Origin of the sequence: Paenibacillus sp. FSL F4-0087 (assembly GCF_038020215.1) — a bacterium.
GTDB lineage: Bacteria > Bacillota > Bacilli > Paenibacillales > Paenibacillaceae > Paenibacillus > Paenibacillus taichungensis.
Genome location: NZ_JBBODJ010000001.1, coordinates 2,306,862 through 2,364,532, shown reverse-complemented (window position 1 = coordinate 2,364,532; position 57,671 = coordinate 2,306,862). Strand labels below are relative to the sequence as shown.

Below are 57,671 nucleotides of genomic sequence, written 5' to 3'. Positions count from 1 at the left end.
AAGAACGAGAATCAGTGATCCGTATGATGACCAGATCCGGATACGCAGCGAGCGATCCCGGTCATATCCCGAGAGGATGGTAACCGCCAGCAACATCACAATGAGTATCTGTACCATCCAGATCTGGCCAAATGACGTCAATTTAAGTGCACTGCCCATCAGTGCCCAGCTGAACTCCCCGATGGAAACGCCTGATTCATACAATGTGTTCAGAGGCAGGCTGATCAGAGCGGCAACAGAAGCGGCGCCATAACTGATCCATAACAACCTATAGCTTCTTGGCACTTCCAGTGGTTCTCTCGCCATGGAAGCAGGCGCAATTCGAAACAGCAGGAAAGCAAGTGTGCCCAGAATCACAGACAACCCCAGATATTGAATCCAGTCGGTCAGCGACAAAATCCATTTTAACGGTCCGCCAACCTGGCCTGAACCTGAGGTTAAATCCGCGAGACCGGCAGGAGCGCCAGATGGTTCCCCAATATGAAACACATAGGCTCCCTGAATGGGGTGGCCATCCGCAGATACAGCCTTCCAATTCACGGCGTAGGTTCCGTTTCCAAGTCCGGTCCGCAGTCCGGTCTCCAGAATATGAGGACGATCCTCATCGACATGCACATTGCCGTCATCTGCTTGTGTTCCGTCAGGTCCGGTGATTTTAATATCAAAGAAGGCCGTCTGCAAAGACTCGTTGAACTCGAGAGTCAGGCGTTCAGGTGCAGTCGCAACCAGTTCATTTTCACCTGGTGAGGCCTGCACTATATAAGCATGGGCCGATGCCCATTGTGGCATAACAAGGCAAAATAATAACATCAGGGCGCCCATCAATGCCCAGTGCCGTTTGCCCAATTTCGTGGTGGACCTACTCAAAATCAAAAAATCATCACCTTAGGTCTAGAATTGTAAGTCATTCTTTGTTATCCGAGCACAATCTATACCATTATAACTTTGTCCAAAATAACACCGTATGACTACATTGGGCTATAAAAAAACGAAATGATCCATAGAATTGTGACAAAAACATGAATGTGCCGCTATTTACGCAGCTTACGCCCTGCTAGTCCGCTTTCCAATGCATAGCGGGTTAATTGCACACGATTTTCGAGATGCAGTTTCTGTAAAATATTCTTCAGATGATTTTTCACCGTTTGATCCGAAATGCCAAGTTGGTCGGCAATCTCACGATTGGTATAACCCGCAGATACCCATTGCAGGATCTCTAGCTCCCGCGTAGTCAGGGGATTATCGGGTACATCTTCCGTGCGAGGTGCAGGGAACTCCTGAAGGATTCGATAGGCAAGTTCCTTGCTCAAGGGTGAATCATCACTGACGATGGCGCGAAGGTATTCAAGCCAGGTGGAAGGAGCCAGATTTTTGAGCAAATATCCTTGAGCTCCCTGCTTCAGTGCTTCGAACAGGTACGTGACATCATCCGATACAGTGACCATGACGATAATGACATAAGGAAAGCGCAGTTTGATCTGGCGGGTGGCTTCCAGCCCATCCATATCCGGCATCTGCACGTCCATCAAAATAAGATCGGGCATCCATTGCCCGGTAAGCTCCAGTGCTTCCAGCCCAGTCGAAGCGGTACCAATAACCTCAAACAGGCTGTCCTCGGATAAAATACTGCAGATCGCCTCACGCGCATGCGCGTGATCATCGACAACCAATACCCGTACAAGTTCCATATTAAGCATGCCCCTTCCCAATGGTTATTCGTGTGTAACCTGGCCTTGAATCAAGGGCGAAAGACCAGCCCATCTGAACTGCACGTTCCTTCGTAATTCTCAAGCCGTACCGATCCTTCAGATGCAGTGGATCCCCGCTCACACCAACACCGTTATCCTGAACGAAGATCGACCAGACAAAAGGAGTCCCTTCTGCTATCACTCGAATATCTGTAGCCCGGGCATGTTTACGTACGTTAAGTAGTGCTTCCCGAATGCAGGCGAGCAGCTCTACCTGCTCCTTTGGAGAGAAGAAGGTGCTCTCCAGATTCCATTCCAGACGCGCCGAAGGAACCGTCTCCTCTATAAGTAATTCCACCTGTGACAGCAGGGAGGTTCCTTCCGGTACTGCCACTTGTCCAGGCACGTAGCGGAGCTGGGCGATGGCCTGCCGTACGTAAGCGTTGACCTCATGTACGGTTTTGCGTATTTCCCGAATTTCATTCTCGTGGCCGCTTCCAGCCATACTGCGCTCGGCCTTGTCTGTTTTTACCGACAGGAGAAAAAGAGACTGCGAGATGCCATCGTGAAGCTCACGGGCCAGTTGGTCCCGAGCTTCGAGTGCCACTTTGGAAGCGCGCTCCTGCTCTAGAGCAGCCCTGGCACTTTCCAGCATTTTAAATAAGCGACTTAGCAAGGTGACACTTATGAGGTAAAGGATAAGGGGGGTAAGCCAGTTACCCGCATCCATGGAAAGGTAGGGCATCAGGAATTGATGACGGATGTATTCCCAGAGTCCCACCGTGAATGTGGGGACCAACAGAATCATCCATTTAATCTGTTTGTATGACATGAATACAGAACTCCTTTGAGATAAGGTCCAATTATATGTATCTGTTTCAAGGGTTGGCACCATTATAACGCATGCTTGCTTCAGACCCTAGTCTGTCTTTCTTCGGAGGAAGTTCGGGTGGATAAGGGAGCATTTAGAAGGATATCTAAGAACAACATGGGGTGAAATTATGTCACGCAGGGTGAGCCTTGATGAATACAGATGAGTGGGGCTGTATCCATTTTCCCTATTGAAGAAGGTCCTCTATACTTATATAGAACACAAATTCATTACAAAAGATGTTAAGGAGTGAACGCAACAACATGAATCAAGAGGTATTGGAACGTCGCAGCGAGTTGCTCAAGAAGAACATTCATCAAATGCTTCTTCAAGACAATCAGCACGGAATCAGTCGTCAGGATAACATGTTTTTGCAGCAGATGATTAAAGAGCTGCATCAGACTTCACACGAAATGAATACCACTCGATAACGCAGAATCTGCACAAGAATGAAATAGTCTGGTGCATGATTCATTCCATGATGAACATGAAAATGGCGCTATCCCCGATTAGGCCGGGGGTAGCGCTTTTGGCTTTGTAAGGGGTAATTCTACGGGTGTTACACAAGTTGTTGCTGCACCGTTCGTTTCTGAATATATCGGATGAACAATTCGGCTAGCTCGGGATCAAACTGAGAACCGGAGCACAGCTGTAGTTCCTTGATTGCTTCGTCCACATTTTTCGTTTCCTGATACGGTCGCTCTGTCGTCATTGCGTCAAACGAATCAATCACCGTGAGCATCCGGCACAACCTTGGAATCTCACTGCCTTTCAGACCATAAGGGTAGCCTGTCCCGTCATACCGTTCATGATGCAATTCGATATAGGGAATGAGATCGGCAAAACGCTCGTTGGTCATGGCCATCTTTTTGCCCCAAATGACATGTCCCTTGATCGTTTCCCACTCTTCAGCGGTAAGTTTCTCTTTCTTATTCAGGATGGACCACGGAATCTCCAGCTTCCCGATATCATGAATTAGTGCGCCCAGTACAAAACTCCGCTTCTCCACATTATCGAGTTCCAGCAACTCACTTAAATCGAGAGCATACTTATATACGCGTTTGGAATGTTTGAATGTATCCATATCCTTATATCTGAACAAGTTGAGCTGCTGCTCAATGTCGCGCACATCCTGCACCAGATCAATCTCTTGCTCCATACCGTCGTTACTGCCGTGGCGATGCACATTGTTTTTGCCCTGTTTTTTGGCATAATACAGTGCTTTATCCGCCTGATCCACAAGTTGTGACTTGTTGTACATATCGATCTCATAACGAGCAACACCTGCGGAGAACGAGAGACAACCGTGCGGAAAAACTTCCACTCCTTCAAAAGGTGTATCGTTCAGCTGCTTGCGCAGCTTGTTCATGAACGCATAAGCCTCGTCCAGGTCCATGCCTGGCATGAGTAAGGTGAACTCTTCTCCGCCGTAACGAAAGGCGGTAACGGGAGTGCCTTCCGTCTTCCGACTGAGGAAATCTCCGAGAAGAGCCAGCAGGCTGTCACCCTGGAGATGACCGAAGCGGTCGTTATACTTTTTGAAATCATCAATATCGATGAGACCCAGTGAAAGCGGGGTTCCCTGAGAACGGGCGTTACCAAGCTCGGTTTCCAGCATACTTTCAAAATGGCTGTGGTTAAATAAACCTGTGCGTTGATCCGTATTGGCCTTTTCCTCAATACTTTGATACATCACAAACAGCTGCTTGAACGCATGAGATAGCAAAATGCTAAGACTGAGGTAGAGCAGCAGGCCGAGAACGCCGTTATGCACAACGAGAATGGTCAGCACGAGCGCCAAAATCAATGTACATAAATAGACCAGCAGCGATTCGGTAACAAACACACGCTTCATCTGCTGTAATGCATCCTTTGTTGAGAAATGAAAAAACAGGCCAAGCGTAATTGTATTGATGATGAAGTAGGCTGCAAGTGCCGCAAAATAGGGCAGCAAGTTATATCCATCCAGTGCTCCCGGAATTCCTCCAGTCCAAGTAAATACATAAGCCGCTCCAGCAATCATAAGGCTATAAATGCTGAAATTGACGATATGTTTCCACCAGGTGAGTTTGCGATCCTTGATTAACAGAATGAGGGAAACCGGCAGCAGTACAGACAGACTGAATGCACCACCAAACATGAAGATACAGGCGAGGTACACGGAAGAGTCCATGGATTGCTGATTGCCTTTGGGCGGAATTTGAAACGTGAAATAATCCAAAATCAGCGCCGCACCGAGCATCGTGTATACCATTACCCATTCGTCAGAGGATAGATGGAGATAAGACCACTTGTTCATATACAGAAAAATACCGATGCCGGTGCAGCTAAGCAAGACGACATACATGCTGCTCCGATCTGCTTTATGGATAAGGTTACGAATAAAGTTCATAAAAATTCTCCTGCTTGGTTTAGTCTGCTCTTGATGTGAATATATCGGCTTGTACTATATTGATGTATAACATAACAAGTTACCTCCCAAAAATCCAGAAAGAAAAAACAGGCCGCTGGCAGCCTGTTTGTCTTGGTTGGCGAAGTATATGTACTAGCCACCCAGCTTGTATCCCGAAGTCAAAGCAACAACGACAGAAGCTACGATGATTGCGTTGATGACGAGACGGGAATATTTAATGCCTTCGAATTTTTTCATGGAAAAGACCTCCCTTCCTTGGAGTCTGTCCGAATCTCTTCAGGCCTGATGGAATTCACTGGCTGCAAAGCTTCTCCGGTTCGATTCACCATCATGTACTGAATAAACAGGAATATGCCAATGTTCATGACCACATCACCAATGCTGATCACTTGAGTCCGTGGATAAGGGCTGGACAGTGGGATGATATCACCTAGGAATGAAAGATGTGTGGAAGCATCCATCATATAGTGCTTCGATACCGCTCCACCTTCGCGCAGCATATCCACATAATAGGGACCAAGAACAGCAGAGGCTTCCACAGAAACTGGCATACGCCCACCGTTCACCGCCATGACGATGAAATTGAGAAATACACCGATCCAGATCAACGTAAAACCTTTGTAATGTCGATTAAGCCACAAAAATGCTAAACCTGTGACATAAACGGCAGCAAACAGGTACCCGTTGATAGATGCAACCCAATCAAGCCTTTCCTGCAAGAAAAAGATGAAGAACTGGGCCAGTAGCAATAGCGGGAAAATCCATCCGCCTCGCAGCTTGAGTGCTGCAAACTGGTGGAGACCATACCGAAATCCTCCCCGGAACAGTCCAACGATCAAGCCAAGCAGAATGCCGTCGTATACCATGATTAACTCCTGTCTTACAGATATGTGTAAACGTGATTGCGTGTTTGTGTACCTATGTTATTCGACCTTTTACTGGTAAATCCTGCAATGGAATATAATTTTTTGAGAAGAAATTTGTAAAAAGATAAATAAAAAACCGTCTCTACGAACCAATGGGTCGAATCCATTGTAAAGTTCGGTAAAGACGGCTTTATATTATGTCAAATTGCGAGCTTTAATGCACCTAGCATATGTTCAGTTTATTCCGATTCCCCGTTGAGATAATTGAAGAACGGGTGGTCAACCCAGAAGGTATAACTGGAGATGTCCGCATCAGGGGCCAGCTTACGGAAACCTTCCTGAATTGCCTTGGAATTCTCCTTAAGGGAGAAGGATTGTGCGTAATAGTTGCCAAGTGAAATTTTATTGTTGGCAATGACTGGATATTCCGCGAGAGCAGTCGGCGAATAATAGAGCGGCTGCCACCAAGAAGCATGGATCAAGGCAGAGGTGTCATCGCTATTCTTTTTGGCATACTTCAATATAATGTCGTTGAAACGGGCTTTGTCCGCTGTGTTATTGAACTCGAACTGAATGTCATATTCTTTGGCGTAGGCGATGTAGTTGCCATTCTCGATCTGGGTTACTTTGTAATCCGGTGTTTCTTTGGGCTCTCCCCATTCCTTCAAATAGATGAAGGCAGATGTTTTCGGTTGGAACTGTACGTCAGCATCGATGCCTTCACTACGCAACAGTCCAATCAACTGCACCGCATGTTTAATATCATCATGACCGTAAGTTAAAGTCAGTTCATCGATGAAGTTGGAATCAAAGCGACTATCCTTAAGATTGTAACCTGTGACGAGATCATTCCGCAGAGCTTGATCCACAATGGTTCGAAGCTCCGGTGCTTCTATTAAATCAGCAGTGCGATAGGCAGCGTACAATTTGGAGTAAATGTCAGCGTCGCCGGAACGGCCAATTTCATTTTTATATTTACCCTGACTGGTTAATACCCGTCCAAGCAAAATGTTGGCAAAATCGGAACTCGCTTGGCCACCCTTACGGAGAGCGGGGTAAAGACTTTCAGGAATCAGACCTGTATCAATGGCAGCGGCCAGTTCCTGCGCGGCTTGTCCCTGAACGCGGCTTGAGCTAATGCCCAGTTTCGCAAGTGCCTTTGCTGTTTTGTCTTCAGGATATGTATAGGCCAGCTCTTTGAATCCGGCTGCTTTGACTGCGATGAAGACAGCAGCATAAGTGCTCAGTTGGTCATTGGCACGCACTTCCGTACCGGATAGGATGCCGTTGTTATATAAGGAAACGGCAGCTTTATAAGTAGAATCATTCGAGTTCAGATCAGTAAAGGCTGGGGCCTTAACTTCACTGTTACTTGCTTCATCTGTAGCAGGAGCAGCTTGATCGGCTTCAAGAATGGTAGCAATCGCCTTGATGAAGTCACCCTTCGTTAATTGTTTCGGTAATTGGATATTGTATTTGGCTTGCAGGAATTGCGCGTAATCGGCTGCACTCTCGGTATAGACTGAAGGAGCTTGTGCTACCGGTCCTTTAACAGCCTGTGAGGTCGTTTGTCCTGCGGGAGTGGCGGATGCTGCGGATACCGAAGCGGGCAAGCTGAGGCTGCCGAGTGTAACCGGAGCGGCGAGCAGAGCGGCCAGTGTGATCTGGGTGATTTTTTTCAAATGAATAGCCTCCTCAAAATAGGGTTGGAAAATAAATAAGATTGCGTTATAATTCTGACAAATCCTATATGAATATAATAATTGGATTGACTTTAGCATGGAGCAGCTCTGGATGTCAACGGAAAAAACCTTGGTATAGAGAGGCTTCGGAGGCTCTGCCGAAGGCAAATTAACTATTATATTCCATTTAGTGTATCCGCTCAAAGATTTATTGACAAGGATCGACAGTATCCGCTAGGATTATAAAAAAAGAATAGTGAAAAGGGGAATTTTCAAAATGAAAAGAGGTTTATCGTTCGTCTTATCGATCATCATGTTGGCTATATTGCTGGCGGCTTGTGGAAATTCTGCTTCCAAAGACGAACAATCGGCCCAAGGTGGCGACAGTGAAAAATCACTGCGCATGGCGCTTGTACTTCCTGAAAAAATCGGGGTAAACCCGTTCTTCGTACAGATGGATGAAGGTTTCAAAAAAGCAGGCGAGGAATTCAAGGTAGATACCAAAACAATTGAATCGACTGACCCGGCCGCATTTGAGCAAAACCTGCGTGCTGCAGTTGCTGAGAACTATGATTTGATCATTACAGCGACATTCCAGGCAGAAGATGCATTGAAAAAAGTGGCTGCTGAAAATCCGGACAAGTCCTTTGCTATTGTGGACACAACGGTTGATCTGCCTAACGTTCGTAGCGTTGGTTTCCATGAATATGAAGGAGCGTACCTGCTTGGTGCAGCTGCCGGACTGTCTACGAAAACAGACAAAGTCGGTATGATTGCTGCAATGGACGTTCCATTGATCAAGAAATATACAGAAGGTTTCAAAGCTGGTCTGGAATCAGTTAACCCGAAAGCGGAATTCCTTGTGAACTACGTTGGTGGATTCAACGACCCGGCCAAAGCAAAAGAACTTGCGTTGGTACAATTCGGCAAAGGTGCTGACTTCATCGCTGGAGCATCTGCTGTAGGTGATCTGGGCGTGTTCGAAGCCGCGAAGGAAAAAGGCTTCTATACTTCCGGTCAGGATACAGACCGTACCGTTGAAGATCCGGAACATATTGTATTGTCTCAATTGAAGTCGACCGATACGGTTGCTTATCAGACAGTGAAGGATTTTGTAGAAGGAAACTTCAAAGCAGGCGCTGTGAACTATGGCTTGAAAGAAGATGGCGTAGGCCTGACGTATGTAACACGTGACAGCGAATCTCCATTGAGTGCTTTTGTTGGACAAGAGGTTATCGACAAGGTTAAAGCGATCAAGGATGATATCGTATCTGGCAAAATCGTTGTGAAAGATCCATTGCAACAATAGTATTCTTTGTCCCATAGGACTGAGTGATTGAGTTGATCAGCCGGCTGCCCGATCAGGCAGCCGGTTTTGCTGCTATTTAAGACCGAGAGGAGAGAACGCGAGATATGCTGTTGGAGATGGAGCAGATTACGAAGAAATACGGCGGCTTCACCGCTAACCGGGACATCCGTTTTAATTTGCGAGAAGGAGAGATTCATGCCCTCGTGGGTGAGAACGGCGCTGGTAAGACAACCCTGATGCGTATGTTGTATGGTATGGAGCAACCGACATCAGGCACAATCAAAGTTCGTGGACGCGAGGTAAGCTTCGCAACTCCGTCTCAGGCCATGGCAAGTGGTATCGGCATGGTGCATCAGCATTTCATGCTGTTTCCTTCCTTTACGGTTGCCGAGAACATCGTGATTGGCCGTGAGCCGTCTGCGGCAGGGGTATTTGACCGCAAACAAGCGGCGGCCCAGGTGAATGAATTGGGCAGAACGTATGGTATGCCAGTTGATCCGTGGAAAAAAGTATTCGAATGCCCTCTGGGCATGCAGCAGCGTGTTGAAATTCTCAAGGTGCTGCATCAGGGCGCAGATATCATTATATTGGATGAACCATCAGCAGTACTGACACCGCTGGAAGTGAAAGAACTGCTCGCGAATATGAAATCCCTTGCCAAGTTGGGCAAAACCTTTGTATTGATCACGCACAAGCTGCAGGAAGTCATGGATGTAGCAGACCGGATTACGGTTCTTCGTGATGGTCAGGTGACAGGTACATTGGAAGCAAAAGACACGAATGTAGAGGAACTGTCCCGCCTGATGGTAGGTCGTGAGCTGGTTCGCATGAACAAGCAGCCATCCGTTCCGGGAGAAGCTGTGCTTCAGGTGGAAGCGGTAAATCTGTCAGGAGCAGAGGATCGTTCTGCGCTCAAGGATATCCATTTGCAAGTTCGGAAAGGCGAGGTCGTTGGAATCGCGGGTATTTCCGGAAACGGTCAATCTGAACTGATCCAGATCATTGCGGGACTGCGAAAGGCAGATAGCGGCCGCGTCCTGCTGTCAGGGCAGGATACAACCAATTGGCCAGTGCGGCGCATTCGGGAGCATGGACTTGCCCATATCCCAGAAGACCGCTATATGTGGGGAGCGGCGAAGGATGCGAGCGTTCGTGAAAATGGACTGATGGGCCACCATCACCGGCTTCAATCAAAAGGTATCATTAAAGCGAAGGCAGCACGGAACATGGTGGAGAACTGGATCAAGCAGTTTAGCATCAAAACGGGTTCTGCAGAAACGAAGGCGCAGTTCCTTTCCGGCGGTAACTTGCAGAAGCTGATTGCTGCGCGTGAATTTGCCCAGGATACGCCGTTTCTGATTGCGGCTGAACCTACACGGGGTGTAGACATCGGAGCGATGGAGACCATCCACGCTGAATTGCTGCGCAAACGGAATGAAGGTGCGGGTATTCTGCTCGTTTCCTCGGAATTGTCTGAGATTTTGCAATTATCGGATCGGATCATTGTTATGTATGAAGGCGGAATCGCTGGGGAACTGAAGGCAGATGAAGCAACAGAAGAACAGATCAGCTTGTTGATGGCAGGAGGGAAAGAGCGGATATGAATCGGGTAAAAGAAACACTTCGCGGACTCGTACAGCCGCTGCTCGCCGTATTCATCGGTTTGCTGGCAGGTGCTGTAGCCATTCTGGTCGTTGGCGGGTCCGTGGTGGATACGTATGCGGAGATGTGGAAAGGAGCCTTCGGTAACTTCTACTTCTTCACCAACACATTGGCACGTTCGACGCCCATTATTCTTGCGGGGCTGGGCGTAGCCCTGGCGTTCCGCGCCGGATTTTTCAACATGGGTGCAGAAGGACAGATGGTTCTTGGCGGACTTAGTGCAGCACTGACGGCGCTCTACTTGCCGGGTCCAGGCTGGTTTGTCTGTATTGCAGCTATTGTGGCGGGAATCATCGCCGGTGGAGTCTGGTCACTGTTTGCAGGCTGGTTGGATGCGCGCTTTGGCATGAATCTGTTGATCACAACGCTGCTGCTCAACTATATTGCAATATATTTTGGAGGATACATGGTATCCTACCCGTTTAAAGACCGCACGGGATCGGCGGCAATGGCTCAGACGCCTATGATTGATCAGAGTGTCTGGCTGCCGAAGCTGTTCCAGGGCATGGGACTGCATGCCGGCTTCATCATTGCTATTGTGGCAGCGATTCTCATCTACTGGTTCACACACAAGACAGTAACCGGTTATGAGATTCGCATGTTGGGAAGCAATCCTTCGTTTGCAACGTATGGCGGTGTGCGCCGTATTCGCATGATGATGCTGTCCATGATCATCAGTGGTGGACTTGCAGGTCTTGCGGGTGCAGGGGAAGTGCTGGGTACACAGTACCGTTTCCTTGATGGGTCGTTGTCATCGGCAAGTTATGCATGGAGCGGCATTATGGCGACTTTGCTTGCCCGGTCGCATCCGCTAGGAACAGCTGTGGCGGCAATCCTGCTTGCAGCGTTGCAGACAGGTGCTATGGGGATGGAACGTAATACGGATGTACCGCTGGAAGTCGGCAGTGTCATCCAAGCGGTATTGACGTTATTTGTATCGGCTCAGATCGGATATTCATTCCTGAAGCGGAGAAAGGAGAAAAAGTCCAATGCAACAACTGTTTGATGCAGCCATGTTTGGCTCTACCTTGCGGATTATGACGCCGATTCTGCTTGCAGCGCTCGGTGGGGCTTTATGCTCTCGTGTCGGTCTGTTCAACGTGGGTCTGGAAGGACTCGTACTGATCGGTGCTTTCTCCGCTATTGTCGGTAACTATCTGTTCGGCAATGTACTATTGGCCGTACTATTCTCGATTGTGATCGTCATGTTGTTCTCTGCGCTATTTGCCTTTATCAGTATTAATCTGAAGGCCAACGCCATTGTGGTCGGGATCTCGCTTAATTTTCTGGCGACAGGACTGACGACTTTTGCGCTTCGTGCGATTTTTGATGTAAAAGGTGCTTACTATGACAAGGATATGGTGGGACTCCCCAAATGGGACATTCCTCTTATTAAGGACATTCCGTGGGTAGGTGATGTCATCTCAGGGCACAGCCCGCTCGTGTATCTCGGGATTATTATCGTAATTGCCTTGCAATTTTATCTGTTCAAAAGTGTCTCCGGTTTCCGCCTTCGTTCGGTTGGCGAGAATCCGGTAGCGGCACAGAGTATCGGCATCAAGGTGCGCGGTATTCAATATGGTGCAGTTCTGATGTGCGGCGTATTGTGCGCCCTGGCGGGTGCACAGTTATCGCTCGGTCAGGTTACGATGTTTACCGAAGGCATGACCGCAGGTCGCGGCTTCATCGCATTAGTAGCAACGATGCTGGGTCAAGCGAATCCGCTTGGCGTTATGGGGTCCAGTGTGCTGTTCGGGTTCATGGAAGCTCTTAGTATCCGATTGCAGGGCTTTGCGCTACCAACTCACTTTACCATGATGCTGCCGTATATTGTGACACTGGTGGCGATGTTCTTCTTCAAGGACCGTACCTATGCACAAGACGCACTGAAAGCGGGCGGAAGCTCGCGTTAATTCCTGAATGTTATGCTGGAAGCATATAAAGAAGGAGGAATCACGCTTGCATAATAAGGCTGAACGTCTGAAAAAAACGAAAATCCCGGCATCCAAAGCGGGTGCTGAGCACGGAGACCGGCTGCCGCCGGGGCAGGTACTGACCGAGAAATTCCCGATTCTGCATGAAGGTGAAGTGCCGGAATACGACCTTTCCACTTGGGATTTGAAGGTATTCGGTGAAGTTGAAGAGGAGAAGGTATTCTCCTTCGCCGAGCTTCAGGCGATGCCTCAAGTGAACACGGTGAGCGATATTCATTGTGTTACCCGCTGGTCCAAGTTCGACACGCCGTGGGAAGGCATCCGGTTCTCGGATTTTATCAAGCTTCTTGGCGTTAAACCGGAAGCGAAATACGTCATGATCCACGCAGATCATGATTACGAGACAAATGTTCCGCTCGAAGAATTGATGCATGACGATGTATTGCTTGCTTTTAAATTTAACGGTGAGCCGCTCACACCGAAGCACGGTTATCCGCTGCGCTTGGTTGTTCCACAACTCTACTTCTGGAAGAGTGCGAAGTGGATACGCGGTCTGGAATTCATGAAAGAAGATCGCAATGGCTTCTGGGAAGTCAATGGTTTCCATCATTTTGCCGATCCGTTCAAGGAGCAGCGCTTCTCTGGTGAAGATATTCCGATTCCAGAAGACGAATGGACGAAGAAGGAGTTTGATTAAGATGTTGATGCCTATTTTGCAAATTCATTCCGAAGATATGCCTGCGTATGCCATTGTTTGTGGTGATCCGGCACGTGCGGAGAAAATTTCCCGCAAGCTGGAGCAGGCGAGAGAACTGGCGTTCAGCCGGGAGTATCGCACGTTTGTAGGATTGTATGAAGGTGTACAAATGGCCGTGGTCAGCCATGGCGTAGGATCACCGGGAGCAGCCGTCTGCTTCGAAGAGCTGATTCGGGCAGGGGTAACGACCTTGATTCGTGTAGGTACAGCTGGCTCGTATACAGCGGATTACCCAGCGGGCAGTGTAATCGTCAGCACGGCCGCTGTTCGTACGGACGGGCTGACACGTCAGCTGGTACCGGATGGTTTCCCTGCGGTTGCGGACCTTGGTGTTACGCAAGCGTTAATTGAAGCGACTCGTGAGCATACAAGTGGAGCGAAAGCTACAAGTGCGGGTAAAGTTGGCGTAGGCATTACCGTAACCCTAGATGCTTTCTTCACTGGGGTTGAAGAGATTCCTCACCGCAAGTACAAGCAGGCGGGTGCTCTTGCCGCTGAGATGGAAATTGCCGCGCTTTACATCGTCAGCACACTGCGCGGCGCTCGTGCTGGAGCTATTGTCGCTATCGATGGATTCGCAGATAGCGACCTGGCGGCCGAATATGATCCGCACACAAATGCGGTAGCTGATGCAGTTGAGCGTGAGATCGAAGCGGCACTGCGTGCACTGGCTGCACTCGCTCGTCAGGATCAGGCGTAAAGCTGAGATCATCAGGGCATTTTGTAGCACTACTGGCGGTAAAATTGCAAAATAAGCAAATGATGTCCATCTGAGGTGGACAATATAAAAGGGCGTCCCATAAGGTCATGTTCATGACTTTGGGACGCCCTTTTGAGTTTGAGATAGAAGTGACTGGCACTAGATTGGAAGGTGCAATCAATTGGTTAGCGTTGTCCGAACAACTGCTGCGCCGTCTCAATAAATAACCGGGATGCGGGAGAAGCATCGACAAGTGAAGGAACGGCAATCTCAATATTGCGGTAGGCTTTCGGCTCTGTGGGAAGTGCTTTGACACCCGGAGGCAGCCAGGATAGAGAGATTGCAGGTAGCATGGCTGTTCCGAGTCCCTGCTCTATCATGCTAAGGCAAGTGTTTACGTTATACACGACAAATCCAAAATGTAATTCTGCATCTGCTCGATTGAACAGATCAACAATCGGTACCTCATAGCCGCCTTTGCAAATAATCATGGGGTGTTTGTCCAGCATTTGTACGGGCAGAATTTCCTGATTCGCAAAAGGTTCATCGTCCCGAAACACCGCGAGCATCTCCTCGCTATAGAGTGGAAGCGTCTCATAAGCCACATCTACTGGCTCTTTGTCTGTGGCAATAATGAGAGCTACATCAATAGCGCGTGAGCTTAGCCACTCCTGAATTTCAAGGATGTTTCCCTCGTGCAGTTCAAACTGAATCTGAGGATAGCGGTCCCGAATGGAGCGGATGATTTTCGGCAGCAGATGGGCAGATGACATGGGAAAAGAGCCAATACGAATCGTACCAATCTCCAACCCTTTTTCGGCCGCAACGACCTGCTGTACCTTATCAAATTGCTGTAAAATGCGGCGGAAAATGACCAGAATTCGCTGTCCCACATCCGTAAGCACGATGCCGTTCCTACGATCCCGTATGATTAGAGTGACATCCAGTTCATTCTCCAGCGAAGAGATGGCCCGACTGACTGCGGGCTGTGTCATATTCAGTTCCTGGCCTGCGCGGGTGAAACTTCCCGTCTCTGCAATTTTCACAAATAACTGCAACTGTGAGTTGTTCATAACAAATATGGTATGCTCCTTATGATTAACATGCATTTCAATTATTCAATCATTATTGTATCATGAAGAAACGGAACGATCAAAGAATGAATGTAAAATGGTTCTGGATCGAATTCCAAATGGTTTGCAGGCACAGAAAGAGCGCAGGATAATGTGTACGGTTGATTAAACTGCGGCTGTAGATGTGTGCCGGATAGGAGAATAAACATATGGCTTTATCACGTGCAAAAGCAGGCTGGGTCCTGGCTTTTCTGGTACTCATGTGGGGAGTAAACTGGCCCCTGACCAAATACGCATTAAATTTTACACCGCCACTCATATTCGCAGGCATGCGCCTGTTAATTGGGGGTCTGGTGCTAGGGTTGTATGCTTTTCCCCGCTACAAAACGCTACGACTAAAGCAAACCTGGCATATTTATGCCATATCTGCGGTGCTTAATATCATCTTCTTCTACGGCTTTCAGACCGTCGGGCTGACGGAAGTGCCGGCAGGCTTATTTTCATCCATCGTGTTCCTACAGCCTGTGCTGCTTGGAATCGGGGCATGGTTGTGGCTGGGTGAGTCCATGTATGGACTGAAAATTGCCGGATTGGTGCTCGGTTTTGCAGGGGTGGCTACGATCAGTATTGGCGGCATGACAGGCAAAGTATCCCCTGAAGGGGTTATGCTTGGGCTGTTCAGTGCAATTAGCTGGGCGATCGGGACCGTATATATGAAGCGAAATTCAATGAAGGTCGATGGAATCTGGATGACAGCCATTCCTATTTTGATCGGCGGAGTTGTTCTGACGTTGACAGGTACGGTCACAGAGAGCTGGGCTGATGTGCAGTGGGTGCTTCCTTTTATACTGGATACGTTGTTTATTTCGGTGTTTGTTATTGCGATGGGCTGGCTCGCGTTCTTCAAACTGGTCAGCTCCGGCGAAGCCAGCAAAGTAGGATCGTTCACGTTCCTGATTCCGCTGATCGCCTTGTTATGCAGTGTGCTGTTCCTCGGAGAGTCGGTGACGGTCAATCTGATCGCAGGTCTGGTCATGATTATTGCCAGCATCCTGCTTGTGAATGTTAAAGTGAAAGGTAGCAAGGTGGCGAAAATATAAAGTTATGTGGTGAACTTTCTTCAAGTGGTTGATGAACCTTGTATACATTCAGAATGACAATGCAAAAAATGGGTAAGTTATATATAGGAACATCACCATGATTACGAAGAGGAGGACTCCAACATGACACAGAACAATCAACCTCAGGATGAGGCGGCAATTCGCAACAAACTGGATGAAGACGGGGATTCCTTGATGGAGAAAAAGAAAATTTTGAGCGGTGTAGATATTGAGCCGCAAGCAGACGAGTGGTCTGCCAAACCGTCACCTGTAGCATTTGATGAAGGTAAATCATCCAAAGAATAAGAGGAACCAGATATAGCTTAATAAGAAGCGGGTACCGTTAAGGTATCTGCTTTTTTTATAAAATAAGAAAGGATATGCTTTGGAGTATCATCGTTCTGATATTTAAGGGAAATATCCGCTACACGCAGTCTGGGTTCATGAATCACATCGATAGATGTTTATTTATTGTATAATCATGGAAACATTTGTGAGGGGAGAATGTAAAGATGAGTGGAATCAATATTAGACGGGCTGTCATCGGAGATTACACGGGAGTATCTGTATTAATGGATGAGCTTCATCACTTGCATGTAGAGGCCAGGCCAGACGTATACAGAGAGTTACAAACGAGAATGAGTTATAAGGAATATGAACAACTGCTGGAAGCCGATCATCGTTATCTCTATGTTGCGGAATTGCTGGATCGGGGTGAGATTGTTGGATATGCGAGCGCACAGTTGAATGTTATTCAGAATGTGGATTTGTTAAAGGATCGAAAGATGTTATATATCAATGAGATCATCGTTGGCAGCAAACATCGCGGACATGGGACAGGCAAACTGTTGATGCACGAATTAATCGAACTAGGCAAAGAAATACAGGTCGACAGTGTTGAACTGACCGTGTCTACATTTAATATTGGTGCTCAAGCTTTCTATGAGCAACTAGGTCTGGCTGTCCGCAGCAGCAGAATGGAATACATACTATAATAAGCCTCTACGAAGACTAATGGGATGTCTGGCGAGATAGTCAGCTCAAGAAGGATGGAAAACATCCATTTTGAGAAAAAAATAAAACAGACTTGCATACCCCCATGGGGTATGTTACTCTTATAACAGAACGAAAGAAAAGGGGTGTTCGCGATGGAACATCAGAGCCATCCCAAGGAACCTTTGGAGTCATCCGTAACAGAGGTTAGCGAAGTCTCACAGACAGATGATCAGCAAGCCAATTCTTGTCATACGTCAGGCAGTGATGGAAAGCATGTGCGCAAGAGCCATCACTCCCAAGAGATGAAGGGCAACCTGATTTCTCGCTTGAACCGTGTTGAAGGACAGATTCGCGGGATCAAGGGATTGATCGAGAAGGACACCTATTGTGATGATGTGCTGACGCAGATCGCGGCGGCTCAGTCTGCTCTTAATTCAGTAGGCAAGCTATTGCTGGAAGGTCATATGAAGAGCTGTATCGTTGAGCGCATTCAGGCCGGAGAGCATGAGGTTGTGGATGAATTATTGGTAACGGTAAGGAAGTTAATGAAGTAACTATTTTTGAATGAACTCATCATTTATATATCTAAGGAGGAACTACCCATGTCAAATATTACGTTGAACGTTACAGGAATGTCTTGCAATCACTGTGTGAAATCGGTTGAAGAAGCCGTGAAGAATGCAGGAGCGAATGGTCAGGTTGATCTGGCAGCAGGAACTGTCGCAGTTGAATATGACGAGCAAAAAGTCAATGTGGATCAGATCAAGGCAGCCATTGAAGATCAAGGGTATGACGTAGTCTAATCATCGCAGGCTTAAACTGAACTTCCCTTTGCATGGAAAGGAATTCAATAGATCTCTTTTCCAATAAATGAGTTCATTGTTTAAGCCTGATTTTCTGTCTTTTATATACCCCTTGGGGGTATTGGATAGATAAAAATATTTCATAGAGAAAGGAGCTAACAACATGGATAAGTCATCAACAACGGACAACACAACTGCATCAGAACCCGTACCATCACCGGAATCAGCGGGATTACAGACAACACTGCAAATTACAGGGATGACCTGTGCTGCCTGCTCTACCCGGATTGAGAAGGGATTGTCCCGAATGGAAGGGGTCAATCAGGCGAATGTTAACCTCGCTATAGAACAAGCGACGGTATCCTATGATCCGAAGACAACGAACATCAATGCTTTGCGGGATAAAGTGGAAGCACTTGGTTATGGTACAGTAACGGAATCCGTGGATCTGGACATTACAGGCATGACCTGTGCCGCTTGTTCTACCCGAATCGAAAAAGGTCTTTCCCGGTTGCCGGGTGTATCCCGTGCAAACGTGAACCTGGCGCTGGAAACGGGACATGTGGAATTTGCAGCAGGAGTATTGAAGGCAACCGATATTACGGCGAAGATCAAGCAGCTCGGTTATGGTGCGGAATTGCAGCAGACACAGGAAGATACCCAGTCGGTGCGTGAGCGTGAATTACAGCGCAAAAAGTGGAAGTGGATGATCTCCGCCCTGTTATCTTTGCCGCTGCTTTGGGCCATGGTGGGCCACTTCTCATTCACCTCGTGGATCTGGGTACCGGATCTTTTCATGAACCCATGGTTCCAACTGGTGTTGGCAACGCCGGTACAGTTTGTCATCGGATGGCAGTTCTATGTGGGAGCCTATAAAGCACTTCGTAATGGCAGTGCCAATATGGATGTACTGGTTGCTTTGGGTACAAGTGCGGCGTTCTTCTACAGTCTGTATCTGACCCTGACCAGTGGCAATGCAGCTTCGACCATGATGGATCATGGTGGGACGGGAATGGCTACAGCAGCCATGCCAACCGTGGAGCTTTATTATGAGACGAGTGCAATCCTGATTACGTTGATCCTATTGGGAAAATGGTTTGAGGCCGTAGCTAAAGGGCGCTCCTCTCAGGCGATTAAAAGCCTCATCGAACTGGCTCCGCGTGAAGCCAGAGTGATTCGTGATGGACAGGAAGTTATTGTACCGTCGGCATATGTTGCGGTAGGTGATCTTGTTCTGGTAAAACCCGGAGACAGCATTCCTGTGGATGGCATCGTGGAGGAAGGGCAATCTTCTGTCGACGAATCCATGTTAAGCGGAGAGAGCCTGCCCGTGGATAAAAAACCAGGGGATGCCGTTACAGGCGCTACGCTGAACAAAAATGGAGTATTAAGACTGCGTGCGACTCGCGTGGGCTCGGACACGGCGTTATCGCAGATCATTAAAGTGGTTGAACAAGCGCAAGGTTCCAAGGCCCCTATTCAGCGGATTGCCGATGTGATCTCAGGCATCTTTGTTCCGATTGTTGTAGGCATCGCGGTAGTCACGTTCCTGATCTGGTATCTGTTTGCCAGTCCTGGTGACTTTGCTGGTTCGCTGGAAAAGGCGATTGCTGTACTTGTCATTGCCTGTCCTTGTGCGCTTGGACTCGCAACACCAACGTCCATAATGGCTGGATCAGGGCGCGCGGCGGAATATGGTGTGTTGTTCAAAGGCGGCGAACATCTGGAATCGGCACAGCAGATCCAGACCGTTGTACTGGACAAAACAGGCACAGTTACCCAAGGCAAGCCCGTGCTTACGGATGTGGTGACGGCTCCAGAATGGACGGAGGCAGAGCTGCTGCAACGGGTGGGAGCGGCAGAGCAGAGTTCGGAGCATCCTTTGGCTGAGGCGATTGTGGAAGGAATCCGAGGTAAAGGTCTGGAGTTAACCCAATCAGAGCAATTCGAGAACATACCGGGATATGGTGTGCGAGCTCGGGTTAAGGGACAAGAGATCCTGGTCGGGACACGCCGACTGCTTACAGATGCGAAGGTGAATGTCTCCGAGGAAACCATGCAACAGATGAACAACCTTGAAGAACAAGGGCGCACAGCGATGCTGGTCGCGGTGGATGGTCAATGGGCTGGGCTTGTTGCCGTGGCGGACACCATCAAGGATACTTCACGGGAAGCCATTCAGCGGCTTCATGCTATGGGAATCGATGTCATCATGATTACGGGAGATAATGAGCGGACAGCACGCGCTGTAGCAGAGCAAGCCGGAATTAATAAAGTTCTGGCTGAGGTACTGCCAGAGGGCAAAGCGGCAGAAGTGAAAAAACTTCAGGAGAGTGGCCTCAAGGTAGCGATGGTTGGAGATGGTATCAACGATGCTCCGGCCCTTGCTACAGCCGATATCGGTATGGCCATTGGAACCGGAACTGATGTAGCGATGGAAGCAGCGGATATTACGTTAATGCGCGGCGATCTGAACAGTATTGCAGATGCAATCGAGATGAGCCGGCGCACGATGGGCAATATTAAGCAGAACCTGTTCTGGGCACTTGGCTATAACGTGATTGGTATTCCAATTGCAGCAGTGGGCTTCCTGGCTCCTTGGTTAGCAGGTGCGGCCATGGCGTTCAGCTCCGTGTCGGTTGTACTGAATTCGCTGCGTCTGCAACGAATGAAACTTAAAAGCAATGACTGATGTCCATTGAGGGACGTAATTCAACTTTGCATTATACTCAAGAAGCATAGGGTGCGGTACGCTACGGCGGATCGTGCCTTTTTTGTTGATAAAAGGTGTTTGAAATATGTTAAAGCATTGGTCCTTTCCTTGTTAATTGAAGGTGAGCGTGTGAAGTGATGTCCTCTTATGAAATGGAATTCATTGTTTGCGAAACATATCTTTATATTTCTGAACCTTTCAGAAATAGATTGACAATATAGACATATAGACTTAAAATTTAAAACGATCGTTTGATTTAAACAATCGTTTACATCAAATTCGAACTAATTAGTAATGGAGGACATCATTTATGTTGCAGGCTTTACGTATATTGTTGAAAAAACCGCCAGTAATTGTGGGGATCGTGACGGCACTTATGTTCCAAGTGATCTTCAGCGTAATCTGGATGACAGCATATTCCGGAGTGAATGACCGGATGAATGAATTGACGGTTGCCGTTGTCAATGAGGATGGAGAGCAGTCCAAAGGGATCGCAGATCGTATGGCTGAGACGCTTCCTTTTCATACCGTAACGAATCTGAGTGCTGCCGAAGCACTTGACCAGTTAAATCATCGCAAGATTCATATGGTGCTCAATATTCCTGCAGGTTTTAACCAGCTGATTCAGACAGCCGGTTCCACTGCCGAAATCAAGTACACCATCAACGAGGCGAATCCGGTTACGATCAAAAGCATGATGCAAGGTGTATCGCAAAGCGTGACGAACACGATTAACAAGCAAGCAACCGCTCAAGGTGTGCAAGCTGTGTTGACGGCTTCCGGAGCGCCTGCAGATCAGGCAGCTGAAGCTGCTGCCAACCTGACTACACGAGTGGAAGGTACAACCACTTCCATGAATCCGGTTAACGGCATGAACAACCAGATGGTTCCGATGATGATGGTACTCGCTTCTTATGTGGGAGCCATGATTATGGGGATGAATCTGCAGACCGCGATGGGTATGCTGTCTGCTACTCACTCCCGCTGGACATTGTTCGGTGCTAGAGTAGTCATTAATTTGGGGTCTGCTCTTGTGGTTTCTCTGCTGGGGTCATCACTGATTGTGTCGCTGGGCGGACAGATCCAGCAAGGGTTTATCGCATTCTGGTTGTTCCAGGCGCTGTTCCTCTGCACATTCATGTTCTTCTCCCAGTTCTTCCTGATCTGCTTTGGACCAGCAGGAAGCTTGTTCAACATCATCTCACTGTCGCTGCAACTGGTATCTTCCGGTGCAATGGTGCCACGTGAATTGCTGAACAGTTTCTACAGTGGTATTGGTCAGTATCTGCCAGCCACATATGCCGTTCAAGGTGTTCTGAGCGCTCAACTGGGCGGACCAGGAGTTCAATCCGCTGCTGGCTCGATTGTTATTGTTTTGCTGGTTGCTGTAGCCCTCTCCCTGGTGGTGACGTTGTTGAAAAAACAACGCATGCCAGCTGGGGCACCAAGCCCGGCACAAATGAACAGCTAATATTCCTGTCATCATGGTTGTTCTTCATAGGATATGGCCAAGCACCCCGGTGATTTTCACCGGGGTGCTTGGTTTAATAGTAGGTTGAGGTGGCTAGCTTTGCAGGAACACAGGCGGCACACCTTGCGCTTTGATGCACAAACTTTCATAATGAAACGATAGAGTAGTCTCGCTGCAGCCCGGTGAGCTGGAGCAAATGAATAGAACGGACAAGAGGAGCGGACGGAATGACGGAACCGGAATTGGATATAAAAACGAGGATATTGCTTGCAGCCAAGAAACTTTTTGCACAGCAGGGGTATGACGGGACGAGTGTTCGTCAAATCTGTGATGAGGCGGGTGCGAATGTATCGCTTGTCTCGTATCATTTTGGCGGAAAAGAAAAGGTGTTCGAAGCATTATTTGAGCACTTTTTTCCTGATCATATGATGAATGAGTTGGCTGAAGAGTCCATGTCCTCCCCCGTGGAGGGTATCCGACGAATCATAGGTGAAGTTGTAAAGTTCACAATGACGGACCGGGAGATGAGCGATATTGTGCAGCTTGAAATTACGCTGCGTACCCATCGCACAGATACCGTGTTTCGTTTTTTGGACCCCGTCTGGACCAGAGTGAGAGAACTGCTGCAAGAAGGCAAGGAGCAGGGCGTATTTCAGATCGAATCCGTATCTTATGCGATGCTTCAGGTCATGGGTGTAGCTTTGGCGCACAAACGGGCCAAAAACTCACGATTTAGCTTTGACTATCAGGATATGAACACAGATGAGCTGGCTGAGCAGACCATTGAATTCGTACTACGAGGATTGGGAGTGAATAGCAATGAACGAAACCATTGAATTGATGATGAAGCACCGCTCTGTGCGGAAATTCAAGCCAGACCCGGTAAGTAAGGAGCAGCTGGCAGCAATCGTGGCGGCTGGGCAGATGGCTTCCTCTTCAAGTAGTGTGCAGGCCTATACTATAATTGCTGTAACCGAACAGGAGCAGAAGGCCAAAATGGCTGAATTGGCAGGTAATCAGTCTTACGTCAACGAATGCCCTGTGTTTCTTGTATGGTGTGCTGACCTTTATCGCTTGAGTGATGCTGCCAAGCGTTATTTGCCTGAAAAAGAATCCTATGAGGACTCCACTGAAAACTTTATGGTGGCCACAATTGATGTTGCACTCGCATCGCAAAATGCTGCGCTTGCAGCAGAGTCACTAGGTTTCGGAATTGTATATATTGGTGGGCTGCGCAATCGCATTGAGGAAGTTAGCGAAGTATTGGACTTGCCTGACGGCGTCTATCCAGTATATGGTATGTGCATTGGTGTTGCTGATCAGGAGACGGGTATTCGTCCGCGTCTACCGCTGGAAGCTGTCTTACACCATGGCCGCTATAACGCTGAGCAGACCCTAAAGGGCGTCGAGATCTATGACGAAACGACCGCTGCATACATGAAGGAGCGCACCCAAGGGGAACGTTCTACACCGTGGTCCGAAATGATGGCGAAACGCCTCACTGAACCGGTACGTCTACAGATGAAGCCATTCCTCGAAGGCAAAGGATTCTTGAAACGTTAAGCGTAAATTCAAAAGAAGTCAGTTTGGCGGATGCCGACTGACTTCTTTTTTTGCAAACTGTACCTATTTAGTTAAGGAATCATCATAAGACTGGATGCCAATTCGGACCTAAGGAAGACCGTAGAAGCGTTTCGTATTCTGATAAAAGAGACGCGCTGCCCGCTCCGTTCCCATACCGGTCACTTCACTCCATGCCTGAATAACCTGTCTCGTCATGGCTGGATGCGTCATTCTTCCCTGGAAAGGTCCCTCGAAAGGCCAAGGCCCATCGGTCTCTGCCATAACCTGCTCGGAAGGATACTGGCGCGCTAATTCACGAATTTCCTCTTCGTACACAATATCAGGTGTGAATGAGACGAAGTAACCATTGTCAGCCATTCGCTGGACGGTCCGCTTGGAGCCTTTGAACCAGTGAAAGTGAGCCCGACGATGATGATATTGTTCCAGTAGGTCACAGGCGATATCGGCATCCTCATATACAGCGTGCAGTACAATCGGTTTTCCATGTCGCTTGGCTAACTGGATAAATCTTTCTAACAGATCGATATAGCCGCTCTGATCAAATTGGTGTCCTGCCTGTTCGGCTTCCTGTCGGTTGTAATAGGGCAATCCAACTTCCCCAATCGCTGTGGCTTGTCCCATATGCTTTTCGATCCAGTCGAAGAACAGATTCTGCTCTGCCAGGGTCGGCAGGGGCTGCTCAGGATGGAAGCCAAAGGCTGGATATACGGTACGAGGGTATTGTGATGCTAGTTCCAGGTTAGTCTGGGCAGATGCCAGATTCATGGAAACGGCGATGACCGCCTCAACCTGTTGGGATGGGAAGGAATGCAGCATCTCACGTTGTTCTTCAGGTGTATATTTGTCCAGGTGAAGATGAGCATCGATCAAGGGTGCAAAAGCGGTTGATTGCATGGATGGACCCCTCCTTTTTGTCTTTTACCAATGATACGCAGCGTAGTTTGTCTTGGATCACCCATTTTAGGGAAAAAATAACTCAAAAACCCGCGCTATTTGGATAGGCGGGTTTTCTGCTGTTCTTCTTTCATCCACTGGGAAATCTGCCGTTTCCGTTCAAGAAAAGCAGAGTCCTCCGTGATCGCTTCGTGACGTGGACGATCAAAGGGAACATCGACTTCGTGAAGTACAGCTGCAGGCCGATTCGATAAAACATAGATACGGTCAGCAAGCAATAATGCTTCCTCGATATTATGCGTGATGAACAGCACCGAGCGGCGGTTCTGTTCCCAGATATCGAGCAGCCAGCGCTGCATGTCGCTACGGGTCAGTGCATCCAGCGCACTAAAAGGCTCGTCCAGCAGCATCAACTCCTGCGGACTGAGCAGGGCGCGCAGAAAGGCAACCCGCTGCTGCATGCCGCCCGATAACATATGCGGATAGGCTTGTTCAAATCCGGCCAGTCCGACACTGCTCAGCCACTTCCGGGCATCTGCAAGAGCTTCTTCTCGGGGTGGTGCGTCCGCAGACACTTCACCTGCAAGCAGCACATTGTCCTCGATGGTACGCCATGGAAATAGTGCAGGCTGCTGTGGCATATAACTAATCTTGCCGCGTTGTCCGGTAACATCCTGACCATTCATCAGGATTTGGCCCTCCTGAGGTTTCAGCAGACCGCCGATGATGTGAAACAGGGTGCTTTTACCGCAGCCGGAAGGACCGACGATGGCTACGAATTCTCCTTGTCCCACGGTCAGGGACAGGCCATCCAGAACGGGCAATGTGCTGCGTCGCTCTCGGAACGAAGCATTCACGTTCAGAACTTCCAACGCTGGTGATGAATGATGTGCAGGTAAGGCCACGGTTTCATACTCAGGACTTCCGCTACTCGTTGGAGTGGTTGCACCTTCATCCGGCGCAGCAGCTACCCGCTCGTTGTGTTCGGGTGTCATCTTGTCATCACTTCCTAACCTTTATATGGTGCATATTTCAAAGTTATCGCTTTTGTGGACGCCAGCGTACGAGCAGCTTTTCCAGTAGCGCAATGAGCAGGAAGAGCAGCAGACTCAATGCCACAATAATCATGATTGCCACGAACAGGCGATCCGTCCGATAGGCTGATTTTTGCAGCATCATATAATAGCCGATGCCCTTATCTGCACCGATCCATTCGGCGATAATCGCACCCATGACGCTGTACGTAGCGGCAATTTTAATCCCCGAGAACACCGAGGGCAATGCATGTGGAAGTTCGAGTTTCCAGAAAATTTGGCCGCGTTTTGCACCAGCCATGCGCATATAGTTCATCATGGCCGCATCGGTGCGGGTCAATCCGTCCATGGCAGCTACAGCCACCGGGAAGAAGCAGACCAGAATGATGGTAATTAGTTTGGGCAGCAGCCCAAATCCGAACCAGATCAGCAAGAGCGGAGCAAGCGCAATGGTCGGTATATTTTGACTAAGAATAAGTAATGGATAGAGTGCAGATTTCAAAAATGGAATCAGATGCAGCACCATCGCAATCAGTAATCCCACAAGTGTACCTGCTGCAAACCCAATCAATGTCAGCTGGATTGTTGCCCATGCATGCATGCCAAGTCGCTCGGCCTGGGACGCTGCTTCATGGGCGATGTCTGAAGGCGCAGGCAGCATCCATTTCTCAATATGGAACAGGGAGACAGCTCCCTGCCATATCGCTATAAAGAGAATAACCGCCACAAAGGGCGGCCATACGCTTTTCCAATAGGCATGCATTAGCGATATTTCTCCGTCAGGGTGTCCATGCTGAAGCCGCTTGGGCTATGGGCGATCTTGATCTGTGAGATGATGCTTGGGCTGCCAGCTTCCACGAGAACTTCGTGCATTTTGCGGACAACCTCGAGCAGTTCCTCCAGTTCTCCCTCCATCGTGGTATCCAGTGGATTAACCTGATATTTCAAGCCGGACTGCTGAATAACTTCAATGGCACGATCAACATAAGGATAGGAATTTTCGCCATTTGGCGTTTTGGGAATGACTTGAATGCTAAGTAGTGTGCTTGCCATGAGAGATCACGTTTCCTTTCGGGTTAAATTGCATGAGTTAAACCAGCTTTACACTTTACCACTCCGATTGCAGTACCCTCTTCCGATCACTGTTATCCCCGGATTTCTTTAATAATTTTTAACGGAGGAAATCCGGGGATAAAGGTGAGCGCTTCGCTTCTTCAGATGGGTTCTGCACTCTTCGTTCTGGTGTAAAAAAAGTTAAACTTAAACCATTTTTATTGGGGTAGAAACTCGTTTGTATACGCTTTGGATACATCTACCTGCTCATCGAGCAGTTTTTTGCTAAACATCCAATCCGTGTAGTTCTGCCATACTTCCTGCTTCTGCTCACCCCAGCGTGGTGCGTCATCCTGGTATTTCGGACTCAGCCACTTCTGGCTTGCGAGTACAAGATCCTTATCCAGATCCGGTACGGCCTTGATCAGAATGTTGGCAGCGTCTTCGGGATGTTCAATCGCGTATTGATATCCTTCGGAAGTCGCTTTCAAGAACGCTTTAACCAGCTCGGGATCGTTCTGAATCGTCTTTTCATTGGTAACGAGTACCGGTGTGTAGTAGTCCAGAGCTTCGGAATAATCTTTTACATACAGCATGTCGATCGGTTCGCCGCGCAGTTCGGCTTCGATGCCCGTCCATGCGTAGAAAATCCAGGCAAAGTCGATATCGCGTTTCACAGCGGTGAAGAAGTCTGCATCGCCCATGCTAATATTTTTTACTTTGGATACATCGGCACCTTCGCCTTCCATAATGGACTGCATTACAGCTTCTTCCACCGGGGAGCCCCAGCCACCATAGGTTTTGCCTTCAAAATCTTTGGGAGATTTGATGTTCCGATCCACCGGAGCGGCAAATCCGGACGTGTTATGCTGAATGACTGCAGCGATGGACACGAGCGGTACCCCCTGTGTGCGGGCCTGGGTTACACTCTCCTGATAACTTACGCCAAAAGGCACTTCGTTCGAAGCCACCATCGTATCCGCGCCTCCGGCACCTGGCTGTACAATCTCGACATTTAAGCCTTCGGCTTTGTAAAAACCTTGATCTACAGCCGCATACAGGCCGGTATGATTCGTATTTGGTGTCCAGTCCAGCACCACTTTAATGTCCTTGAGGGCTGCGTTGTCACCTTCATTGCTGTTTTCGGTGTTGCTGCTGCCATTTTCTCCTGAAGGTGCAGCTTCTTTGCCGCCACATGCGGCCACAGCCACTAGTAGTACGCACAAGAGCATTAGGCCCATCATTTTACGCCATCTCATCTTCATTTCTCTCCTTCATGTTGTCCGGCCAGTGGCGCGGGGTACTCCTTGGCTTCATATCCAAGCTTCTTGCATAAATCGACAGATTTATACCAGCTATGATCCGGATGACGTCACTTTTTTTAGCTCTCTGGCTATATAAAAGAACATTAAAAAAAGCGCCCCGTTAATCCGGGACGCGTGCAGGCGTTAGAGATGTGGCACTCAGCAAAGAGGCTGGGCCAATTCGATATACTCCGATTCCTACGCTGGCATGATCCAGATCAGGTCTAAGGGTCAGTATCTTGGTGGGATACACTCTCAGCCGGCCTATTCCGACTCCCCTGGGAAACTATGAAGTTACGGGCATTACTAGGTGTAATTATAGGCCAGAGGCCCATGCATGTCCAGTCAGGAACTGGATAGGGGCACGTATGAATGAATCAAAGAGGCCATTATACATGCGTATAACGGCCTCTCTAGATGTTTGGTTTTTAACAATTATCGTGGCGAATCATATAAGGAAATCTGACTGAGTGCAAAAGCATCGGATTTCGGGTCATAGCCTACCTGTTTCTGAGTGGTTTCCAGATTTAATCGTTTAAATCGATTATTCGAGATCCCATGCAGTATGGTGAAGGGCTCCAGATCTGTAGCTGTAATGGTTTTGAACATCAAATCACACAAGTCAGCCGGACTAATATACGCGCTCATATCCCTTGCCTCCAGCGCGGGTCCATCTGGTTGAAAATCATCATATGCACCTATACGTACTGCTACACTTTGTAAACCTTCGGTATACGCAAAATAGGAAGCGAGCGATTCACCAAAACATTTGCTAACTCCGTACAAATTCCGTGGGCGTGTCGGCATGTCCGGATAGACTTGAGCATCAATAGGATACCCCTCGATCGTCTGTGCACTGCTTGCCAGAATGACTCTCCGCACACCTTGGTCCTTAGCTGCACGGAATACATTAAATGTACCCTTGATATTAATATCCAACAACGATTCATAGAATCCGGCATGCGGGGAAGGATCTCCCGCCAGATGAACAACCACATCTATGCCTTCGCAAGCGTGCTGACAGGCTTCGGGATCTGTCACATCCAGTGTCATGATCTCATGGCTTGTCCCTTGATACGTATGTAGTCTGTTGATATTCAAATCCGTTAGTCGAAGGTGAAATGCTTCTGACAAGTGTTGGGACAAGTCACGTCCAATTTTTCCGGCTGCGCCGGTAATTAAAATGTTCATAAATCAGCTCCAATTCTTAGCGCTGGAAGAACTCAATCCATTCCTTTTCAGGTCCATAGATGAAGAAATAACGGTAACCGTTAGGCAGTGTAATCATCTCTCCATCAATAAATTCGGCCTCAGTTGCCTTAATGCGGTTGTACTCAGAATCAAGGTCATCGACATGGATGGCAAAATGGTGCACCGTACCTTCGGAAGGCAGCTTGTCGCTGTATCCCTGAATCAACTCAATCTCGGTCTCATCGCTTCCGTTGAAGCCGAGAAAGGCGAGCTGAATGACACCGTTGGTATGGGTTACCCGGTCTTTCAATTCAAGACCAACAATCTCCGTATAGAAACGCAGCGTGGTCTCCAGATCACGAACGGCAATGCCGACGTGGTCAATGCGCTTTTGAAAACTCATAATCAAAATCCTCCTTTATATTTAACGATTTTTTTCTACCATTTTAAGGGATATCATAGGGCTGTACTACGAGGTTGTCAAATAAGATTTTAATTTGGAAAAATTATAATTGTTCACAGAATGTTCACTTATGAGGAGGGGGTCATTATCTCTATAATTACGAAGGTAAACAGAGAGGATGAGAGATTTGCCAACAACGAAGAAAGAACAGATTATTTTTGGAATGATGATGTGCACAGGGATGGTCGTCGTCATGATGACTTTCAATTTATGGCACAATGGGTTATTGAGCAAGATGTCCGCGCTAGATATACTGCTTCAATTCATATTGTGTTTTATCATTGCGTTCCTGGTGGAGTCCTTCATTGTTGGACCTGTAGCGAGAAAAATTGCATTTTCCTTACCTTTTGACAAATCCAATAAAATTTTGGGCGTGCTCGCTATGTCATTTTTCATGGTCATTGGAATGGTTCTGATCATGTCCTTGTACGGAATGATTTCCGCTTACCTTGCGAATCAGTTAAGTGGAGCATCCGTACTAAATACGTATCTTCATACGATTGCTCGTAATTTCAGCCTGGCGCTTCCTTACCAAATCATTATTCTGGGACCACTCGTTCGATATGTATTTGGTAAATTCATTAAGGATAAAGGGAGTGTAGTCCCTTCAACCTAAATAACGTTAGTTCCGATTTAGAGCATCTGAAAGTATTTCCTGGGCAATCGTCCACTGGTCTAGGATAAAGAAGTAATTGTGCATTTTTAAATCAAAAAAGGCGTCGTAGCATTCACGCTACGACGCCTAACTTTTTACAGCTATGATTAATTGAATTTAATTTTATCTTCTGTTTGGTAGATGTTACGATGCTGAACTCACAGTATGCCTGCGCTGCCATTGATACGCAATCACGCTGATAATGAGCAGACCAACTGCAAAAATGGCAAGCATCCATGCTGACTGGTTAACCTCCAGATGATCGAGACTCCAGCCTGTAACCAAAGGCAGAATGGCACCACCAACCCCACCTGATGCAATCAGGATGCTGGGCGTCGATTCTTCTGTTCCAGGCAGCATTTTGCTGGCGAAGACGAGGGCAATGGAGAATACGCCCGATAATGCGAGCCCGAGCAACAGAATGATCAGAAATGCCGACCAGATCTGGTTGGTAAAAGGAAAGATCATCAGCAGTACAACTGCTGCAAGGCAACTGTACAGAACGTAGACGCGATATTGGAATTTCTCCGCAATATATCCGGCAAAAAGTCGTCCAACAGACATGGCGATCCAGAAGCAGGTAACACTAAGTGCAGCACCTGCTTCCTTCATGTTCATTTTCTCAATCAGAATGGCTGGCATGAAGTTGGCAAGGCTCATTTCAGTGCCGACATAGAGAAAGAAAAATAAAACAAATAAAGACAGAAGAGCCAAATTACGGCCGTGATAGGTTGAACGAGTTGGTTTAATGTCTTCAGGATTCGTCCCATTTGGCGATTCAGCAGCGTGAGTGTGTACAGGAGTCTGGTCTGAGCTACGGCGACTCAGCTCGTTGTCCAGCTCACCGAATGAACTTTTGGCCCAGAAGATAAAAGTCATCGCTGCACAGACGGCAACCACGAGGAACGACATGCGCCAGTACCCGGCAGAAATCAGACCGCTTGCAATGAGAGGCATGACCATGGCGCCGATACCAAATAACACTTCAAGTCGGCTCATGGCAACCGCCGTATTATCTTTAATTGCAGCAATAATGATTGTACCGATGACAGCTTCTATCATACCGAATCCGAATCCGGCTGCAGGTGCAATGACGAACATCCAGCCCCAAGGAGGCAGCAGCATATAGGATAACTCTGCGATGCAGAGCAGAGCTGCGGCAATTAATAGACCGCCTCGTTTCCCGAAGCGTTTATTCAACCACGGAGATAACAATACACCACCCAGGAACCCGGCAAATTGGGCAAAGATCAGTGTGCCTCCCTGACTATAATCCTTGCCATAATGTTCAAGAGCAACGGGTAGGATGGAGCCGAGAACCACATGGGCAAGTCCGATGAGGAAATAGGATAAGCATCCAATCCAAAGCAATTTTTTCATGAAGAAAAACTCCTTCTAGATATTATGTTATGTAGTAAGTCTGCCATTCAGGAGTATTTCCTAAAAACAAACAATCTCTATCATAACAGGACATGTAAGGGTGTGCACGGATAACTTGCAATGGAGGCTAAAGTTCGTATATACTGAAAAACAACAATTACAGATCGGACCATGCCGTTGAAGAGCATCCAACTCGGAGGCGTTTTCGCCAGGGGAGCGAACCATTCCCCAAGTTAACCGGAACCGCCCGTTATCGCGGACCAAGAGGCTGAACCAGAATATTCTGGTTTGGCAAGTTGGGTGGCACCGCGAGCAGAGCGCTCCTCGTCCCAAGGGATGAGGGCGCTCTTTGTATTTTTACAGCCAAAGGAGACGGTGACCATGTTGGAAATGAAGTGGATTCGGGAGCATGCAGAAGAGGTGCAAGCTGCGGCAGTTGGCAAGAGAATGAATATCAGTATTCGCGAATTGTTGGAACGGGACGAGGAGCGCAGAGCACTTTTACTGGAAACGGAAGAAGGACGTAGAGTACGTAATTCGTTATCTGCAGATATTGGCAGACTGATGCAAGCTGGTGAGCGTGAACAAGCCGAGGGTTTAAGGGAACAGGTGAAACAGCTGAATGGTCAGTTAGAGCAAGTTGAAGCCAAGCTTGCCGTTGTGCAAGAGGAAGTGACAAGGCTGCAATGGTTGGTACCCAATGTTGTATCGCCGGACACGCCAGTGGGTGCATCGGATGAGGATAATGTGGAGCTGAGACGTGTGGGTGAGCTGCCGGTATTCGATTATGAGGCCAAGGATCACGTAGAGCTCGGTGAACGGCATGACCTAATCGACATCCCACGTGGGGTGAAAATCGGCGGAACACGAAGCTATGTGCTCAAAGGAGCAGGGCTGCTCCTGCACCGGGCTGTACAGCAACTTGCGCTTGATCTGCTGCTGAAGCATGGATTTCTGCCAATGGAAGTTCCTCTGATGGTGAGGGAGAATACCCTTTTGAACACGGGGTTCTTCCCCACAGGACGGGATCAGGTCTATGAATTAGTGGGCGAGAACAAGTGGCTGGTGGGAACATCGGAAGTGCCGCTGGTTTCGTATTATGCGGATGAGATTGTGGATGTACAGGAGCCAATCAAGCTGGCAGCCACATCGACATGTTTCCGCAGTGAGGTTGGCTCAGGCGGGCGGGATGTACGCGGATTGTACCGGGTGCATCAATTTGCCAAAGTGGAACAAGTCATTATCTGTGCACCGGATGCGAAAGAATCGGAGCGAATGCTACAGGAGATTACGGGACACGCCGAGGAATTACTGCAATTGCTGGAACTGCCTTATCGTGTAGTGGCTGTGTGTACAGGGGATATGTCGCAGAAAACGTACAAACAGTACGATATTGAGACCTGGATGCCAAGCCGCAATGCGTACGGGGAGACACATTCGTCGTCGAATCTGCATGACTTCCAGGCTCGGCGTTCGAATATTCGTTGTCGTGATGCCCAAGGTAAGCTTGCATACTGCCATACGTTGAACAATACGGCTGTGGCTTCGCCACGTATACTGATCCCATTGCTGGAGAATCATCAGCAGGCGGATGGAAGCATTCGTATTCCAGCTGCACTTCAGCCTTATATGGGCGGTGCTGAATATTTGGTTTTGCCTCACCAGGATGAAGAGAATTAAACAGATTACAAGCTGTGTGGAGAAGTAAAAAGTGGAACCCTTGTGGGGGTTCCTTTTTGTTTTGCCTGTGATGTTGGGACCAGTGGAGAGTGTTCAGCGCTTTTGTGTTACGGAGGCCGCAGTATAGGATGTGGAAAAGGGAAAAACCAGAAGGGTATGTCACACAGCTGTAACGTACAGATTGTATAGTAGAATCCAGTTTGTAAAGGAGGCGCAGATATGAACCTGCTGCTCGCGGATGATGAGCCGCTGATGCTGCAAATATTAAAAGCCTATTTCGTTAAAGAGGGCTTTCAAGTGTTTTTAGCCGAGGATGGGGAAGCAGCCCTGAATCTCTTTTATAATAATCAAATCGATTTGGCGGTTTTGGATTGGATGATGCCAGGTCGCAGCGGTGTCGAGGTGTGCCGGGAAATCAAGCGTACGAGTCGGGCGAAGGTACTGCTGCTGACAGCCAAAGGGGAATCAGATGATGAGTTTGTTGCCTTGAAGGCCGGGGCGGATGATTATCTGCGCAAACCGTTTGACTCGCGTATCCTGCTATTGCGTGTAAAGAAGCTGCTGCAACTTTCCTCCAAGATTATTGTGGGAGAACTGACCGTGGATCTGGAAGGCCAGAAGATCTACCGTGGTGGAGTTGATGTAGGGGCAACCCATAAGGAATTCGAATTAATGAAGGTACTGGGAATGAATAAGGGGCAGATTGTAACCCGTAAAATTTTGCTGGATCAGGTGTGGGGTTTCGATTATTTCGGCGAGGAACGCACCGTAGACACTCATATCCGCAGACTGCGTGAGAAAATTGGAGAAGATTCGATCAAAACCTACCGGGGAATGGGCTACTGCCTAGAGGATCAAAATGAGTAAACTGACCCGAAAACTGCTCGTGCGCATTATCGGTGCACTGTGTGTTGTCTTTTTCCTATCCTTTATCGTCAATACGTTTTTCCTGCCTAGCTATTTTTTGTATCAGAAAAAGCAGAAGTTGGCCGAGTTAACGACCGAAATCTCTGCTTCAGAACACGGCGTTCCAATTTCACAGATTGAGAGCCTTGAAACGCAATACGAGGTCGCTATCGCTTATGCATCGTTGAAGGATAGTGTGAATGATATTAACGATCAACTGTTATTTCAATATAACCGCAAGGGCATTGCCCTCAGTAAATTTTGGCTGACAGAAGAGAGTATCTCTGCGCTGCGTGAGGGTGCCCGGGTTAATAAATTCTATGATCAGACCAAGTTGAAATCAAGCTTTCTGGTGAACTTTGTGAAGGTGGGGGATTCCGTGTTTGCTGTTGGCGAATCCATCTCCCATTCATCGGAGACGATTCGAATTATTAATCAGTTCAATGCGTACATATGGCTCGGCATGCTGCTGTTGCTTATCCTGCTTTCCGTGCTGTATACCGCCCGGATCGTTAAACCGCTCGCAAAACTAAGCGAAACGGCTGAAGCCATTTCCAATTTATCGTTTACAAAGGTTGATATAAAGACGGGTGATGAGATTGAGTCTTTAGGACGCAGCATCAATGTGATGAGCGACAAATTGCAGCAGGCGCAACATTCTTTGGAAATGAAAAATGCTAACCTGCGAACGTTCATCTCGGACATCTCGCATGAGTTGAAAACACCGCTCTCCCTGATTCGAGTTTATGCCTCTGGCATTCAAGATGGCCTGGATGACGGAACCTATGCTAGGGTAATCCAGCAACAGAGCGAAGAGCTGGCTGGTTTAATTGACCGTCTGTTGGAGTTATCCCGTCTGCAGGCCGAAGTATATGATTTTGAACCTGTTGATCTTCGCCAACTGCTCACGGAGACACTTCATACCTATGAAACCGTATTTCAGCAGCATGGCTTGCATGTGGAAGTGGAGGATCGATGGACTGCCCAGACCTGGGTGCTGGCTGATCGACGGAAGCTGGAGTCTGTTCTGCACAATTGGATGACCAACGCGGTGAAATATACAAGCGGTGACCGAATAACCATTACACTTGAACTGAAAGGGGAAGCGGCACATTTCGGTATCGCCAATGAAACGGATAAGGAAGAGCATGAACAGTGGGATCAGGTTTGGGAGCCCTTCTATGTAATGGATAGTTCGCGCAGCAAAAAGTTTAGCGGCACGGGACTGGGCTTGTCCATTGCCCGGACGATTCTGGAGAATCACCATGCCTACTATGGCCTTAGTGTAGCCGATGGAAAAGTTATGTTTTATTTTTCTTTACCTTTAATACAACGTTAATTAAGGATGCCACCATGCAAATGGTGGTGTTTTTTTGTGTGAGAAGCAACCTGAATTAGAGCTTGTTCACGTTGGGAAAAGCCAATTGTTCCCCTGTCATACTGATGTAACACAATTGACTTAGGATAGGCCTATCACCAAATCAGAACTTAATTCATGGAGGGATATCCGATGTTCAATAAAACCTTTTTAATAACGGGAGGCACAGGCTCATGGGGAGAAGAATTGGTCAAACAATTGCTCGTTCAGGAGCCAAAAGAGATACGTATTTTCTCACGAAATGAGTCACTTCAGGCTCAAATGAGACAAGCCATCCCTGACCCGAGAGTGAAGTTTGTGCTGGGGGATATCAGAGACCGATGGGAGCTTGCAGGTGCCTGCAAGGATGTAGACTATGTCTTTCATCTTGCGGCGCTTAAACATGTTCCGGTCTGCGAGGACCAACCGGATTGTGCGGTTAAAACCAATATTATCGGAACGCAGAACGTCATTGATGCTGCAATCGAGTATGGCGTGCGGAAGGTGGTATATGTCTCTACGGACAAGGCAGCGAATCCTTCCAGTATGTACGGGATGACCAAAGCCATCGGAGAAAAACTGATTTTAATGGCTGACAGTCGTTCCGCTACAAGCTTTGCTTGTGTACGAAGCGGGAATGTTCTTGGATCCACGGGGAGCGTAGTACCGTTATTCAAACGCCAGCTTGAGTTGAAGCAGCCACTTAGCGTTACCGATTCCAGAATGACACGTTTTTTTCTTCCTCTTGGTGACGCCGTGGAAATTCTCCTGTCGGCCATGGAGCAATGTGAGGGCGGTGAGATTATTGTACCCCGAATGCCATCCTGCAAAATAACGGATATCGCACGGGTTTTGGCAGAGGATGCGGGACAAAAGGATGTCCCGATACATTTTATCGGTGCCCGTCCGGGTGAACGGCTTTATGAAACGCTGATTTCAGATTGGGAAAACGTTAGGGAAGTGGAAGCGGAGAAGTCCTACTTTGTTGTCACCGCCTCTCCTGCACCCGAATTAGCGGATAAAGAGGGTAGTGGGACATCTATTCTTCCTGGCAGAGGATATCATTCGGAGGATGTCATCATGACCAAGGCAGAGGTTCGCGATATGCTGTGGAGAGGGGGATTTCTGTGTTCAAGCGGAGGATCATATTTACAGGAGGCGGCTCCGCCGGTCATGTAACAGCTAATCTCATTCTGATCTCCAGATTGCTTCAGGAGCAATGGGAGATCCATTATATCGGTTCCAAGCACGGCATCGAACGTAAATTAATCGGCAAAATCCCGACTGTTCACTATCATGCGGTTGCAACAGGCAAGTTGAGAAGGTATTGGGCGTGGGCGAATGTTTCCGATGTATTCAAAATTATACTTGGAGTGCTGCAATCTTATCTGCTCATTTTACGAATTAAACCACATGTTTGCTTTTCGTTAGGGGGATTCGTAGCTGTTCCTGCTGTAGTGGGTGCCAGGTGGAACCGGGTTCCGGTGCTGATTCTGGAGCCGGATCTACATCCGGGTCTGGCCAACAGGCTGTCACGGCGATACGCCCAAATGATGTGTACTACGTTTATGGATACCGCGACGTTCGCCCCCACGAAAGGTTCAGGAAAGACGATGTACGTGGGACCTGTAATCAGGGAGGAGTTGAAGCTTGGCAGCCGAGCACGGGGGATTCATTTTTGCCGATTTGTCTCCGACAGACCTATTCTGTTGATTATGGGTGGCAGTCAGGGCTCGGAAAAGCTTAATCGTATGGTACTTGAAACACTGCCGGAACTGCTCAAGCGTTATCAAATCATTCATATATGTGGTACAGGTAAATTGAACTCATCCTTCCCAAGTTTTGCAGGCTACAAGGCATTTGAATATGTGCATGAAGAACTTGCGGATTTAATGGTTATGGCGGATATGGTCGTGTCACGTGCTGGCTCCAATGCGATCCATGAGTGGTTGTTGCTACGGAAGCCGATGCTTCTGATTCCCCATGCCAACGGCGGGTCACGTGTTGGACAGACGCTGAACGCGAAGTATTTTCAGGAGCGAGGTTATGCAAGGGTCCTCCAGGAAGAGGAGTTGACTGCTCAGACATTCCTGCGAGATATTAACCTTGTATATATGGAGAGGGATCGTATGGTGGGCCATATGAGGGCGAGTGGAACGGACAACGCCGTTGACAAGGTTCTGCAGCTTATTCGTACAACGGTTTCTTCGGTAGAAAGAGCTGAACATGAGTAAAAGATTTCCCGAGCTGCTGCTGGTCATGTTCTTTTTGCTCATCGTATCTATCCTGATTATCTCAAAACATTTATTGTATTAAACTAGGATTGCAGCCTGTTACAATCCCGTTCTTATTCTGAATAAATAGGCATTCTTCAGTCACTTCCATATGACTTGAAGAATGCCTCTACTTATTTCGGAATTTAGGGGAGGGCTGTAGCAAGTAACAAATGTCGAAAGTTCCTCTTATCCGCGATTCTGCTCCAACCTGATTCATTTTTATGTAATGAGTTTCCGATATAATATAATAGAAGTAAAATATTGGATTACAGGAGATGAAAATTGCAATGAGTGGAATGAAATTAGCAATACGAGGCAGCTTGGCCTTTATTTTAGTATTGGCATTACTGGCTCCTTCGTTTGCCCTAGCAGCCACGGGTGACGTGACATCTATCGAGATTACCAACAGTAGTCCGCAACAGATGAGTGTATCCCAGACAACTACACTTCAAGTGATGGCGGTTATTGAAGGGTTTGATAACAAGCAGGATGTTACGGGTGGCGTCACATGGTCCACGAGTAACGAAGCTGTTGCCACCATTATTAAAGGCAAAGTGAAGGCTGTGGCAGCAGGAGAAGCAACGATATATGCACAGGTAGATGGCGCCAAAGCGCAATTGGTGGTTAAGGTTCAGGATAAAATTAAAAGCATCAAAGCTTCGCCAAGTTCCTATAATTTTGTCAAAGGTAGTGAAAGTACGCTGCCTAAAGTAAGCATTGTGCGTGCAAACGGCAAGGAAGAAGACGTGACATCCGAGATCGTATGGACGGTATCGAGTGCTTCCGCTGTGCTGGAGAGTGGTAAAATCAAAGGAATCACGCCTGGCAGAGTGCTGTTACAAGGCAAATATGGCTCAGAGACAGTTAAAGTTCCCGTAGCAATCACGGACGAGATTACCAAAGTCGAAGTAACTCCTGCTGTCATGCAGCTGAATATTAAGAAATCGAAAGCGTTGAAGGTAATCGGTACATATGCCAATGGGAAAACGATTAATCTTTCGAAACAGGTAACGTGGACCTCTTCCAACAATAATGTAGCCATCGTCAAGAATGGTACAGTCAAAACACTGACGGAAGGACAAGCCACCTTGACAGGAACTTATCAAAATCAGACAATAAAGGCAGAGGTTACCGTTGTTCCTTTGCTCAAAAAGCTGATCACAGGCCAGAAAACACTCGTCTTATCGCCACAAGCAAGTACAACACTGAGTGTGATGGCGCAGTATGATACAGGCAAAACCACGGTTGTAACGAGCAGTGCCGTGTGGAGCAGCACCAAACCAAGTGTAGCCACAGTAACAGGTGGTAAGATTGTGGCCGTGGGTAAGGGCAAAACATCCATTACCGCCAAATGGGGCAATAAAAAAGTTACTATACCGGTGACGGTAAAATAAAGTTTCAACGAATGAAATATATCAATTGAGGTAAATTCATCATCGTGAACAGAAACAGATGGGGCGTAGATATACGCCCCTTTTAAGTATAAAAAATTGGATGTGATGAAAACTGAATTCTTCAATTATAAGCACGAGCCCATTCGAAGTACCTAGAAGAATACCGATTGAAATTCAGTCCTGCAAAGGAGGGAGCATCTGAATGACAGTTCATCTGCAACCGGAAAATTGGCCTAAATGGGCGACAGAATCGGTAGAGATTGTTGATGCCGACCCTATGTGGGGCCTACAGGCGCAGGAAGAGATTCGCCAGCTCAGAGAACTATTACAGCAGCTCAATATTCATCGATTTGAACATATCGGAAGCACGTCCATTCCCGGATTGCCTGCAAAGCCCATTATTGATTTGATGGGAGAGGTGCAGTCGTGGGAGGACATGGACTTGATTGCCACCCAGCTGAATCCGGTAGGCTGGAACTACGTTCCGCCTGAACTGGATGGTCGGGACTATAGACGTTTCTGGGTCAGAGTGAAGGATGGTAAGAGGGCTGTACATCTTCATTTGATGCGCCCAGGCGAGGAACGTTGGGATCGCCAAATCCAGTTCCGGGATGTGCTAAGACAGCGTCCGGATCTGGTAGAGGTTTACGCGGCCTTGAAAGCTAAACTTGCTGATGAGAATAAAGACGACAGAGAAGCGTATACCGCTGCCAAAACGGATTTTATTTTACAAGTGCTTGATGAAGGCATTTGATCCATGATGAAGGCATTTTTCAAAGAGAGGCTGATTTATTTCATCGCAGTGATCATAACCATGGCGGCAGGACTGGCGTCCAGACGCTTTGGAGAACTTTTACCGAATTTTGTGCATGAGCATTTTGGAGATGCCTTGTGGGCGGCTATGATTTATTTTGGGGTACGCATGGTTTGGATTAATCGCAGCAAAGAGTTGGCGTTAATCGTGAGCCTGATTTTTAGCTGGGCCGTCGAATGTTCGCAAATGATTCAGACCCCTTTGCTGAACGAAGTGCGTTCAACGGTACTGGGTGCGCTTATTTTGGGACGTGGATTTCTGGTAATGGATCTATTCCGGTATGCTGTTGGCATTCTGTGCGTGTATGGGATGGATCGTTATTTCCTGAGAAATAAGAAGGCTTGATAATGGGGAGGGACTTAAGTGAATGTAGATAAGCTTTTTACGGAATCACCCGAGTTTGAGACAGATCGGTTGGTACTGAGACGTCTTACGCTCAAAGACCTCGATGATTATTTTAGGTTTGCCTCCGATCCTAAAGTGAGTCAGCAAAGTCTGTGGAACTGTCATGAGACGTTGGATGATTCTGTCCAATATATTCAAAGAGTGTTAGACAATTATGAGAAGAAAACGGTCTATATATGGGCCTTTATTCTGAAGGAAACGGGGAAGCTGATCGGGCGAGGTGGCATTTTTCATCTGAATGAATCCATGCAAAGTGCTGAACTGGGGTACGCGATTGCCAGCAGTTGCTGGGGCAAAGGCCTTGCCGCAGAAGCGATGCAACCGATTGTTGAATACTGTTTTCAAGAACTGGACTGCAATCGGATGGAGGGGAAATGCAATGCAGGCAACAACGGTTCTGCACGAGTGATGGAGAAGTTGGGCATGTCATATGAAGGTTTGATGCGTAAACAATTGAAGATCAAAGGTGTGTTTACAGATCAAAAATTGTACTCCCGTATCCGGGATGATCTATAATACTTCCAATGACTTGCACGATACATAGAAGAAATTGAAGGAGGCGGAACAATGATCTACAGTATTATTTCCCGAGCGGTATGGGAGCAGGTATCCAAGCAGAGAGTGTATGCACCCGATAGCCTGGAGACGGACGGTTTCATTCATTGTTCCACTAAAGAACAGATTCCATGGGTAGCGGCTCAATTTTATCAAGGACGTACGGATTTGTTATTGATTGGCATTGATGAGAGAGCCTTGAAGCCGGAACTGGTGTATGAGGACCTGTATGAGTTGAATGAACTATTTCCACATATTTATGGTGAACTTAATTTGGATGCCGTGCGGAAAGTTATTTCCTTTGAACCGAATGATGACGGGACGTTTTCTTTTCCTGAATAAACACATTTTGCGAAGGGTTGTGAACGTGTGGATATGAATCAGGTATTTCTGGATACAGCCGAGAAGCAATTTTTGTATTACAAGCAGCTTGGGGAGAAGGCCATGGAGCAACTGGAATCCGAGCAGTTATTTCAATCCTGGAATGAAGATGCCAACAGCATTGCGGTTATTGTTAAGCATCTATGGGGCAATATGCTGTCCCGTTGGACGTATGCGCTGACAACTGATGGAGAAAAGCCATGGCGTGAACGTGATGCGGAATTTGTGAATGATATCTCGACCCGGGAAGAGCTACTCGCCAAATGGGAGGAAGGCTGGAACTGTCTATTTGGAGCCATTCGTTCTTTTACACCGGAGCAACTGTCTCATATTATATATATTCGCAATGAAGGACATACCGTCATGGAGGCAATCATCCGGCAATTGGCGCATTACCCTTATCATGTGGGGCAGATTATCTATGCAGCCAAAATGCTCAAAGAAACTGCATGGAACAGTCTTTCCATTCCGAGAAATGGTTCGGACCAATATAATGGCGGCAAATTTGCCAAGCCGAAGGCACGAAAACATTTTACAGATGATGAATTAAGCATAGAAAAAGGTAAAGGTGAGGAACAGCAATGACACAGATCGCATTGATTCGCCATGGAAGCACGGCGTGGAATAAGGAAAAACGTTCGCAGGGAAAAACGGATAATCCACTGGATCAGGAAGGAAGAGAACAGGCACTATTGCTTGCTGCAAGACTGAGTGAGGAAACGTGGGATGCCGTCTATGCAAGTGACCTGGAGCGTGCAAGTGAGACGGCTCGTATCATTGGAGATCGATTGGGAATACAGGAGATTCATTTGGACCCGAGGTTGCGTGAAATGGGCGGTGGGCAGGTGGAGGGTACGACCGAAGCTGAACGTCTAGCCAAATGGGGAGCGGATTGGAACACTCTGGATTTAGGTCGGGAGCTTGCGGATGCAGGTACGATTCGGGGTAGAGCCGCGATAGAAGATATTGTATGTCAGCATCCCAATGGAAGAGTGATCGTTGTCAGCCATGGTGCCATTCTCCGTAATACACTGCGAGGTTTGGTGCCTGAACTTGATGTGAGCGCAAAGCTGTCCAACACGTCGATCACCCGGATTTCTTGGGAAACGAATTCTTGGCAATGCGAGCTATACAATTGCAGCGTGCATCTGAATTCCTCCAAGGAGTTGTGATCGATGGACGCTCTGGCATTAAAACAGAAATTGCGGCAGATTCAGTCGGCTAACCTATCCGCCCATGAAGTGGAACATCCTTACGAATTGGCTCTACATATGATGCAGCATATTGGCAGTCCAGACCCGGTTCTGCGGGATGAACTGATCTATGTTACGTTTGCGACCTGGATTGGACAGGGCGTATTTTCGGAAGAACAGCTCAGTCAGCTGTTGCAGATGGCGCTGGATGATCAGCACCTTTTTCATGGTATTGGAGAACAAGGCACGGACAGTGTGTTTACCCGAACCTTCTCTGTGCTGCTCCTGCCTCCAATTCTGAGTGTAGATCGTCAGAGGCCTTTTCTGAAAAAGGAAGATATCGAGGTTATTCATCATCGGTTGACCACGTATCTGGAGCATGAAAAAGATGTTCGTGGCTATGCCGATGAAAAGGGCTGGGCGCACGCTCCGGCACACGCGGCAGATGCGGTTGAAGATCTTGCACAGTCACCTTATATGGAGCGGGCAGCCTTGCTGGAGCTTTTGCATGCGCTCACTGTGAAAATTACCGAATCAAGTGTAGTCTACATCCATGATGAGGATCAGCGGATTGCTCATGCAGTGGTCACCATCCTTCGTCGCAATCTGCTGGAGCAAAACGATATTTCGTCTTGGTTCGATTCACTGAATCCAAGCGATAAGACGGAGGGGAAATCTCTTTTGGAGATCAGCCAGTTGAGCTTGAATGTGCGCGTCTTTCTACAGACGCTCTATCTTGCCATACGGACAGAAGAAGCAGAGCCCTTTCCGGCTGTCCGTTCACTTATTTTGCAGGCTTTGGAGAAAAAATGATCAAGGTATTATAAACTTGTGGACAAGGAGGGTGATAGCATGACTGGACTGTCGTATTCATGGACTGAGGATGTGCTGTCTCCTCTGGGCGAAACAGGGGTTATGATTCGTTGTGGGGATACCATATCCGAAGCGGTGCACCGGAGGGTGATGTCGGTATGTGCTTTGCTGGAAAAGAGCCAACTGCAGGGCATCTTGGAGTGGCTACCTTCGTTTGCATCGGTCACGCTGTTCTATGATCCGTTGATTTCCCCGTACCACGAGGTATGTGGAATGCTGCTTCATGAGTTGAGCAAGATGGAAGAGGCAACGCTGGGTGAACCCAGAACGATCATTATTCCCGTATGTTATGGTGGTGAACTGGGTCCCGATCTGGAATATGTCTCTACTGAACATGGGCTTACGCCAGATGAGGTCATAGCTATTCACACATCCGGCGATTACCTGGTTCACATGATTGGATTCGCACCGGGTTTTCCTTATCTGGGCGGGTTATCGGATAAGATCGCTACGCCCAGACGACCTACACCTCGGCTTCGAGTTGAGGCGGGAACGGTGGGCATTGGTGGCAAGCAAACGGGAGTTTATCCGGTGACGACTCCCGGTGGATGGCAATGTATCGGCCGCACACCGCTGGCGCTATTTCGTCCGACGGAAAATCCACCAAGCCTGTTGGCAGCAGGGGATCGGGTTCGTTTTGCATCGATATCACTTCAGGAGTTTCTGGAACAAAGGAGGGCGAACGATGAGTATTGAAGTCATTCGCCCAGGTTTGTTATCCACCGTTCAGGACGAAGGAAGAATGGGATTTCGCCGGTATGGAATTCATCCGGGTGGGGTTATGGATACCTTTGCAGCCAGAGCAGCTAATGCACTGGTTGGGAATTCCCGTGATGCAGCTGTGCTGGAGATGACGATGACGGGACCGGAGCTTCGTTTTCATGACAATCGGCTGATCTCTTTATGTGGTGCCGATCTTACGGCAAGCGTGGATGGTCTGTCTGTTCCAGTATGGCGTCCGGTCGCGTTGCTTGCTGGAAGTGTGCTGAGATTTGGGCGATGCCGTTCCGGTTTGCGGTCTTATCTGGCGATTGCTGGTGGAATCGCAGTACCTGAGATCATGGGCAGTAGAAGCACGGATCTTAAGACAGGGTTTGGTGGGTTTGAAGGCCGTGCCCTGAAAGGGGGAGACAGGTTGTCTGCGGGAGAAGCCTCTCGGGAAGCGCAAGCGGCGTTGCATGGATGGAGTGTAGAAGCCGAGAAGAGCAACCGGCGGATGTATGCACCTGCCTGGTACTTGTCCAGCAGGGAATGGCCAGCATATCATGCTGAACCTGTTATTCGTGTCATGCCGGGCAAAGACAGGGCAGCGTTTAATGAAGATAGCCTGGAACGATTCCATAAAGAACGATATGTGATCTCTCCTCAATCGGATCGGATGGGGTATCGATTGGAGGGGGCAAAGCTAAAGCTGGAACTCGGTCAACCAATGGATCGGCTGTCTGAAGCCGTCACCTATGGTACAGTTCAGGTGCCAGCAGATGGTCAGCCCATCATATTGATGGCCGATCATCAGACCATTGGGGGCTATGCTGTGATTGCACAGGTGGCCCGGGTAGATTTGCCGATACTGGCACAGGCTAGGCCGGGGACACGGGTTGCTTTTGAACGGATTACATATGAAGAAGCACAGCAACTATTTATAGAGCAGGAGTTGGAGTGGCGGCTAACCGATCAGTTGATTCGCAAGAGATTGGTAGAAATGGGGGACCATTAATGAACACGGTGGATATCAACTGTGACCTTGGCGAAAGTTACGGGGTGTACCGGATGGAGTCGGATGAGTCGATTCTGCCGCTAATCACTTCAGCCAACATCGCTTGTGGGTTTCATGCGGGTGACCCGGCAACGATGCGACAAACGGTGCAGCAAGCATTGGAGCATCAAGTCGCTATAGGCGCCCATCCCGGTCTGCCGGATTTGCAGGGTTTTGGCAGAAGACGTATGGACATTACACCAAGGGAAGCCTATGACATGGTTGTGTATCAAATGGGTGCGCTGGATGCTTTTGTCCGTTCATACGGGGGGCGTATGCATCATGTAAAACCTCATGGAGCCTTGTATAATATGGCTGCTGAAGATGATCGGCTTGCTGAGGGGATCGCAGAGGCGATTTATAAGGTGCAGCCGGAACTGTATCTCTATGGCCTTGCTGGAAGTGCAATGATAGAAGCAGCGGATCGAATTGGACTGCGCAGCGTCAGTGAAGTTTTTGCAGATCGAACCTACGGCCCGTATGGGAAGCTAACCCCACGCAGTCATCCAGGAGCTGTCATTCAGCAGACGGAACAAGCTCTTGCTCAAGTGCTGCGTATGGTGAAAGAGGGCATTGTTGTGTCGACGGAAGGTACACCTGTATCCATAAAGGCAGAGACGATTTGCATCCACGGTGACGGAGCTTATGCACTAGCATTTGCTCAAGAGATACGCACGTTGCTTGAATCTGAGGGAGTTAATCTGTTTGCTCCTGGAATTGCTAGATGATTGCTACAGTATTCGAGGGCCAGAGATCGAACTATACGAGTCCGTAAGGAGTGAAAGTAGAGCATGAAACCGATACGTAATTCGGCGAAGGCTGTTATTGTACAGGATGGACGTTTGCTGGTGATCCGGTTGGAGGATCAATATGGTGACGCTTATGTTTTCCCCGGCGGAGGACAAGAGAAAGGCGAAGAACTTAAGGATGCCGTTGCCCGTGAATGTCTGGAGGAGATTGGACAGGCGGTGACGGTGGGAGAGCTGCTGCATATCCGGGAGTATATCGGAAAAAACCATGAATTTGCCGAGTGGGATGCCGATGTCCACCAGGTTGAATTTTATTTTGAATGCAGATTGATTGATCAGAAAGCTACGATCTTCGAAGGCTCCAGTCCTGATGACCATCAGGTAGCTGTAGAATGGATTCCACTTGAAGAGCTGTCCAAGGTTCGCCTATATCCGAAAACAATTGGTGAGTTGTTGCAGAATAAGAATACATCACGCATTTATCTTGGAGATTTGAATTAAAACCGTCACGTTTACGAACGGGTTCATGGATTCACCATAGATGAGGTGGGTACACTATAAGTACAGGCTTATTATACCTAAGGTAAGCTGACAGTACTTATACACAACAATGGAGCGGATAAAAATTAAAGAAGCAAAACCTTCAAAAGTTTAGGCGTTGATAGGTTTCGGTTTGAACTTTAACTTACCCACTCCTTCATTTGAAAGAACGGTAGACGTAGTGGAGGGAACGGAATCGATTCTGTAGAAGCGGCAGCGTTCGCCTTTATCACCGGATTTTCCCTTGAGAAAAGGGAATCAAAAAATCTGGGGATAACAGCGATCGAAAGAACGATCCGTACCCGTAACGGCCGCCTACTGCATTCTTCAAATATCCCCCAAATCGAAAGGAGCACTTCCCATGAACCAGACTGAATTGGAACAAAACATTGTAAAAGCATTGGAAAACAACCCTTTTTGCAGTTTCTCCACGGTAGAGAATGGTAAACCGAAATCTCGCTATATGGCACTTTTCAACGACGGAATGAACATTCATCTGGCGACAAACCGCCGTACGCACAAGGTAGAGGAGCTGGAGAATAATCCGAACGTCAGCCTTTTGTTAGGTTATGAAGCAGGTGGCTCCAAGGAAGTGGTCGAGATTGAAGGAACGTGTGAAGTGACAAAAAATGAAGGTTTGCGCGAACAGGTATGGAATGATGAACTAAAAGCTTGGTTTGACGGCCCGAACGATCCCAATTATGTCATTCTGGACATTACCCCAAATCGGATTGAATACACCGGCAAGGATCATGAGCATCAGGTGTGGGAGCAGTAACTTCGCATATTGAAAATCACCTTTTCTGAGAGGAAGGCCATGCCAACTATTTGGAAAAGTTATAGCTACCGTGAACGCCAGAAGGCTTCACGGTTTTTTGATATGGGTCGATTCAGCTAATATGGATATAGATGTAAGCCACATGTAATATACGTTTTTAACAGCGTGAGTAAACTATTTTCATCCGAAAACATGCAAAAGATGTCGAAATCACGCATGTTATTGTAAACTGGGGCAGGTATGTGCGGATAACGTAAAAAATAATGCTTTTCAATGGCTGAACATTGCGTTATGATTTGGAATGTAAACGATACGCACAGATATGAATAGATGTTCATGTGAGATAAACTAACCTGAGATTCTGAACCAAACGATCGGAAAATCAGTACGCACAACCCATGAGATCTTTCGCATTTCTGCGCTTATTCGTTTGCCCACTAATGCATGATTCAATGTACATAACCGGGAGGGGTTATTTTGAGAAAGAGTAAAAAAGTATTATCGAGCCTGACTGCCGCTTTGGTTGCATTAAACGTGCTTGCGGTATTTCCGGTACCTGTATCGGCTGCGGACGCTACCAAGGTTAAATTGCGGATCATGGAAACAACGGACATTCACGACAACCTGATTAACTATGACTACTATTCCGACAAAGAGACAGACCAGTATGGTCTGGCGAAGACAGCTACACTGATCAAAAAAGCCCGTGACGAAGCGAAGAATAGCTTGCTGTTCGACAACGGTGACCTGATCCAGGGTAACCCGCTCGGGGATTATGTAGCGAAGATTGATCCACTCAAAAAGGGTGAGACTCACCCTGTATATAAAGCGATGAACCTGCTCGATTATGATGCAGGAAACATCGGTAACCATGAGTTTAACTATGGTTTGGACTTCCTCGACATGACGTTGGAAGGTGCGAATTTCCCTTACATCAATGCCAACGTTTATGTAGATGACGGTGACGACGATGAGACGAATGACAAGAACTACTTTACCCCGTATAAAATTTTAGACAAAAAAGTTACCGACGAGAGTGGCAAAGAGCACACGATCAAGGTGGGTGTCATCGGATTTGTCCCACCACAAGTAATGCAGTGGGACAGCGCTAATCTGGAAGGCAAAGTCATTGCCAAAGACATTATCGCTACTGCGAAAAAATTCATTCCTAAAATGAAGGCTGAAGGTGCCGACATTATTGTAGCTATTCCTCACTCCGGTTTTGAAGATATTCCGCAAACGGATCTGATGGAAAACTCGGTATTGTATCTGAGCCAGGTTGAAGGCATTAATGCCATTCTGTTCGGACATGCCCATAAAGTATTCCCAAGCGCTGATTTTGCTGGTAAAAAAGGTGTAGACCTTGAAAAAGGTACAATCAATGGTGTTCCTTCCGTTGAACCAGGCTTCTGGGGTGACCACCTTGGAATTATCGATCTGGATCTGGAACTGGTAGACGGTAAGTGGAAAGTGGCAGACTCCAAAGTGGAGGCACGCCCTATCTATGACACAGCTAACAAAAAAGCTCTGGTAGATGCTGATCAAGAGATCGTTGACGCTGTTCATGACGAACATGAAGGTACGCTTGAGTATGTGCGTGGCCCAGTCGGCGAAACGACAGCTCCAATCAACAGCTTCTTTGCACTGGTTCAGGATGATCCATCCATCCAGATCGTAACCAATGCACAAAAATGGTATGTCGAAAAACATATGCAAGGAACAGAATACGAAGATATCCCTGTATTGTCTGCAGGAGCTCCGTTCAAAGCAGGCGGACGTTCAGGTGCTTCGTACTACACGAATATCCCTAAAGGCACCATTGCGATTAAAAACGTAGCTGACTTGTACGTGTATCCAAATACGGTACATGCTGTGTTGGTTAATGGCGCTGAGCTGAAAGAATGGTTGGAATGGTCTGCTGGCCAATTTAACCAGATCGATCCGGCAAAAGGTGGACAGCAACAATTGGTCAATATGGACTTCCCAACGTATAACTTCGACGTTATCGATGGTGTTACGTACCAAATTGATGTAACTCAACCAGCGAAATACGATGGTAAAGCAACGATTGTAAATGCATCAGCTAACCGGATTAAAGACTTGAGCTTCAATGGTAAACCGGTTGATCCAGCACAAAAATTCATCGTGGCAACGAATAACTATCGTGCTTCTTCGTCCAAACTGGCTAACCCGGACGGTAAACGTATCGTCTTGGCTGCACCGGATGAGAACCGTCAAGTTATCATTGATTACATCCGTGAGAACAAAACGATTAACCCGACAGCAGACGGCAACTGGTCGCTTGCACCAATTAAGCCTTCGGCAGGTGTAACGGCAGCTGCAATTAACGATCTTGAAGTGGTATTCGCTTCTTCCCCAGATGCCAAAGCGCTGGTTGAAGCGAACCCGGCGATGTCCTTCATCGGTACGAACGATGATGGTTTTGCTGAGTATGGTTTGAAATTGACAGGAGAAGCAACAACGACTCCAGAAACAGGTACGGAGCCAACTCCAACGCCTACGAAGCCAGACCCAACTCCAACTAAACCTACAACCAAACCACAACCTGAGAAACCAGCTGGTGGCAAAGTGGTACATGTAGTGAAAAAAGGAGATAACCTCTACCGCATCGGCTTGAAATACGGTGTGGACTGGCGCAAGCTGGTTTCCGTAAATAAAATTACAAATGTGCACAACCTTAAAGTTGGACAGAAAATCGTAATTCCCGCTTCTTAAGATTATTTAGCGGTAAATGAAGACCGACAGTCATCAGACTGTCGGTCTTTTTCATGCTATGCTGATACGTTAATGCTTCAGTAACCGTCATAGTTGAAGTCACCAAAACAGTAGAGATAAATTTTAAGACCCATGCTATAATATTTACAAACTTTGGGTATATACCAGTAAACATTAATGAGATAGAATCACAAACTGGCAAGGGGGTTCTACATGAATTGCAGTGGCTGCAGTCCAATTCATCCTATAGAGGATCAAGGTACCCTGTATATGCGTCCCATCTCCCCCGCTTTGCTTGAAGCACTGCAAAAGCAGGGAAGACATGTCGAACATTCGGATGAACTCATCTGGATGCATTTTATGAATCTTGAATCTGCACAACATTGTATTGAGGACATTCTCAAGATTGAAGCAACCCTGCCAGAGAAGTTAACGGTTCAGATCACTCCACTGTATGGCCAGGCAGATGCTGATAGCTGGATTAGTCTCTCCATGCAGGCAGCTCGACTCAAACATGCGGATCTGGTCTCCATTATCCTGGAGCATCAATTCAGCAGTCATATGCAGCCGATCGTAGATGCATCGGAGCAGATTATCGGATTTGAATTTTTACTTCGTCCTGCTGAACAGGGTAGACCCTTCAGTGTGTATGAATTATTTGAAGTTGCACGGGATACCGGACTGCATTCTTTTCTGGATCGGACAGCACGTGTTGCTGCTATCGAGACAAGTGCCGTTCTTTTACCGCATGGTGTCAAACGTTTCGTGAATTTCCTGCCTTCCTCTATCTATAACCCCGAATATTGCCTGACACACACATTTGAGACGATTGAACGCCTTTCGCTAGACCCTAAGGATTTTGTGTTTGAAGTGGTGGAAACGGAACAGATTCAGCATATGTCCATCTTGCAGCATATTTTTGAGGTGTATCGTTCTCATGGAATGTCGGTTGCCTTGGATGACGTGGGGGCCGGATTCTCGACGATCGAAGTAATGAATCGGCTGAAGCCGGATTTTGTCAAAATAGATCGGAGCCTCATTGATCATTGTGATCATGATTTGAACAAACAGCAGCAAATTATCGATATTGTTGAGATGTCGCGTCGATTTGGCGGGCGGGTACTTGCTGAAGGCATTGAACGAATCGAGGAATTTGAATTCTGTCGATCCGTGGGTATTGATTTGGCACAAGGGTATTATTTTGGTAAGCCAACCGCATATCCACCACAAGGTCCCTATGGAAAAACCTCTGCGTGAATGCAATAAAATATAGTTGTACCAACAAGTCACTTCGTATGATTGGAGTGGCTTGTTTGACATGCTATGTAAATTTATAAATACGCTCCCTCAGCCGATATATAGGATAGGCCTTTAGATTAGATGGGGGTCTATGTGACACCTTATTTAGTCAGGTTGGAGAGGTCCTACATAAAAAAAGAAAAAGGTCAGATGTATATTTGGAGGGGGAGAAGCAAGATGGCGAACATTCGGGGGAATGAGCAAGAAAAGGCAGCAATCAAGCCAGCCAAGCCAAAAGATAATAAACCGAAGAAGAAAAACAAAAAGAAAAAAGGCTTCGTCTGGAGCATAAGGAACAAATTATTGGTATCCTTCCTGGCGGTACTACTTTTGCCGAGTCTAACCATTGGAATCGTTACGATGCTTATCGCTGATCATACGGTGGAAAACCAGCTGATGGATAGTGCCAAAGAAAGTGTAGACACAACGAATTCAATTATTGGAACACAAGTGGATGCAAAGATCCATGATATCAATTATTTTGCCAGTGTGATTATGACTGACATGATTAAAGGACAAGATGAAAGCCCCGAGCTTGAGACGAAATTGAAAGAGTATCTTGGGATGCATCCGGATGCTGTAAATATCTTTGTGGGGACCAAAGAGGGAGTCATGGTTCGTGGCAAGGAATCTGCGGGAAGCTCACAAGGGTCCGCTTATGATCCTCGGGAACGAGAATGGTACAAGCTCGCGATGGAGAAACCGGGTACTCCAGTAGTGTCACCTGTATCCAAGAATACGGACGGCATTGCAGTTGTATTTATCTCCAAAACGCTTGATGATCAATCCGGTGTAGTAGGTCTCTCCCTGGATCTGACCGAACTGCGTGAGCAGGCTTCGATTAAAGTGGGCAGGGACGGGTACGTCATCATTATGGATGCGGACAAAAATTATATCGTATCTCCAGTCGTGGAAGCTGGTACACAGGAGCAGTCGACTACCTTGGATGCGATGTTCGAGAGCAAGGAAGGCAAATTTAGTTATAGCTATAATGGTGATTCAAAGACCATGATTTTCTCTACTAATGAGGAAACCGGGTGGAAAATTGGCGGTACAATGTTCAAGAATGAAATATTAAATGCAAGTAAAGACATTCGGATGGCTACCCTGTTGGTCCTTCTGACGGCAACCTTCTTAACGTTGATATTTATTATCTGGTTTACACGTTCGATGCTGCGTCCGATTAAACGTCTGCAGGAATCCGCCAGATCCGTAAGTAAAGGCGACCTGACGGTAAAATTGGACACAGGACGCAAAGATGAGGTAGGTGATCTGGCGAAGTACTTTGAACGGATGGTCGATAATCTGCGCATGATGATTCTGGGTGTGCAGGAAACGGCAGAGCAGGTGTCTGCCTCCTCACAGGAATTGTCCGCTAGTGCGGATCAAACAACCAAAGCTATTGAGCATTCAACGATGGCAATTCAGGAACTTGCCGAGGGTGCCGAGCAGCAAGTGAAGAGTGTAACGGATGGATCAGGACAAATGAGCCAAATGGCGGAAGATGTTCGCATGATGTCTGAGCGAGTGCAATCCATTACAACGAATATGCGGCATACATCTGGAGCGGCATATTCAGGTAATGAGGCTGCAGGTCACGCAGTAGAGCAGATGAATAGCATTCAAGAAACGGTGGAACAGCTGGCGACGGTGGTTCAGTCATTGAATGCACGGTCCGTTGAGATCGGCAGCATGGTAGATGTGATTGCTACCATCTCCAAGCAGACCAATCTGCTAGCTCTGAATGCTTCCATTGAAGCGGCAAGAGCGGGAGATGCTGGCCGTGGTTTCGCAGTCGTTGCGGGTGAGGTGCGGAAGCTTGCAGAGGAATCGGGGAACTCCGCTGCGCAGATCGGTGAACTCGTTCATAATATCCGTCAGGATATGGATGCTGCCCTGAAAGCTATGAATTCAGCTCAGACTCGGGTTGGAGACGGGATTCAGGCCGTGAATACGTCTGGGCAATCCTTTGCACAGATTCGGGAGGCTGTAGTGGATGCTGTTCATACGCTGGATGATTTGTCCGAAACAACGAAGCAATTGGAGAGTGGTGCTTCCCATGTTGCCAAAGCAATGAACGATATTTCGATCGTGACTCAAGAATCAGCTGCGAATACGGAATCCGTCTCGGCATCCTCTCAGGAACAGCTGGCATCTGTGGAGGAGATCGCTTCGTCTTCAGCACATCTGAACAGTATGGCGGAGCAATTACAAGGATTGTTGGGTATGTTCAAAATGGTGGAGAACACGCCGAAGGATGAGGATAAGTCCTAAATCATTAGTGATATCTTTTATCGCAGTTTTTATAGAAATTAGAAGGAAATAAAGATAGACATTTCTCCTGCAGCCATGTATAACTATAGCGTCTGGTTTATCCGCAGGAATTGCGGTGTAATCATATCTGGCAGGCCATTCTCATATCATGCTCCAAAACATGATGAATATATCGGCGCAGGAGGCTTTATGACATATGTAGCAATTCTGATTTTTGTACTGACCATCACATTGGTTATCTGGCAACCACGTGGATTAGGTATTGGTTGGTCCGCCATGGGTGGGGCTTTGCTAGCATTGATGTGTGGTGTCGTCAGTCTGAATGACGCCTCTGATGTGGCATCCATTGTATGGAATGCAACGCTCGCTTTTGTCGGCATTATTATGATTTCATTAATACTCGATGAGACAGGTTTCTTCGAATGGGCCGCTCTTCATATGGCAAGGTTGGCAGGAGGAAATGGACTTAGGCTCTTTATCTATTCCATTTTGCTCGGGGCGGCGGTGTCGGCTCTCTTCGCTAATGATGGTGCAGCGCTAATCCTTACCCCGATTGTGCTTGCGATGGTACGTGCATTGAAGTTCGATGAGCGCATGGTGCTTGCTTTTGTTATGGCTAGTGGATTTATTGCGGATACAACGTCGTTGCCGCTGGTCGTCAGCAACCTGGTGAATATCGTATCTGCGGATTATTTTGGTATTACATTTGTGGAATATGCGGTGCGGATGATCGTACCCAATCTCTTTTCCATCGTGGCAAGTACAGGGATGTTGTTCTTGTTTTATCGCAAAAGCATCCCGCTTCGCTACGATATCTCTGCAGCACGTGATCCCAGGGAAGCTATTCGTGATCCGCGGATGTTCCGCATCGCCTGGTTCATGCTGGTGCTGCTGCTCGTGGCCTATGCTTCCAGTGAGTTTTTGCCGATTCCCGTATCGGTTATCGTAGGTGCCGTAGCTCTTTTGTTCGCTATATTGGCAAGAAAGAGCGAAGCTGTGGATCTGAAACGCGTGATCAAAGAAGCACCATGGTCCATTGTCGTGTTCTCGGTGGGCATGTATATCGTGGTGTATGGGCTGCGTAATGCCGGCTTAACCGATCATTTGAGCCGTTGGCTAGATGCCATCGCAGACCATGGTTTGTTGGCTGCCTCAGTGGGAATGGGCATGATCGCTGCGATATTATCATCTGTAATGAACAATCTGCCCACCGTGTTAATTAACGCACTCGCGATTCAGGGTGCGCACACCGAAGGTATTGTGCGTGAGGCGCTGGTCTATGCCAATGTGATTGGTTCCGATTTGGGTCCCAAAATGACGCCAATTGGTTCACTTGCCACATTACTGTGGCTGCATGTGCTGTCCCGCAAAGGTGTAAAAATTACTTGGGGATATTATTTCAAGGCAGGCATCATCTTAACCATCCCCACACTATTAATCACCTTGGCCGGATTAGCGTTATGGCTATGGATTCTGGGTTAGTAAAATCGCATTTTACATTCACAATTATGATATGATCTAACTTATTGTAAAAAGCTGCTCTCATACGCTGGTGCTACCTACTAGCTATGAGGCAGCTTTTTTTGTTTCTTCTATAGAAGAAACAAATTCTTTTGCTTCATTAAAGCATGTACACAAAGGCCAGCCTTCTATAGAGCTGGCCTTCTTTTTTTACCTTCCCCCAGGCTGAGGATTAAAATGCCTGAGACACAACCAGCGCTGACACAGCGCAGGGGACGGAACGATTGTGTAAAAGCGAAGCTTATTCTGTGTAAGATTTTAAAACATCGAACGTAGTGGAGAGGACGGAATCGATTCTGAAGAAGCGGGAGCGTTCGCCTTTGTCTCCGAGTTTTAACATTAGACATATCAGATCAAAAAAATTGGAGACAACAGCGATCGGAAGAACGATCCGTACCCGGAACGGCCACTCAGAGTGATTTATTTAAAATTTATTTTAGTAATGTGTAAAATCTTCATGAAAATCTGGACACAATACGGTTTGAAACAACGTCCGTTCCCGGAGCTGCCACTTCAGCGCAATTTGTCCCAGATGTATTTCAATCCACAGTAAACATTTTTAACATTGCGTTTACAAAACATTGATTTTGAGATGACATAACGAAACTACAATGAATAAAGAGTTGATGGTGAACAAAAATAAAAGCCAAATCACCGTCACTAAATTGGGGGAGGAAAACAAAACATGTTTAAAAAGTTGCCGTTCATTTTGATGACCTTAACGTTCGTACTGGTTCTCGCAGCATGCGGATCAAAAAATGACGCTGGTACAGAGGGAAGCAATAATTCCGCAGGAGAAACTGCTACTGAACTTAGCGGTAACATTCTGGCTGTTGGTTCAACAGCACTGCAACCTCTGGTAGAGCAAGCTGGACAAAAATTTATGGCAGTTGATGAATATAAGAACGTAACAGTACAAGTGCAAGGCGGCGGTAGTGGTACTGGTTTGACACAAGTATCTGACGGACAAGCTACAATCGGTAACTCTGACGTATTTGCAGAAGAGAAAATCGATGACGCAGCAAAAGTAAGCGAACTGAAAGATCACCAAGTGGCTGTTGTAGCCATCGCTCCAGTAAGCAACAAAGATGCAGGTGTACAAGATTTGACGAAGCAACAACTGATCGATATTTTCTCTGGTAAAATTACAAACTGGAAAGATGTTGGCGGTGCAGATCAAGCGATCGTTATCGTAAATCGTCCTAGCAGCTCTGGTACTCGTGCAACATTCGAGAACTTTGCTCTGGGAACAAAAGTAGAAGATATCCAAGGTTCCATTCAGGAAGATTCCTCTGGTACAGTTAAAAAGCTCGTAGCTGAAACGCCTGGCGCTATTGGTTACCTGGCTCTGTCCTACCTGGATGACAGCCTGCAAGTTTTGAAATACGAAGGTGTAGAAGCAACGGTTGAGAACGTAGAAGCAGGAACTTATCCGGTATGGGCGTACGAGCACATGTACACTAAAGGTGATCCGGATGCAGCAACAAAAGCATTCCTCGACTACATCCTGAGTGACGAAATTCAACAAAACGACGTGACGGAGCTTGGCTACATCCCGGTATCCGGCATGAAAGTAAAACGTGACGCAGCAGGCACTGTGACTCAATAATCTTTGAACTTGCGCATACAGCGAGAGAGGCGGACCCAGGTCCTGCCTCTTTGCGCGGTTTGCTCTGGATTAATCCCATATTTTGCATGAATTCTACTATAGAAGGATGGTTGTTATGGAACAGACCGAAGGGGGAACGGTAATGAACAACAAGTTGAAACCACGCCGGCCCTTGAGAGAGAAGCATTATTGGGAAGAGTGGACGGGACGGATCTATACGTCGATTTGTGTCGTTTTCCTGATCGTTGTCATGTTTTCCATCGTTTATTTTGTAGCGTCCAAAGGCTTGTCGACCTTTTTCCAGAATGGCGTAAGTTTACGCGAATTTTTATCCGGAAAAACGTGGAACCCAACGGGGGAACCCGCTGCCTACGGAGCGTTGCCGTTCATTACCGGTTCATTCATAACAACATTGCTTGCAGCTCTGATTGCAAGTCCACTTAGCTTGTGTGCAGCGCTCTTCATGACCGAGATTGTACCGGGTAAAGGTAAAAAGATATTGCAACCTGCGATTGAGCTGCTGTCCGGTATTCCTTCCGTTGTATACGGGTTTATCGGTCTCAGTGTGATCGTTCCTTTATTGCGCAGCATGTTTGGCGGAGCCGGCGTCGGGATTGCAGCCGGATGTTTGGTTCTGTCTGTTATGATTTTGCCTACCGTAACAAGCATTATGGCAGATGCGCTGTCTGCACTGCCGAAAGGTCTGCGTGAATCCTCCTACGCATTGGGGGCAACACGCTGGCAAACGATCTACCGTGTCATTATCCCGACCGTTCTTCCAGCTTTGTTGACAGGGATTGTACTCGGTATGGCTCGCGCATTTGGTGAAGCTCTTGCCGTACAGATGGTCATTGGGAATGCACCGCATGTACCGACATCACTGCTCGAATCCGCTTCAACGTTAACGAGTGTAATCACCCTGAGTATGGGTAACACCACCATGGGATCTGTTCATAATAATGCACTGTGGAGTATGGCG

The 57,671-nt window shown here is 47.5% G+C and carries 56 protein-coding genes and 1 riboswitch (2 of these 57 cut by a window edge); of the genes, 41 read left to right on the top strand and 15 right to left on the bottom strand.

Annotated elements, in window-relative coordinates:
- The 3 genes from MHB84_RS11010 to MHB84_RS11000 form a co-directional block, all read right to left on the bottom strand.
- Nucleotides 1–873, bottom strand: the 5' portion of a protein-coding gene (locus MHB84_RS11010) for a copper resistance protein CopC (protein WP_083679025.1). It extends 843 nt beyond the left edge of the window; only the first 873 of its 1,716 coding nucleotides appear in the window; the start codon lies at nucleotides 871–873; its stop codon lies off the left edge, out of view.
- 158 nt (nucleotides 874–1,031) lie between these two features.
- Nucleotides 1,032–1,688 (bottom strand): response regulator, encoded by a 657-nt coding sequence (locus MHB84_RS11005; RefSeq protein ID WP_076290675.1) that lies wholly within the window; start codon nucleotides 1,686–1,688, stop codon nucleotides 1,032–1,034.
- A 1-nt stretch (nucleotide 1,689) separates the two neighbouring features.
- Nucleotides 1,690–2,520: a sensor histidine kinase gene (locus tag MHB84_RS11000; protein WP_076290674.1), complete on the bottom strand. Its 831-nt coding sequence runs from the start codon at nucleotides 2,518–2,520 to the stop codon at nucleotides 1,690–1,692.
- A 302-nt stretch (nucleotides 2,521–2,822) separates the two neighbouring features.
- On the opposite strand from MHB84_RS11000, the gene MHB84_RS10995 reads away from it, so the two are divergent.
- On the top strand, nucleotides 2,823–2,990 hold the full coding sequence (locus MHB84_RS10995) for a hypothetical protein (protein ID WP_162842449.1): 168 nt from the start codon (nucleotides 2,823–2,825) through the stop codon (nucleotides 2,988–2,990).
- 128 nt (nucleotides 2,991–3,118) lie between these two features.
- On the opposite strand, the gene MHB84_RS10990 is transcribed toward MHB84_RS10995, so the two are convergent.
- From MHB84_RS10990 to MHB84_RS10980, 3 genes are all read right to left on the bottom strand, one after another.
- Nucleotides 3,119–4,951 (bottom strand): bifunctional diguanylate cyclase/phosphohydrolase, encoded by a 1,833-nt coding sequence (locus MHB84_RS10990; RefSeq protein WP_076290673.1) that lies wholly within the window; start codon nucleotides 4,949–4,951, stop codon nucleotides 3,119–3,121.
- 254 nt (nucleotides 4,952–5,205) lie between these two features.
- Nucleotides 5,206–5,838, bottom strand: a complete 633-nt coding sequence (locus tag MHB84_RS10985; RefSeq protein WP_076290672.1) for a DUF5317 domain-containing protein — start codon at nucleotides 5,836–5,838, stop codon at nucleotides 5,206–5,208.
- A 239-nt stretch (nucleotides 5,839–6,077) separates the two neighbouring features.
- Complete coding sequence (locus MHB84_RS10980; protein ID WP_083679024.1) at nucleotides 6,078–7,520, bottom strand: hypothetical protein; 1,443 nt, start codon at nucleotides 7,518–7,520, stop codon at nucleotides 6,078–6,080.
- A 277-nt stretch (nucleotides 7,521–7,797) separates the two neighbouring features.
- On the opposite strand from MHB84_RS10980, the gene MHB84_RS10975 reads away from it, so the two are divergent.
- From MHB84_RS10975 to MHB84_RS10950, 6 genes are all read left to right on the top strand, one after another.
- Nucleotides 7,798–8,829, top strand: coding sequence for a BMP family lipoprotein (locus MHB84_RS10975; RefSeq protein ID WP_076290671.1), 1,032 nt, complete (start codon nucleotides 7,798–7,800; stop codon nucleotides 8,827–8,829).
- A 104-nt stretch (nucleotides 8,830–8,933) separates the two neighbouring features.
- Nucleotides 8,934–10,433, top strand: coding sequence for an ABC transporter ATP-binding protein (locus tag MHB84_RS10970; RefSeq protein WP_076290670.1), 1,500 nt, complete (start codon nucleotides 8,934–8,936; stop codon nucleotides 10,431–10,433).
- The gene (locus tag MHB84_RS10965) at nucleotides 10,430–11,497 is read left to right on the top strand and encodes an ABC transporter permease (RefSeq protein ID WP_024632283.1); all 1,068 of its coding nucleotides are present in this window, start codon (nucleotides 10,430–10,432) and stop codon (nucleotides 11,495–11,497) included. Before MHB84_RS10970 ends, MHB84_RS10965 begins: the two co-directional genes overlap by 4 nt.
- Nucleotides 11,481–12,404 (top strand): ABC transporter permease, encoded by a 924-nt coding sequence (locus tag MHB84_RS10960; RefSeq protein ID WP_076290669.1) that lies wholly within the window; start codon nucleotides 11,481–11,483, stop codon nucleotides 12,402–12,404. The genes MHB84_RS10965 and MHB84_RS10960 overlap by 17 nt, the downstream gene beginning before the upstream one ends.
- A 46-nt stretch (nucleotides 12,405–12,450) precedes the next feature.
- Nucleotides 12,451–13,122 carry a sulfite oxidase-like oxidoreductase gene (locus MHB84_RS10955; protein ID WP_076290668.1) on the top strand — a complete coding sequence of 224 codons (672 nt, stop codon included), beginning with the start codon at nucleotides 12,451–12,453 and terminating at the stop codon, nucleotides 13,120–13,122.
- 1 nt (nucleotide 13,123) lies between these two features.
- Nucleotides 13,124–13,882 carry a nucleoside phosphorylase gene (locus MHB84_RS10950; RefSeq protein ID WP_076290667.1) on the top strand — a complete coding sequence of 253 codons (759 nt, stop codon included), beginning with the start codon at nucleotides 13,124–13,126 and terminating at the stop codon, nucleotides 13,880–13,882.
- 185 nt (nucleotides 13,883–14,067) lie between these two features.
- On the opposite strand, the gene MHB84_RS10945 is transcribed toward MHB84_RS10950, so the two are convergent.
- Nucleotides 14,068–14,955: a LysR family transcriptional regulator gene (locus MHB84_RS10945; protein ID WP_076290666.1), complete on the bottom strand. Its 888-nt coding sequence runs from the start codon at nucleotides 14,953–14,955 to the stop codon at nucleotides 14,068–14,070.
- Nucleotides 14,956–15,164: 209 nt separating this feature from the next.
- Between MHB84_RS10945 and MHB84_RS10940 the strand changes: the two genes are divergently transcribed.
- The 9 genes from MHB84_RS10940 to nfsA all read left to right on the top strand — a co-directional run bounded on the left by MHB84_RS10940 (nucleotide 15,165) and on the right by nfsA (nucleotide 23,601).
- Nucleotides 15,165–16,055, top strand: a complete 891-nt coding sequence (locus MHB84_RS10940; protein ID WP_076290665.1) for a DMT family transporter — start codon at nucleotides 15,165–15,167, stop codon at nucleotides 16,053–16,055.
- 123 nt (nucleotides 16,056–16,178) lie between these two features.
- Nucleotides 16,179–16,361, top strand: coding sequence for a hypothetical protein (locus tag MHB84_RS10935; protein ID WP_063566250.1), 183 nt, complete (start codon nucleotides 16,179–16,181; stop codon nucleotides 16,359–16,361).
- A 206-nt stretch (nucleotides 16,362–16,567) separates the two neighbouring features.
- Complete coding sequence (locus MHB84_RS10930) at nucleotides 16,568–17,050, top strand: GNAT family N-acetyltransferase (RefSeq protein WP_076290664.1); 483 nt, start codon at nucleotides 16,568–16,570, stop codon at nucleotides 17,048–17,050.
- Between the two features lie 153 nt (nucleotides 17,051–17,203).
- Entirely contained in the window at nucleotides 17,204–17,605 is a 402-nt protein-coding gene (locus MHB84_RS10925) for a metal-sensitive transcriptional regulator (RefSeq protein ID WP_076290663.1), read from the top strand.
- 48 nt (nucleotides 17,606–17,653) lie between these two features.
- Entirely contained in the window at nucleotides 17,654–17,854 is a 201-nt protein-coding gene (locus MHB84_RS10920) for a copper ion binding protein (protein ID WP_053779829.1), read from the top strand.
- Between the two features lie 163 nt (nucleotides 17,855–18,017).
- Entirely contained in the window at nucleotides 18,018–20,546 is a 2,529-nt protein-coding gene (locus MHB84_RS10915) for a heavy metal translocating P-type ATPase (protein WP_076290662.1), read from the top strand.
- Nucleotides 20,547–20,877: 331 nt separating this feature from the next.
- Nucleotides 20,878–22,038 (top strand): YhgE/Pip domain-containing protein, encoded by a 1,161-nt coding sequence (locus MHB84_RS10910; protein ID WP_076290661.1) that lies wholly within the window; start codon nucleotides 20,878–20,880, stop codon nucleotides 22,036–22,038.
- A 227-nt stretch (nucleotides 22,039–22,265) separates the two neighbouring features.
- Nucleotides 22,266–22,874 carry a TetR family transcriptional regulator gene (locus MHB84_RS10905; protein ID WP_076290660.1) on the top strand — a complete coding sequence of 203 codons (609 nt, stop codon included), beginning with the start codon at nucleotides 22,266–22,268 and terminating at the stop codon, nucleotides 22,872–22,874.
- The gene (nfsA, locus tag MHB84_RS10900; RefSeq protein WP_076290659.1) at nucleotides 22,858–23,601 is read left to right on the top strand and encodes an oxygen-insensitive NADPH nitroreductase; all 744 of its coding nucleotides are present in this window, start codon (nucleotides 22,858–22,860) and stop codon (nucleotides 23,599–23,601) included. Before MHB84_RS10905 ends, nfsA begins: the two co-directional genes overlap by 17 nt.
- 108 nt (nucleotides 23,602–23,709) lie before the next feature.
- On the opposite strand, the gene MHB84_RS10895 is transcribed toward nfsA, so the two are convergent.
- The 7 genes from MHB84_RS10895 to MHB84_RS10865 form a co-directional block, all read right to left on the bottom strand.
- Nucleotides 23,710–24,516: a TatD family hydrolase gene (locus tag MHB84_RS10895; protein WP_076290658.1), complete on the bottom strand. Its 807-nt coding sequence runs from the start codon at nucleotides 24,514–24,516 to the stop codon at nucleotides 23,710–23,712.
- Nucleotides 24,517–24,611: 95 nt separating this feature from the next.
- On the bottom strand, nucleotides 24,612–25,511 hold the full coding sequence (locus MHB84_RS10890) for an ABC transporter ATP-binding protein (protein ID WP_256716872.1): 900 nt from the start codon (nucleotides 25,509–25,511) through the stop codon (nucleotides 24,612–24,614).
- A gap of 43 nt (nucleotides 25,512–25,554) precedes the next feature.
- On the bottom strand, nucleotides 25,555–26,313 hold the full coding sequence (locus MHB84_RS10885; RefSeq protein ID WP_063566244.1) for an ABC transporter permease: 759 nt from the start codon (nucleotides 26,311–26,313) through the stop codon (nucleotides 25,555–25,557).
- Nucleotides 26,313–26,603: a thiamine-binding protein gene (locus tag MHB84_RS10880; RefSeq protein WP_024632265.1), complete on the bottom strand. Its 291-nt coding sequence runs from the start codon at nucleotides 26,601–26,603 to the stop codon at nucleotides 26,313–26,315. The genes MHB84_RS10885 and MHB84_RS10880 overlap by 1 nt, the downstream gene beginning before the upstream one ends.
- A 218-nt stretch (nucleotides 26,604–26,821) precedes the next feature.
- Entirely contained in the window at nucleotides 26,822–27,862 is a 1,041-nt protein-coding gene (locus tag MHB84_RS10875; protein ID WP_143764782.1) for an ABC transporter substrate-binding protein, read from the bottom strand.
- A 222-nt stretch (nucleotides 27,863–28,084) separates the two neighbouring features.
- Nucleotides 28,085–28,197, bottom strand: a riboswitch (TPP riboswitch).
- 145 nt (nucleotides 28,198–28,342) lie between these two features.
- Entirely contained in the window at nucleotides 28,343–29,098 is a 756-nt protein-coding gene (locus MHB84_RS10870) for an NAD-dependent epimerase/dehydratase family protein (RefSeq protein ID WP_076290656.1), read from the bottom strand.
- Nucleotides 29,099–29,114: 16 nt separating this feature from the next.
- Nucleotides 29,115–29,501 carry a VOC family protein gene (locus tag MHB84_RS10865; RefSeq protein WP_076290655.1) on the bottom strand — a complete coding sequence of 129 codons (387 nt, stop codon included), beginning with the start codon at nucleotides 29,499–29,501 and terminating at the stop codon, nucleotides 29,115–29,117.
- Nucleotides 29,502–29,688: 187 nt separating this feature from the next.
- Here MHB84_RS10865 and MHB84_RS10860 point away from each other — a divergent pair, with 187 nt between their 5' ends.
- Nucleotides 29,689–30,177, top strand: a complete 489-nt coding sequence (locus MHB84_RS10860) for a hypothetical protein (protein ID WP_076290654.1) — start codon at nucleotides 29,689–29,691, stop codon at nucleotides 30,175–30,177.
- A gap of 183 nt (nucleotides 30,178–30,360) precedes the next feature.
- Here MHB84_RS10860 and MHB84_RS10855 read toward each other — a convergent pair whose 3' ends face one another.
- On the bottom strand, nucleotides 30,361–31,596 hold the full coding sequence (locus MHB84_RS10855; protein WP_076290653.1) for an MFS transporter: 1,236 nt from the start codon (nucleotides 31,594–31,596) through the stop codon (nucleotides 30,361–30,363).
- Between the two features lie 381 nt (nucleotides 31,597–31,977).
- On the opposite strand from MHB84_RS10855, the gene serS reads away from it, so the two are divergent.
- The 24 genes from serS to pstC form a co-directional block, all read left to right on the top strand.
- Nucleotides 31,978–33,276 (top strand): serine--tRNA ligase, encoded by a 1,299-nt coding sequence (gene serS / locus MHB84_RS10850; RefSeq protein ID WP_076290652.1) that lies wholly within the window; start codon nucleotides 31,978–31,980, stop codon nucleotides 33,274–33,276.
- Between the two features lie 219 nt (nucleotides 33,277–33,495).
- A complete protein-coding gene (locus MHB84_RS10845) occupies nucleotides 33,496–34,143 on the top strand; it encodes a response regulator transcription factor (protein WP_076290651.1) in 648 nt (215 codons plus the stop codon).
- Nucleotides 34,136–35,521 carry a histidine kinase dimerization/phospho-acceptor domain-containing protein gene (locus tag MHB84_RS10840; protein WP_083679023.1) on the top strand — a complete coding sequence of 462 codons (1,386 nt, stop codon included), beginning with the start codon at nucleotides 34,136–34,138 and terminating at the stop codon, nucleotides 35,519–35,521. Before MHB84_RS10845 ends, MHB84_RS10840 begins: the two co-directional genes overlap by 8 nt.
- 171 nt (nucleotides 35,522–35,692) lie before the next feature.
- A complete protein-coding gene (locus MHB84_RS10835; protein ID WP_076290649.1) occupies nucleotides 35,693–36,718 on the top strand; it encodes a polysaccharide biosynthesis protein in 1,026 nt (341 codons plus the stop codon).
- Entirely contained in the window at nucleotides 36,667–37,773 is a 1,107-nt protein-coding gene (locus MHB84_RS10830; RefSeq protein WP_076290648.1) for an undecaprenyldiphospho-muramoylpentapeptide beta-N-acetylglucosaminyltransferase, read from the top strand. The genes MHB84_RS10835 and MHB84_RS10830 overlap by 52 nt, the downstream gene beginning before the upstream one ends.
- 329 nt (nucleotides 37,774–38,102) lie before the next feature.
- Nucleotides 38,103–39,209, top strand: coding sequence for an Ig-like domain-containing protein (locus MHB84_RS10825; RefSeq protein WP_076290647.1), 1,107 nt, complete (start codon nucleotides 38,103–38,105; stop codon nucleotides 39,207–39,209).
- 202 nt (nucleotides 39,210–39,411) lie between these two features.
- Nucleotides 39,412–39,963: a GrpB family protein gene (locus MHB84_RS10820; RefSeq protein WP_063566232.1), complete on the top strand. Its 552-nt coding sequence runs from the start codon at nucleotides 39,412–39,414 to the stop codon at nucleotides 39,961–39,963.
- 3 nt (nucleotides 39,964–39,966) lie between these two features.
- Nucleotides 39,967–40,368, top strand: coding sequence for a ribosomal maturation YjgA family protein (locus MHB84_RS10815; RefSeq protein WP_076290646.1), 402 nt, complete (start codon nucleotides 39,967–39,969; stop codon nucleotides 40,366–40,368).
- 18 nt (nucleotides 40,369–40,386) lie between these two features.
- Nucleotides 40,387–40,944, top strand: coding sequence for a GNAT family N-acetyltransferase (locus MHB84_RS10810; RefSeq protein ID WP_076290645.1), 558 nt, complete (start codon nucleotides 40,387–40,389; stop codon nucleotides 40,942–40,944).
- A 51-nt stretch (nucleotides 40,945–40,995) separates the two neighbouring features.
- The gene (locus MHB84_RS10805) at nucleotides 40,996–41,325 is read left to right on the top strand and encodes a DUF952 domain-containing protein (RefSeq protein ID WP_076290644.1); all 330 of its coding nucleotides are present in this window, start codon (nucleotides 40,996–40,998) and stop codon (nucleotides 41,323–41,325) included.
- A 27-nt stretch (nucleotides 41,326–41,352) separates the two neighbouring features.
- Nucleotides 41,353–41,949 (top strand): DUF1572 family protein, encoded by a 597-nt coding sequence (locus MHB84_RS10800; RefSeq protein WP_143764781.1) that lies wholly within the window; start codon nucleotides 41,353–41,355, stop codon nucleotides 41,947–41,949.
- Nucleotides 41,946–42,536 carry a histidine phosphatase family protein gene (locus MHB84_RS10795; protein ID WP_076290643.1) on the top strand — a complete coding sequence of 197 codons (591 nt, stop codon included), beginning with the start codon at nucleotides 41,946–41,948 and terminating at the stop codon, nucleotides 42,534–42,536. Before MHB84_RS10800 ends, MHB84_RS10795 begins: the two co-directional genes overlap by 4 nt.
- A 3-nt stretch (nucleotides 42,537–42,539) precedes the next feature.
- Nucleotides 42,540–43,370 (top strand): DUF2785 domain-containing protein, encoded by an 831-nt coding sequence (locus MHB84_RS10790; protein WP_076290642.1) that lies wholly within the window; start codon nucleotides 42,540–42,542, stop codon nucleotides 43,368–43,370.
- 39 nt (nucleotides 43,371–43,409) lie between these two features.
- Nucleotides 43,410–44,126 carry a 5-oxoprolinase subunit PxpB gene (gene pxpB / locus MHB84_RS10785; RefSeq protein ID WP_076290641.1) on the top strand — a complete coding sequence of 239 codons (717 nt, stop codon included), beginning with the start codon at nucleotides 43,410–43,412 and terminating at the stop codon, nucleotides 44,124–44,126.
- Nucleotides 44,116–45,147, top strand: a complete 1,032-nt coding sequence (locus MHB84_RS10780) for a 5-oxoprolinase subunit C family protein (RefSeq protein WP_076290640.1) — start codon at nucleotides 44,116–44,118, stop codon at nucleotides 45,145–45,147. Before pxpB ends, MHB84_RS10780 begins: the two co-directional genes overlap by 11 nt.
- Nucleotides 45,147–45,914, top strand: a complete 768-nt coding sequence (locus MHB84_RS10775) for a LamB/YcsF family protein (RefSeq protein WP_076290639.1) — start codon at nucleotides 45,147–45,149, stop codon at nucleotides 45,912–45,914. Before MHB84_RS10780 ends, MHB84_RS10775 begins: the two co-directional genes overlap by 1 nt.
- Before the next feature lie 63 nt (nucleotides 45,915–45,977).
- The gene (locus tag MHB84_RS10770; RefSeq protein ID WP_076290638.1) at nucleotides 45,978–46,436 is read left to right on the top strand and encodes an NUDIX domain-containing protein; all 459 of its coding nucleotides are present in this window, start codon (nucleotides 45,978–45,980) and stop codon (nucleotides 46,434–46,436) included.
- Between the two features lie 400 nt (nucleotides 46,437–46,836).
- Complete coding sequence (locus MHB84_RS10765) at nucleotides 46,837–47,253, top strand: pyridoxamine 5'-phosphate oxidase family protein (RefSeq protein ID WP_076290637.1); 417 nt, start codon at nucleotides 46,837–46,839, stop codon at nucleotides 47,251–47,253.
- Nucleotides 47,254–47,730: 477 nt separating this feature from the next.
- Nucleotides 47,731–49,989: a bifunctional 2',3'-cyclic-nucleotide 2'-phosphodiesterase/3'-nucleotidase gene (locus MHB84_RS10760; protein ID WP_076290636.1), complete on the top strand. Its 2,259-nt coding sequence runs from the start codon at nucleotides 47,731–47,733 to the stop codon at nucleotides 49,987–49,989.
- A gap of 213 nt (nucleotides 49,990–50,202) precedes the next feature.
- Nucleotides 50,203–51,246, top strand: a complete 1,044-nt coding sequence (locus MHB84_RS10755; protein ID WP_076290635.1) for an EAL domain-containing protein — start codon at nucleotides 50,203–50,205, stop codon at nucleotides 51,244–51,246.
- Nucleotides 51,247–51,465: 219 nt separating this feature from the next.
- Nucleotides 51,466–53,562: a methyl-accepting chemotaxis protein gene (locus MHB84_RS10750; RefSeq protein WP_083679022.1), complete on the top strand. Its 2,097-nt coding sequence runs from the start codon at nucleotides 51,466–51,468 to the stop codon at nucleotides 53,560–53,562.
- Between the two features lie 189 nt (nucleotides 53,563–53,751).
- Entirely contained in the window at nucleotides 53,752–55,044 is a 1,293-nt protein-coding gene (locus tag MHB84_RS10745; protein WP_076290634.1) for an arsenic transporter, read from the top strand.
- Between the two features lie 724 nt (nucleotides 55,045–55,768).
- The gene (locus MHB84_RS10740; protein ID WP_076290633.1) at nucleotides 55,769–56,692 is read left to right on the top strand and encodes a phosphate ABC transporter substrate-binding protein; all 924 of its coding nucleotides are present in this window, start codon (nucleotides 55,769–55,771) and stop codon (nucleotides 56,690–56,692) included.
- 142 nt (nucleotides 56,693–56,834) lie between these two features.
- Nucleotides 56,835–57,671 carry the 5' portion of a phosphate ABC transporter permease subunit PstC gene (pstC, locus tag MHB84_RS10735; protein ID WP_099858708.1) on the top strand. Its footprint extends 72 nt past the window's final position, so 837 of the gene's 909 nt are visible here — the first part of the coding sequence; the start codon lies at nucleotides 56,835–56,837; its stop codon lies off the right edge, out of view.

What these genes read in the sequence shown, in the direction of transcription:
- MHB84_RS10890 (WP_256716872.1), bottom strand. Translation starts at nt 25,511, where the DNA reads ATGACACCCGAACACAACGAGCGGGTAGCTGCTGCGCCGGATGAAGGT.
- MHB84_RS10845 (WP_076290651.1), top strand. Translation starts at nt 33,496, where the DNA reads ATGAACCTGCTGCTCGCGGATGATGAGCCGCTGATGCTGCAAATATTA.
- MHB84_RS10950 (WP_076290667.1), top strand. Translation starts at nt 13,124, where the DNA reads ATGTTGATGCCTATTTTGCAAATTCATTCCGAAGATATGCCTGCGTAT.
- MHB84_RS11005 (WP_076290675.1), bottom strand. Translation starts at nt 1,688, where the DNA reads ATGGAACTTGTACGGGTATTGGTTGTCGATGATCACGCGCATGCGCGT.
- MHB84_RS10805 (WP_076290644.1), top strand. Translation starts at nt 40,996, where the DNA reads ATGATCTACAGTATTATTTCCCGAGCGGTATGGGAGCAGGTATCCAAG.
- MHB84_RS10925 (WP_076290663.1), top strand. Translation starts at nt 17,204, where the DNA reads ATGGAACATCAGAGCCATCCCAAGGAACCTTTGGAGTCATCCGTAACA.
- MHB84_RS10765 (WP_076290637.1), top strand. Translation starts at nt 46,837, where the DNA reads ATGAACCAGACTGAATTGGAACAAAACATTGTAAAAGCATTGGAAAAC.
- MHB84_RS10985 (WP_076290672.1), bottom strand. Translation starts at nt 5,838, where the DNA reads ATGGTATACGACGGCATTCTGCTTGGCTTGATCGTTGGACTGTTCCGG.
- MHB84_RS10960 (WP_076290669.1), top strand. Translation starts at nt 11,481, where the DNA reads ATGCAACAACTGTTTGATGCAGCCATGTTTGGCTCTACCTTGCGGATT.
- MHB84_RS10920 (WP_053779829.1), top strand. Translation starts at nt 17,654, where the DNA reads ATGTCAAATATTACGTTGAACGTTACAGGAATGTCTTGCAATCACTGT.
- MHB84_RS10795 (WP_076290643.1), top strand. Translation starts at nt 41,946, where the DNA reads ATGACACAGATCGCATTGATTCGCCATGGAAGCACGGCGTGGAATAAG.
- MHB84_RS10995 (WP_162842449.1), top strand. Translation starts at nt 2,823, where the DNA reads ATGAATCAAGAGGTATTGGAACGTCGCAGCGAGTTGCTCAAGAAGAAC.
- MHB84_RS10770 (WP_076290638.1), top strand. Translation starts at nt 45,978, where the DNA reads ATGAAACCGATACGTAATTCGGCGAAGGCTGTTATTGTACAGGATGGA.
- MHB84_RS10815 (WP_076290646.1), top strand. Translation starts at nt 39,967, where the DNA reads ATGATGAAGGCATTTTTCAAAGAGAGGCTGATTTATTTCATCGCAGTG.
- MHB84_RS10970 (WP_076290670.1), top strand. Translation starts at nt 8,934, where the DNA reads ATGCTGTTGGAGATGGAGCAGATTACGAAGAAATACGGCGGCTTCACC.
- MHB84_RS10885 (WP_063566244.1), bottom strand. Translation starts at nt 26,313, where the DNA reads ATGCATGCCTATTGGAAAAGCGTATGGCCGCCCTTTGTGGCGGTTATT.
- MHB84_RS10840 (WP_083679023.1), top strand. Translation starts at nt 34,136, where the DNA reads ATGAGTAAACTGACCCGAAAACTGCTCGTGCGCATTATCGGTGCACTG.
- MHB84_RS10835 (WP_076290649.1), top strand. Translation starts at nt 35,693, where the DNA reads ATGTTCAATAAAACCTTTTTAATAACGGGAGGCACAGGCTCATGGGGA.
- serS (WP_076290652.1), top strand. Translation starts at nt 31,978, where the DNA reads ATGTTGGAAATGAAGTGGATTCGGGAGCATGCAGAAGAGGTGCAAGCT.
- MHB84_RS10775 (WP_076290639.1), top strand. Translation starts at nt 45,147, where the DNA reads ATGAACACGGTGGATATCAACTGTGACCTTGGCGAAAGTTACGGGGTG.
- MHB84_RS10990 (WP_076290673.1), bottom strand. Translation starts at nt 4,951, where the DNA reads ATGAACTTTATTCGTAACCTTATCCATAAAGCAGATCGGAGCAGCATG.
- MHB84_RS10895 (WP_076290658.1), bottom strand. Translation starts at nt 24,516, where the DNA reads ATGCAATCAACCGCTTTTGCACCCTTGATCGATGCTCATCTTCACCTG.
- MHB84_RS10825 (WP_076290647.1), top strand. Translation starts at nt 38,103, where the DNA reads ATGAGTGGAATGAAATTAGCAATACGAGGCAGCTTGGCCTTTATTTTA.
- MHB84_RS10790 (WP_076290642.1), top strand. Translation starts at nt 42,540, where the DNA reads ATGGACGCTCTGGCATTAAAACAGAAATTGCGGCAGATTCAGTCGGCT.
- MHB84_RS11000 (WP_076290674.1), bottom strand. Translation starts at nt 2,520, where the DNA reads ATGTCATACAAACAGATTAAATGGATGATTCTGTTGGTCCCCACATTC.
- MHB84_RS10965 (WP_024632283.1), top strand. Translation starts at nt 10,430, where the DNA reads ATGAATCGGGTAAAAGAAACACTTCGCGGACTCGTACAGCCGCTGCTC.
- MHB84_RS10905 (WP_076290660.1), top strand. Translation starts at nt 22,266, where the DNA reads ATGACGGAACCGGAATTGGATATAAAAACGAGGATATTGCTTGCAGCC.
- MHB84_RS10820 (WP_063566232.1), top strand. Translation starts at nt 39,412, where the DNA reads ATGACAGTTCATCTGCAACCGGAAAATTGGCCTAAATGGGCGACAGAA.
- MHB84_RS10930 (WP_076290664.1), top strand. Translation starts at nt 16,568, where the DNA reads ATGAGTGGAATCAATATTAGACGGGCTGTCATCGGAGATTACACGGGA.
- MHB84_RS10865 (WP_076290655.1), bottom strand. Translation starts at nt 29,501, where the DNA reads ATGAGTTTTCAAAAGCGCATTGACCACGTCGGCATTGCCGTTCGTGAT.
- MHB84_RS10740 (WP_076290633.1), top strand. Translation starts at nt 55,769, where the DNA reads ATGTTTAAAAAGTTGCCGTTCATTTTGATGACCTTAACGTTCGTACTG.
- MHB84_RS10915 (WP_076290662.1), top strand. Translation starts at nt 18,018, where the DNA reads ATGGATAAGTCATCAACAACGGACAACACAACTGCATCAGAACCCGTA.
- MHB84_RS10910 (WP_076290661.1), top strand. Translation starts at nt 20,878, where the DNA reads ATGTTGCAGGCTTTACGTATATTGTTGAAAAAACCGCCAGTAATTGTG.
- MHB84_RS10780 (WP_076290640.1), top strand. Translation starts at nt 44,116, where the DNA reads ATGAGTATTGAAGTCATTCGCCCAGGTTTGTTATCCACCGTTCAGGAC.
- MHB84_RS10855 (WP_076290653.1), bottom strand. Translation starts at nt 31,596, where the DNA reads ATGAAAAAATTGCTTTGGATTGGATGCTTATCCTATTTCCTCATCGGA.
- MHB84_RS10755 (WP_076290635.1), top strand. Translation starts at nt 50,203, where the DNA reads ATGAATTGCAGTGGCTGCAGTCCAATTCATCCTATAGAGGATCAAGGT.
- nfsA (WP_076290659.1), top strand. Translation starts at nt 22,858, where the DNA reads ATGAACGAAACCATTGAATTGATGATGAAGCACCGCTCTGTGCGGAAA.
- MHB84_RS10935 (WP_063566250.1), top strand. Translation starts at nt 16,179, where the DNA reads ATGACACAGAACAATCAACCTCAGGATGAGGCGGCAATTCGCAACAAA.
- pxpB (WP_076290641.1), top strand. Translation starts at nt 43,410, where the DNA reads ATGACTGGACTGTCGTATTCATGGACTGAGGATGTGCTGTCTCCTCTG.
- MHB84_RS10745 (WP_076290634.1), top strand. Translation starts at nt 53,752, where the DNA reads ATGACATATGTAGCAATTCTGATTTTTGTACTGACCATCACATTGGTT.
- MHB84_RS10945 (WP_076290666.1), bottom strand. Translation starts at nt 14,955, where the DNA reads ATGAACAACTCACAGTTGCAGTTATTTGTGAAAATTGCAGAGACGGGA.
- MHB84_RS10975 (WP_076290671.1), top strand. Translation starts at nt 7,798, where the DNA reads ATGAAAAGAGGTTTATCGTTCGTCTTATCGATCATCATGTTGGCTATA.
- MHB84_RS10750 (WP_083679022.1), top strand. Translation starts at nt 51,466, where the DNA reads ATGGCGAACATTCGGGGGAATGAGCAAGAAAAGGCAGCAATCAAGCCA.
- MHB84_RS10940 (WP_076290665.1), top strand. Translation starts at nt 15,165, where the DNA reads ATGGCTTTATCACGTGCAAAAGCAGGCTGGGTCCTGGCTTTTCTGGTA.
- MHB84_RS10875 (WP_143764782.1), bottom strand. Translation starts at nt 27,862, where the DNA reads ATGAGATGGCGTAAAATGATGGGCCTAATGCTCTTGTGCGTACTACTA.
- MHB84_RS10870 (WP_076290656.1), bottom strand. Translation starts at nt 29,098, where the DNA reads ATGAACATTTTAATTACCGGCGCAGCCGGAAAAATTGGACGTGACTTG.
- MHB84_RS10880 (WP_024632265.1), bottom strand. Translation starts at nt 26,603, where the DNA reads ATGGCAAGCACACTACTTAGCATTCAAGTCATTCCCAAAACGCCAAAT.